Raw genomic sequence first — 53,204 nt, 5'->3', positions numbered from 1 at the left:
TCGTCTCACGCGCGTGCAAGGAGACGGCGCCCGAGGAGCTGCGCGACCAGGTGCTGGCGCGGCTGCGCGCCGTGCAGGCATCCGTCCACTGACGCGTCGCGCGTGACTCACGGCCGCTGCACTGTCGGCGGTCGTGGTTAGGCTGAGGGCATGGCAGACCTCGACGCCCGTGACGTCCCCGTCGATCCGACCTCGCAGGAGCGCCTGAGCGCTTCTGGTCTCAAGTACCGCATCGTCGACCTGTCGGATCCGGCGCGGCTGCGCGGTTTCGCCCGCGCCGACGCACGCGGCTTCCTGGACAAGGAACCCGACGACGAGACGATCCGCGTCATGGGCGAGATGATGTCCGGGCGGCGGAACATCGGCGTGTACGCGCCTGGCATCGAGATCCCCGTCGCGACCGTCGACTCCTGGGTGACGCCGATGACCGTACCCGGCGACGACGGAGCGCACGTCGACATGTGGGCGATCAGCATCGTCACCGTCGCCGCGACCCATCGTCGGCGCGGGATCGCTCGCAACCTCCTGGAGGGCGAGCTCCGCGCCGCGGCCTCCGCCGGCGTCCCGATCGCGGGGCTGACCGCCACGGAGGCGACGATCTACGGACGCTACGGCTTCGGCCCCGCGGTCCCCGTTTCACGCGTGCGCGTGGACGCACGCCGTGCCGGCGGCGTCGCGCTGCCGGCCGCGGACGGCGCGACGACGGTCGAGTATCTGGAGCCCGAAGCGCTGCTGGCGGCGCTCGGCGAGGTGCACGAGCGCGCCCGTCTGCACCGGCCGGGCGACATCCCGGGGTGGCCGCTGCGCTGGCGGCGGATGGCGGGGCTCACGCCCGGCGACGAGAGGTCCCGCGCCGTCCGAGGAGTCAGGGCCGTCGACGCCGAAGGCTCCACCCGGGGTGTGCTGGCCTACACGCTCGATGAGCTTCCCGACGAATTCGGCGCCGACTTCGCGATCCGTCATCTCGATGCCGAGACTCCGGAGGCGCTGCGCGCGCTCTGGGCCTTCGCGGTGAACCACGACCTGATCCGCACCGTGCACGCGGACCTCCGTCCCGTCGACGATCCGCTGCCGTGGCTCGTCGCCAACCAGCGCGCGGTGCAGACCACCGTCCACGACCACGGCTGGCTGCGGATCCTGGACGTCGGGGCCGTTCTGACGGCCCGCACCTACCGCGGACCCCTCGACGTCGTACTGCGGGTGTCGGACCCGCTCGGACTCGCCGACGGATCCTGGCGTCTGCGGGTCGACGATGCCGGCAAGGCGGAGGTGGACGCCACCTCTGACACGCCGGACCTCGAGCTCGGCGTCGATGCGCTGTCATCGCTCTACCTGGGCGGCGTGAGCGCGACCACGCTGCGCGCGGCAGGGAGGATCTCGGCCTCGGCGGAGACCGCGGCCGCTGTGCAGAACGCGTTCGCGACGGCCGAGGCGCCGGCGCTCACGATCTGGTACTGAATGTCCGAGGCCCTCGCTACCGTGAGGGCATGACCGCACTCCGTCCCGCCGAGGGATCCGATGGCGCCGCCGTCGTCACCGTCGCGCCGTCCGGGCTCGGGCTGGCGCAGGGCATCGCGCTGTATCTCGCCTCCGTGCTCGGTACGGGACTGCTGGTGCTCCCCGGGCTCGCGGCGAAGACCGCCGGTCCGGCCAGCCTCATCGCGGTGGGGGTGATCACGCTCCTGGCCGTGCCCCTCGCGGGCGCGTTCGCCGCGCTCGCCGCGCGTCATCCGGATCCGGGCGGGGTCGCCAGCTATGCGCGTCGCGCCCTCGGGCCGACCGCCGCGCGCGCGACCGGATACTGGTTCCTGTTCGGGGTCGCGGCCGGTGGTCCCGTGGTGTCGGTGCTCGGCGCCCGCTACATCGCGACCGCCGTCGGGATCGACAGCGCGGGCATCCCGTGGCTCGCTCTGGGCTTCCTCGTGGTGCCGTTCATCGCCAACCTGTTCGGGGTGCGGCTCACCGGCTGGCTGCAGCTGGTGCTGACCGGCCTGCTGCTCGCGATCGTGGTCGTGGTGGTCGCGGTCGCCGCGCCCGCCGTGCACCCGGAGAGCTTCACGCCGTTCCTTCCGCACGGATGGGGCGGCGTGGGCACCGCGATCGTGATGTTCGTGTGGGCGTTCGCCGGCTGGGAGGTCGGCACCCACATCTCCGGCGAGTTCGCGCGTCCGCGACGCACGATCCCGCTGGCGACCGCGATCACTCTGGTGCTGGCCGGCGGCTGCTATCTCGCACTGCAGGTCGTGACGGTCGGCGCTCTGGGGGAGCGGGCGGGGCACGGCGACGTCGTGCTGCTCGATCTCGCCGAGGCGGGCGGTGTGCGCGCGGCGCCCACGCTCATCGGCCTGGTGTCGGCCGTGGTCGCCCTCGGCGTGCTCAACGTCTACCTCGCCGCGTTCGGCAAGCTCGGGGCATCGCTGGCGGCCAACGGCGATCTGCCGGGCTGGTTCGCGAAGGGAGCCGAGTCCGGCGCCGTGCCGCGGCGTGCGCTGCTGCTGTCGATGGCCCTCGTGCTGGCCTACTTCGCGGTGTCGTGGGTCATGGGCTTCGACCTGCAGCCGTTCATCCTCATCCACACCGCCAGCATGGTCGCGGTGTACACGGTCGGCATGATCGCCGCGATCCGGATCCTGCCACGGCGCACGCCCGGCTGGTGGATGGCGGTGATCGCCTCGGTCTGCACGGTGGGTCTGCTGCTGCTCGCCGGGGTCGCGCTCGTGGTCCCCGCCGCCGTTGCCGTCATCGCACTCGCCGTGACCGCGGTGCGGAGCGTGCGGGAACGACGACGCGGTGCCCCGGAGAACCGGGACACCGCGTCGATCGGCTGAGCGGACCGCTCAGAGCGTCAGCGCCCGCGAGAGCAGGTCGGCCTGCTCCGCGGCGTGCACCTTCGAGGATCCGGTCGACGGCGCCGCCGACGCGGGCCGGGTGATCGGGCGCACGACGCGCGGACCGGGCACGGTCTGGAAGTGCAGGGCGAGGAACGGCCAGGCGCCCTGGTTCTCCGGCTCCTCCTGCATCCAGACGATCTCGGCGTTGGGGTAGGTGTCGGCGACGGTCTTCAGCGTGCGCAGCGGCACGGGGTAGAGCTGCTCGACACGCACCAGCGCGATCTCCGGGTTCGGGTTCTTCTCGAGCTCGGCGACCAGGTCCCAGTGCACCTTGCCGGAGTGGAAGATCACGCGCTTGACCGCGGTCCGGTCGAGCGCACGGGTGTCGTCGATCACGGCCTCGAACTTGCCGCGCGTGAAGTCCTCGACCGGGCTGGTCGCGCCGCGCAGGCGCAGCATCGCCTTCGGGGTGAAGACGATGAGCGGCCGGCGCGGCTTCGCGTATGCCTGGCGGCGCAGCAGGTGGAAGTAGCTCGCCGGAGTGGACGGGCGCGCCACGGTCATGTTGTCCTGCGCGCACAGCTGTAGGAAGCGCTCCATGCGCGCGGACGAGTGATCCGGTCCCTGACCCTCGTAGCCGTGCGGGAGCAGCAGCACGACGCTCGACTGCTGGCCCCACTTCTGCTCGGCGGCCGAGATGTACTCGTCGATGACCGACTGCGCGCCGTTCACGAAGTCGCCGAACTGCGCCTCCCACAGCACCAGCGCCTCGGGGCGCTCCACCGAATAGCCGTACTCGAAGCCGAGCGCGGCGTACTCGCTGAGCAGCGAGTCGTAGACGAAGAAGCGCGCCTGGTTGTCGGAGAGGTTGGCCAGCGGCAGCCACTCCTGGCCGTTCGCGCGGTCGTGCAGAGCCGCATGACGCTGCACGAACGTGCCGCGACGCGAGTCCTGTCCGGCCAAGCGCACGGGGGTGCCCTCGACCAGCAGCGAACCGAAGGCGAGGAGTTCTCCGAAGCCCCAGTCGATCCCGCCGTTGCGGCTCATGTCGACGCGCTTGTCCATGGCCTGCTGCAGCTTCGGGTGCACGGTGAAGCCTTCGGGCTTGTTCGCGTGCGCGTCACCGATGAGGTGCACGACCTCGAGCGGGACGCCGGTGACCTCGGGGGTGCCGATCTGCTCGTCGACGGGCGGGAGGTCGGGGGCGATCGGCGTGGCGCCGGTCTCCGCCGCGTGCGTCTCCGCGAAGGCGATCTCCAGGCGGTTCTGGAAGTCGGCCTTGGCCTGGTCGTACTCCTCCTGGGTGATGTCGCCGCGACCGACGAGCGCGTCGGTGTACAGACTCCGCACCGAGCGCTTCGCCTGGATCAGGTCGGTCATCAGCGGCTGCGTCATCGACGGGTCATCGCCCTCGTTGTGGCCGCGACGGCGGTAGCAGACCAGGTCGATCACGATGTCGCGGTGGAACCGCTCGCGGTATTCGAAGGCGAGCTGTGCCACGTGCACCACGGCCTCGGGGTCGTCGCCGTTCACATGCAGGACCGGGGCCTGGATGGTCTTCGCGACGTCGGTCGCGTACACCGACGTGCGCGAGTCGTTGGGCAGCGTGGTGAAGCCGACCTGGTTGTTCACGACCACGTGCACGGTGCCGCCGGTGCGGTAGCCCCGCAGCTGCGACATCTGCAGCGTCTCCACCACGACGCCCTGACCCGCGAAGGCGGCGTCGCCGTGCACCAGGATCGGCAGCCAGGTGAACGTGCCGATGGGCTTGCGGTCCTGCTTGGCGCGCGCGATGCCCTCGAGCACACCGTCCACCGTCTCCAGGTGCGAGGGGTTCGCGGCGAGGAGGATCGGCAGTTCGGCGCCGTCGTCGGCGACGAACGTGCCCTCCTTGCCCAAGTGGTACTTGACGTCACCGGATCCGCGCTGGTTGCCCGGCAGGGTGGATCCCTCGAACTCGCGGAACACCTGGCCGTAGGTCTTGCCGGCGATGTTCGCGAGGACGTTCAGGCGTCCGCGGTGCGCCATGCCGATCGCGGCGCCGTCGAGTCCCGCACCGGCCGCGCCCTGCAGGATCTCGTCCAGCAGGGGAACGAGAGACTCGGCGCCTTCGAGCGAGAAGCGCTTCTGGCCGACGTACTTGGTCTGCAGGAAGGTCTCGAAGGCCTCGGCCTCGTTGAGCTTGCTGAGCACGCGCAGCTGCTCGTCGTGGCCGGGCTTGACGTACTTGACCTCGACCTTGTCCTGGAACCAGCGGCGCTGCTCGGGATCCTGGATGTGCATGTACTCGATGCCGATCGTGCGGCAGTAGGAGTCGCGGAGAACTCCGAGGATCTCGCGCAGCTTCAGCTGACGATGACCGCCGAAGCCGTTCGTGACGAACTCGCGATCCAGATCCCAGAACGTCAGTCCGTGGGTCTCGATCTCGAGATCGGGGTGCGTGCGCTGCACGTACTCGAGGGGGTCGATGTCGGCCATGAGGTGGCCGCGCACACGGTAGGAGTTGATGAGCTCCTGCACGCGCGCCGTCTTGTCGATGCGCTCGGCGAGGTCGACCGCGATGTCCTTGTTCCAGTGGATCGGGGCGTACGGGATCCGCAGTGCACGGAAGATGCCCTCGTAGAAGCCGCGCTCGCCGATCAGCAGCTCGTGCACCTTCTTCAGGAACTCGCCCGAACCCGCGCCCTGGATGACCCGGTGGTCGTAGGTCGAGGTGAGCGTGATCGTCTTGCCGATGCCGAGCACGTCGAGCGTCTTCTGGCTGGAGCCCTGGAACTCCGCCGGGTACTCGAGGGCGCCGGCGCCGATGATGCAGCCCTGGCCCTTCATCAGACGCGGCACGGAGTGCACGGTGCCGATGCCGCCCGGGTTCGTCAGGGACAGCGTGGTGCCCTGGAAGTCCGCGGCGGTCAGCTTGTTCCCGCGCGCGCGGCCGATGAGATCCTCGTAGGCGGAGAGGTACTCGCTGAACGTGAGGGATTCGGCGCGCTTGATGCTCGGCACGAGCAGCGCGCGGGTGCCGTCGGGCTTGGGGATGTCGATCGCGATGCCGAGGTTCACGTGCGCGGGGGCGACGACGCTGGGCTTGCCGTCGACCTCGGCGTAGAACACGTTCTGGCTCGGGAACTCCTTGATCGCCTGGATCAGCGCCCAGCCGATGAGGTGCGTGAAGGACACCTTGCCGCCGCGGGTGCGGGACATGTGGTTGTTGATGACGATGCGGTTGTCGATCATCAGCTTCGCCGGAACGGTGCGCACACTCGTCGCGGTGGGGACGGTGAGCGACTCGTCCATGTTCGCGGCGAGGGTCTTCGGCATGCCGCGCAGGGGGGTGACGACGTCCTCGTGCTGCTCGGCGCCGGGTTCCCCGGTGGCGCGATCCTGCGCCTGGGCGGGGATCGGAGCCTGGCGCGCGGGCTTGGTCGTCGTGCGCGCGACGGGCTGCTGGCCGATCACCGGGACCGGTGCGGTCACCGGGTGGGCGTCCGGAGCCGCCGCCGGCGTGGTCGCGGGTGCGGCGGGAGCCGCCGCAGGCTCAGAGGGGTGGTAGTTCTCGAGGACCGGCCACCACTCCTTGTCGACGGAGTTGCGGTCGATCTTGAACTGCTCGTACAGCTCATCGACGAGCCAGGAATTGGCCCCGAACTCTCCATCTCCAGAAGTCCCGACGCCGGTCACCTGGCTCGACACGCTCGATCGCCCTCTTTCATCGCTGAATCTGGTGGGATCCGTCCCCGGTGGTCTCCGGGTATGGCCACTCATCCGGGTGTCAAGCCTAACGTGTCGGAGCCCCTGTGCGGGTCTGGATCGCGGTGCGGGGCGGGACCGTCCGGACGCGGGACGCCGTCGACCGGTGCCGCGTGTTCCGAACGACGCGGAGCCGAGGCGTTCCCCGCGGGGACGGCTACCCTGAGAGCATGCAGTTCTCCGGCGAACTCCCCATGGTCGACCTCACCTACTCCGACGTGTTCCTGGTGCCGCGTCGCTCGGATGTCACGAGCAGACTCCAGGTCGATCTCGCGCCGCAGGACGGCACCCCCGCGACCATCCCGCTGGTGTCCTCGAACATGAACTCGGTGACGGGTCCGCGGCTCGCCGCGACCCTCGCCCGCCGCGGCGGGATCGGCGTGCTGCCGCAGGACATGCCGCTGCAGGAGCTCGACGAGGCGATCCGCTGGGTCAAGCGCCAGCCGGTGTCCTGGGACACGCCGCTCGTGCTCTCGCCGCGGGCGACGGTGGAGGACGCGCTCCGGCTGCTGCCCGCCACCGACGGTCACGGCATCGTGGTCGCCGATGCGCCGGGCGGTCCCGACGGCCTGCACGTCGATGCGATCCACGGGATACTGCCCGCGGTCCGGCTCGCGACCGCGCTGCGGGACGCTCAGCTCGGCGACCTGGTCCGCGCGGACTCCCCGTCCCTCGACGCCGACGACGTCGCCGACCCGCGCGCGGCGTTCGATGCGATCACCGCTGTGGAGGCCGAGATGGTCTGCGTGCTGCAGCACGGCCACCTCGTCGGCACGCAGACCGCGCGCGGTGCGCTGCGCTCGACGCTGTACCGCCCCGCGGTCGACGCCTCGGGTCGCCTGGCCGTGGCGGCCGCGGTCGGGATCAACGGCGACGTCGCCGCCAAGGCCACGGCCCTCGCCGCCGCCGGCGTGGATGTTCTGGTGGTCGACACCGCGCACGGTCACCAGGACGGCATGCTGAGGGCGCTGCGCACGGTCGCGGCGCTCGAGCTCGGCATTCCGATCGTGGCGGGCAACATCGTCACGGCCGATGGTGTGCGCGACCTCGTGGAGGCCGGCGCGTCGATCCTGAAGGTCGGCGTCGGGCCGGGCGCGATGTGCACCACCCGCATGATGACGGCGGTCGGGCGTCCGCAGTTCTCCGCCGTGCTGGAGACGGCGCAGGCTGCCGCCGAGCTCGGCGCGCACGTCTGGGCGGACGGAGGAGTGCGCTACCCGCGCGACGTCGCGCTCGCCCTCGCCGCCGGGGCCGCGTCGGTGATGGTCGGATCCTGGTTCGCCGGCACCATCGAGGCGCCGGGCGAACTGCAGAGCGACGCCGGAGGGCGCATCTACAAGGAGTCCTGGGGCATGGCCTCGACGAAGGCGGTACAGGCGCGCTTCGGCCGTCTCGACGCCTACGAGCGCGCTCGCAAGGAGCTGTTCGCCGAGGGCATCTCCTCGTCGAAGATCTACCTGGATCCGCTCCGTCCCGGTGTCGAGGATCTGCTCGACATGATCACCTCGGGCGTGCGCTCGTCGTTCACCTATGCGGGGGCGTCCTCGGTACCCGAGTTCCACGAGCGTGCGCTGGTCGGCCTGCAGTCCGCGGCCGGCTACGAGGAGGGCAAGGCGCTGCCGGTCAGCTGGTGAGCGCTTCGGCGATCAGGCATCCGTTCAGCTTCGCCCCCCGCACGTCACAGTAGAATCGTGCGCACCATGGACGACCCTCCCTCGTGTAGTACATCGCCCCACTGCCCGCTCTCCGCTTCGACGGAGGTGACACCGTGATGGATTACATCTGGTTGGGCGTGGGGCTGCTGCTCATCGTGGGGACGGGCCTGTTCGTCGCCAGCGAGTTCGCACTCGTCAACCTCGATCGCGCGGATCTGGAGGCGCGACAGGATCGCGGCGAGAGCCGCCTCGGCATGACCATCGCGGCGCTCAGGATCACCTCGACGCATCTTTCGTCGGCGCAGCTGGGCATCACGCTGACCACGCTGCTGACCGGTTTCACGATGGAGCCGGCGCTGTCGAACCTGCTCCGTCCCGTGCTGACCGCGTGGGGGATCCCCGAGCCCGTCACCGTCACGATCGCCGTGATCGTCGCGATGACGGTCGCCACGATGCTGTCGATGATCCTCGGCGAGCTGGTTCCGAAGAACTTCGCGATGGCGCTGCCGGTCGCGACCGCCAAGGTCGTCATCCCGTTCCAGACCGTGTTCACGATGGTGTTCCGGCCGATCGTCGTGCTGCTCAACGGCAGTGCCAACGCCGTACTGCGGGCGATGGGCATCGAGCCGAAGGAGGAGCTCAGCGGCGCGCGTTCGGCCGAGGAGCTCAGCTCACTCGTGCGCCGCTCGGCGAGCGCCGGCGTGCTCGAGGAGGACACGGCGACGCTGCTGGATCGCAGCCTCGGCTTCGCGCGACTCACGGCGGGCGACGTGATGACGCCGCGCCCCAGCATGCACGCGATCGCCGCGGCGGACTCCGCCGACGACGTGATCGGCCTGGCCAGGCGCACGGGACACAGCCGCTTCCCGGTGTTCGACGAGGACCTCGACGACATCACCGGCGTCGTGCACCTCAAGGCGGCCGTGTCGGTGCCGCGCGACAGGCGCACGGAGGTGCCGGTGGGCGCGCTCGCCTCCGAGCCGCTGCGGGTGCCGGAGACCGTGCACCTGGATGCGCTCGTGGCCGAGCTGCGCGGCGGGGGCTACCAGCTCGCGATCGTGGTCGACGAATACGGCGGCACCGCCGGGATCGTGACCCTCGAGGACCTCGTTGAGGAGATTGTCGGCGAGGTGTCCGACGAGCACGACCGCAGCCGGGCCGGCGTCGTGAAGGGCCGCGACGGGATCACGTTCCCCGCGGAGCTGCGGCCGGACGAGCTGCGCGCGAGCACCGGCATCGAGGTGCCGGAGGGTGACGTGTACGACACGGTCGGCGGCTACGTGATGAGCGTGCTGGAGCGGCTGCCCAAGGCCGGGGACGAAGTGCCCGTGCCGGGGGGTGCTCTGCACGTCGTGCGCATGCAGGGGCGTCGGGTGGACCGGATCCGCTTCACGCCTGAGACGACGACCGAGGAAGGGGGCGAGCGATGAGCGACTGGGCCGGAATCGCATGGCTGTTCGTGCTGCTCGTCTTCAACGCGTTCTTCGTCGCGGCGGAGTTCGCGGTGATCTCCGCACGTCGTTCGCAGATCGAGCCGCTCGCCGAGCGCGGATCCCGTTCCGCACGCACCGCCCTGTATGCGATGGAGCACGCCACGCTCATGCTGGCGACCTCGCAGCTGGGCATCACGGTGTGCTCGCTGCTGATCCTGAACGTCTCCGAGCCGGCGATGCACCACCTGCTCGCCGCGCCCCTGGGCGCGCTCGGACTGGCCGAGGCGGCGGTGGATGCGATCGCGTTCATCATCACGCTGGTGATCGTGTCGTTCCTGCACGTGGTCTTCGGAGAGATGGTGCCGAAGAACCTGGCGTTCTCGGTGCCGGACCGGGCCGTGCTGATCCTCGCATCGCCGCTGGTGTGGATCTCGAAGGTGTTCTACCCGGTGATCCGCGCGCTGAACGCGACGGCGAACGGCGTGGTGCGGCTGTTCCGCGTGGAGCCGAAGGACGAGGCCGCATCGACGTTCACCCTCGACGAGGTCGCCACCATCGTGGACCAGTCCCGCAGGGAGGGCGTCCTCGCCGACTCCGCGGGCACCGTGAGCGCGGTGGTGGAGTTCACCGACAAGGATGCGCGCGATGTCGCGGTGCCGCTCGCGGGGCTGGTGACGCTTCCGCTCGGCGCGACGCCGGACGATGTGGAGCGTGCCGTCGCCAAGCACGGCTTCTCGCGCTACGTCATGGTCGATCCTCAGGGTGTGCCCGTGGGGTACGTGCACCTGAAGGACGTGATCCGTTCGGCCGAGGGGCCGGATGCGGCGGCGAGGGCCACCGCGCCGATTCCCGCGAAGCGGATCCACCAGATGGTTCCGATGCAGGAGGACACCGACCTCGAGGACGCGCTCGCGATCATGCGGCGCGCCGGCCGTCACCTCGCGCAGGTGCGCGACGCCGCGGGCGAGACGACGGCGATCCTGTTCCTGGAGGACATCATCGAGGAGCTCGTCGGCGAGGTGCGCGACATCACCCGTCGCGGCTTCGGGCGCTGACGGTCCCGACGAGCCCTGCTGGCGACCGCGCGGCGTTCAGCGCCAGCGGGCGCGCAGGTACTGGTCGGGCCAGGCGACCTCGTCGCCGAGCTCGTGCGCGGCCCGCAGCCCGAAATGCGGGTCGCGCAGCCACTCCCGTCCGGCGAAGATCGCGTCCGCCGCGCCCTCCGCGAGCACGGCCTCGGCCTGAGCGCCGTCGGTGAGCAGCCCCACCGCGGAGGAGGGGATGCGGCCGCCCTGGCGCACCGCATCGGCGAGCGGCACCTGATAGCCGGGGTGCACCTCGATGTGCTGGTGGGCGACGAGCCCGCCGCTGGAGACGTCGATGAGGTCTGCGCCGTGCGCGACCGCCCACTCCGCCACCACGGCGGCCTCGTCCGGCGTGAAGCCGCCCGGGGCGTGGTCGGTGGCGGAGATCCGCACGAACACCGGAACGTCGTCGCCCGCGACCCGGCGCACCGCTTCGGTGACCTCGAGCAGCAGGCGGGCGCGGTTCTCCAGAGATCCGCCGTACCCGTCGTCGCGGTGGTTGCTGAGCGGTGAGAGGAACTCGTGCAGCAGGTACCCGTGCGCGCCGTGGATCTCCAGCACGTCGAAGCCGGCGTCCAGGGCTCGGCGGGTGGCCGACGCGAACGCCTCGACGACCTCGGCGATGCCTGCTTCGTCGAGCGCCTCGGGTGCGTCGAAACCCTCGAACGCGATCGCCGAGGGCGCGACCGTGCCCCAGCCGCCTCGGGCTGCAGGAACGGATCCGCGCTCCTCGGCCCACGGCCACCACGTCGACGCCTTGCGGCCGGCATGCGCGAGCTGCACTCCGATCCGCGCACCGCGCGCATGCACGGCGTCGACGATCGGCGTCCAGCCGTCGCGCTGGGCGTCGTTCCACAGGCCGGTGTCGCGCGGGCTGATCCTGCCCTCCGGCACCACGGCGGTGGCCTCGGCCACGATCAGGCCGGCGCCACCGGAGGCGAACTGGGCGAGATGCGTGTGGTGCCACTCCTGCGGCACACCCTCGATCGCGCTGTACATGCACATGGGGGACACCCACAGGCGATTGCGCAGGGTGACGGATCGGATGGTCAGCGGGGAGAACAGGAGGCTCACGGTCCGACGCTACCCGTCGCCGGGCGGGTCGGGGCCGCATCCGGGGATCCGCCGATCCGGGACGGCCCGGCGGTGCGCACAGCCACGGCCCAGTACCGTTGACGCATGCCTTTCTTCGCCGGAGCGGTGCGCCCCTGGTCGCACGGCCGCACCCGCGCACTTCTGCGCGCGCCGAGCGCCGAGTCCGACAAGCGCAGTCGCGGCGTCGTGGCGCTGCGCACCGGATCCGACGCGTACCCGGGCGCCGCGGTGCTCGGCGTGGAGGGCGCCTGGCGCGCCGGCTGCGGCTACGTGCGCTACGTCGGCCCGCGGCGTGCCGCGGACCTCGTGCTCGCGCGACGCCCCGAGACCGTCACGACCGAACCCGGCTCCGAGGCCGTGCGCGCTCAGGCCTGGGTCATCGGATCCGGCACCGACGCCGCCGCCCGGACGGCACCGGAGACGGCGGCGCTGCGTGCGCTGCTGGCCGGCGCGGATCCTGTCGTCGTCGACGCGGGTGCGCTGGATCTGCTTCCCGGGGCGGGCGCGCCGGTGATCGCCACGCCGCACGTCGGAGAGTTCGCCCGGCTGCGCGCGTCGCTCGGGCTCGGGGGACTGGTCGCCGATGCCCTGCGGGATCCGGCCGCACGCGCCGAGGCGGTGCACGAGACCGCCGAGGTGCTCGGCGGTGCGGTGCTCCTCAAGGGTGCCACCACGCTCGTCGCGGACGGCACGGGCGTCATCTCCGTCGAGGCCGGTTCGCCCTGGCTCGCCACCGCCGGGACCGGCGATGTGCTGGCAGGCGTGATCGGCGCTCTCGTCGCGGCCGACCGTGCCGCGGGCGGGAGAACCGCGCTCGCCGAGCTGGCCGCCGCGGCGGCATGGCTGCACGGCCTGGCCGGGCGGATCGCATCCGGCACCGCGGCAGGCGGATCGGGACGCCCGATCGTCGCGCTCGAGGTGGCGGACGCGCTGCCGGCCGCTTTCGCTCTCGTGCGCAACGGCTACGCCGGGGCGCCCTCCGACGACGACCACGACGAAGAGACCCAGGAGGACCGCGCGTGACCGGTGCCGAGCCGACGGGCGCGATCCGCGCCGAAACGAGCCGACGCGGCGACGCGCTGAGGGCGTCCGCGGTGCGTCGTGCAGGAGTACCGCTCACGGTGCTGTGGCTGGCGTTCGTTGTCGCGCACCTCTACGTCGCGACGATCGGGTGGGTCATGCCCGCCCTGCCGATGGGCGACACCGTCTTCGTGTACGAGCCGTGGGCGCGCAACGCGCTCGGGGGCGGCGCGATCGTGGGCATCACCGAGAGCTGGGTCTACCCGCAGCTCGCGCTCGTGCCCATGCTGATCGCGCAGGGTCTGTCCCAGCTCATCCATCCGCTTCTCCCCGGGACGTACGCCGTCGGATCCGCGAGCTACGTCGTCGCCTGGTCGATCCTGGTGACGGCGCTCGACGCGATCGGGTTCGCGTTCCTGCTGCGCGGAACCAGGGCGCGACGCAGCCGGATCCGCCGTGGCGCCGCGCTGCTCTGGATGGGCGCCCTCCTCGTGCTCGGGCCCATCGCGATGTTCCGGATCGATGCGATCACCGTGCCGCTCGCGATCATCGGCGGGCTGTGGCTGTTCTCCCGCCCGGCGGTCGCGAGCGCGCTGTTCACCATCGGCGCCTGGATCAAGATTTGGCCCGGCGCGCTGTTCGTCGCGGCGCTCGCGTTGCTGCGCGGCCGGATCCGCATGCTCGTCACGGCCGCGATCGTCACGTTCGTCGTCGTGCTCGGGCTCGTGCTGCTGGGCGGGTCCGCCAATCTCCTCGGCTTCCTCAGCCAGATGAGCGGCCGCGGGCTGCAGATCGAGGCTGTCGGGGCGACTCCGCTGCTGTGGCTCACCCAGATCGGCGTGACGCGGATCGAATACAGCCGCGAGATCCTCACGTTCCAGCTCACCGGGCCCGGCGTCGACGTCGTGGCCGCGCTGCTCACCCCGCTGATGGTGGTGGGCGTGCTCGCCGTGGCGGGGCTCGCCCTGTGGAAGCTGCGCGCCGGCGCATCGGCGCGGCGTCTGCTGCCGGCGACCATGCTGGCACTGGTGGCGGTGCTGATCGCGTGCAACAAGGTGGGTTCGCCGCAGTTCCAGGTGTGGATGCTCGCGCCGCTCGTGCTGTGGTGCCTGTGCGACGGGCCGCGTGTGCGGATCCCTGCGATCCTGGTGCTCCTGGACTACGCCCTGACCCAGGCGGTCTACCCTGTCGTCTACGACCAGCTGCTGGCGGCGCAGCCCCTTCCGATCGCGCTGCTGAGCGCCCGTAACATCCTCGTCATCGTCATCTGCGTGATCTCGATCCGTGCGATCGTGCGCACCCCGGTCCACGGCACCCCATCCCTCGCCACCGAACTCCCCGAAACCCGGAGGTCCTGATGCTCGTCGCCTTCTCCGTCGCTCCCAGCGGATCCGCCCCCGACCGCACCGAGAGCGCCGACGCCTCGGTCCACGACGCGGTCGCCGCCGCGGTGGCGGTGGTCCGCGCCTCCGGGCTCGCGCACCGCACCACGAGCATGTTCACCGAGATCGAGGGTCCCGACTGGGACACCGTGATGGACGTCGTCAAGCGCGCGACCGAGGCGGTCATGCCGTTCGGATCCCGCGTGTCCCTCGTGCTCAAGGCCGACATCCGCCCCGGCTACACCGGCGAGATCGACGGCAAGATCGCGCGCCTCGAGCGCGCCATCGAGGACACCGACAGCCTCTAAGCTGGACGGATGAAACCCTCGAGCCTCTCGAGGGGTGCGGCGATGCGGGCGCTCCTCTCCCTCGCCATCGGCAGCTTCGGCATCGGCATGACCGAGTTCGTCGCGATGGGTCTGCTCCCCAACATCGCGCAGGATCTGCTGCCCGAGCTGTGGGCGCAGAACCCCGACGAGGCCATCGGCCGCGCCGGGCTCCTGGTGTCGCTCTACGCCCTGGGCGTCGTGCTCGGCGCCCCCACGATCGCGGGACTCGTCGCGCGCTTCCCGCGCCACCGGGTCATGGTCGGCCTCGCCATCGCGCTCACTCTCGGCAACGGGCTGGCCGTGGTGCTCCCCACCTTCGAGACCGTGGGACTCGCCCGCTTCATCGCGGGGCTGCCGCACGGCGCCTACTTCGGGATCGGCGCCCTCGTCGCCTCCGACGTCCTCGGCCCGGGCAAGCGCGCCAAGGGCGTGGCCTTCATCCTGACCGGTCTCACCATCGCTAACGTGGTCGGCGTCCCCGCGGGGACCTACCTCGGCCAGCACGTCGGCTGGCGCAGCGCCTTCCTCGTCGTCACGATCGTGTTCGCGCTCGCCACGGTCTGCATCGCGTTCTTCGTGCCGGAGCACGAGGGCGATCCCGGGCGCACTTTCCGCGCGGAGCTGCGCGTGTTCCGCCGTCCCCAGGTCTGGTTCGCACTCGCGACCGGCGCCATCGGCTTCGGCGGGTTCTTCGCGGTGTACAGCTACATCGCCCCGGTGGTCACCGAACGGGCGGGTGCCCCGGAATGGATGGTGCCGATCACGCTCGTCGTGTTCGGACTCGGTATGACGATCGGCAACCTGCTCGGCGGCGTGTTCGGCGACCGCAACCTCAGACTCACGCTGCTGGTCGGCCTCGGCGCGATGGCCGTGGTTCTCGTCCTGCTCGCGATCCTGTCGTTCTCGATCTGGCTGCTGGTGCCGCTCTCGTTCGTGATGGCGCTGCTCTCGTCGATCCTGAGCCCCGCGATCCAGACCCGGCTCATGGAGGTCGCGGGCGACAACCAATCCATCGCCGCGGCGCTGAACCACTCCGCGCTGAACATCGGCAACAGCCTCGGCGCCTTCCTGGGCGGTCTCGTGATCGCGTGGGGCTGGGGGTTCGCCGCGCCGTCCTGGGTAGGCGCCGGCCTCGCCGTGCTCGGTCTCGGGATCGCGATCGTCTCCTACGCCGTGCAGCACCGCTTCCACACCGAGACCGGATCCGTGCGGGTGCACGACCTGGTCTGAGTCTGATTCGCCCTCGATCGCGGCGCCGCCGCGGGTGAGGCGCCCCGGTGCGTCCTAGCATGGGCGGATGAGCTCGGCCGAGGACGACGACCTGCCCGTCGCGGGCACTGCGGTGATCTTGCGCGACGCGACGCAAGGGATCGAGGTGCTGCTCATGCGTCGACCCGACCGCGGCTCGTTCGCAGGAGCCTGGGTGTTCCCCGGAGGCATGCTCGAGCCCGGCGACCGCGTCGCGGGTGCGGAGGAGAGCGAGGACGCCGGACGCGCCGCGCTGCGCGAGACCGTCGAGGAAGTCGGGCTGGTGCTCGACCGTCTCGTGCTGCTCTCGTGCTGGGTGCCGCCGGCGGGGATCCCGAAGCGCGTACGGACCTGGTTCTTCCTCGCGGCGGATCCGGGAACGGGGGAGATCGCCGCGCAGGACGAAGTGGCCGAGATGCGCTGGTTCGCACCGCAGGCCGCGCTCGCCGCGCGGGACGCCGGGGAGATCGCACTCATGCCGCCGACCTGGCGCACGCTGCACGCGCTGCGTGGCGCGGCCACGGTGCAGGACGCGTTCGCCCTCGCCCGCCTGCCCGATCCTGCGGTGTTCCGGACGCGGATGGAGCCCACCGAGACCGGCACGATCTTCTACTGGGACGGCGACGAGCTCGCCGGGGGAGCGCCCGGCGCGCGCGACCGGCTCGTCGCCGAGAAGCCGGTGTGGCGGTACGAGCGGGGCTGATTCCGCAGGGACCGTCGTTCGTCGCTCAGGCGCGGAGCAGCCGCTCCAGATGCATGCCGACGTCGTCGGTCTCGATGAGGAACCCGTCGTGGCCGAAGTCGCTGGCGAGCACGACAGCCTCGTTGCCGTCCAGCGTGTGCGGGATGCCCCGGGCGATGCGGTGCTGGCCGTCCACGGGGAACAGCCGGTCGGTGTCGATGCCGAGCACGAGCGCGGTGGCGGTCACCCGCTTCAGGGCGTCCTCGACGCCGCCGCGGTCGCGGCCGATGTCGTGCGAGTTCATCGCCTCCACGAGCGTCAGGTAGCTGTTCGCGTCGAAGCGGCGGGTGAACTTGTTGCCGTGGAAGTCGAGGTAGCTCTCCACCGCGTAGCGACCGCCCTGGCCGAGCGGAGACACGTCGGACTGCCAGGAGCGCTGGAACCGCTGGTTCAGCTCGATCGGGCTGCGGTAGTTCAGCAGGGCCATCCGCCGTGCGAGGGCGAGGCCGCGGTGCGGACCCTCACCGACGGGTGCGTCGTAGTACTCGCCGCCCGCGAAGCGCGGATCCATCCGGACCGTCTCCAGCTGCACGAAGTTCAGCGCGAGCTGGTCGGCGGTGGTCACCGGGGGAGAGGACAGGATCGCGAGCCGCCCGACGCGCTCGGGGTGTCCGACAGCCCATTCCAGGGCGTGCATGCCGCCCATGGATCCGCCGATCACGGCACCCCAGCGTGCGATGCCGAGCGCATCCGCGAGCAGCACCTGGGCGGCGACCTGGTCGCGGATGGTGAGGTACGGGAAGCGCGAGGCCCACTCGTAGCCGTCCGGCGCGATGCTCGCGGGACCGGTGGATCCCTGGCACCCACCCAGCATGTTCGGGGCGATCACGAACCACTTCTCGGTGTCGATCGCGCAGCCCGGGCCGACGATCTCGCCCCACCAGCCGCTGGTCGCGTGTCCGCGGCCCGCCTCGCCGACGACGTGGCTGTCTCCGGTGAGCGCGTGCAGGATGAGGATCGCGTTGTCGCGCGCCTCGTTCAGCGTCCCCCAGGACTCGTACGCGAGCCGGATCAGCGGCAGCTCGCCACCGCCCTCGGTGCGGAACGGCCCGAACGCCTCGAACCGGCGGTCGCCGGCCGGATCCCCGTCCCGCCAGGCACCCGTGGACGGCGGGCGGGCGCGCAGCAGGCGGGCGTCCGCCTCCGACACGCGCGCCGAGGGCACCGTGTCCTCCGAGGTCGTCTGCCAGTCCATGGGTCCATTCTCCCGGGTGCGGGCGGGTGGGCGCCGAAGGTTACGGATCGGGGCGCGGCGGCGGGCCCGTTTGCGGGTTGTCGCCTCCTGTCGCCGAGACCCCCACAGGCCGCCGAGACCCCCACCAGGATGTGTCATCCCGTGGGGGTATCGACGCTACGTGGGGGTCTCGGTGCAGGTGCGTGCGGCGAGGCTGCCGGCGTGCCGACACTGAAGGGGCCGTGCTGCGTGGACACCTGCACTGTGCAGGGCGGCGTGAGCGTCAGGTCGGTGGGTGGACCCCGAAGGTATGCAGCCGAGCGCCGAGAGTGTCGGAGGTGCGGATGTGCGGGGAACCCCATCGCACCGTGCGCCATCCCGTGACGCCGCGGACGATGTCCTCCCTGTGCTTCTCGGCGAGCACGATCTCCTCGATCTCCCGACCGCCTCGCAGCCGCGGATCCCGGTACTTGCCCTGGCCATCGAACTCGCCGAACGCGTGACAGCGGGGGAAGGCGAAGTCGAGCCAGAACTCCTCGCCCTCCGGGCCGCGCACCGGTGTCTGCAGGGGCACACGTCGGAAGCCGAGCCGAAGCAGATGAAGTCTGCTGACGCTCTCCCCGGGCAGCTGCGCACGACCATCGGCGAACCGGATGAGCTCTCGCGCCTTGCGGATTCCGCGGACATGGATCCGACCGGTGCGTTCGCCCATTCGCGCTCGCCATGCGGCCGCGAGTTCCGGATCCTGCTCGTGCCGCTGCACAGCCTCACTGCGCAGGGCGGCGTCAGCGGCGGACAGCCCGACTTCGGCCGAGGCGCCGCAGAGCAGATCAAGGACGGTGCGGTCGACCGTCGTGCACCCGATGCCGTCGACGTTCGTGATCTCCGCCTGATCGACCGCCACATCGTGCAGCATGAGTCGCGCCCGAGCGCGCGAGTGCCGTGCGCCGAGGACGATGGCATGCACCTGCTCGGGACGCCAACGGTACAACGGCAGCCCATGCAACACCGCTGCCGACGGTCCCCAGAACACCAGCCCCGGCAAAGGTGCGTTCCGGTGCGCGGCGATCACGTCGAGCAGATGCCGCTCCTCGTTCCACAGCACAGCCCAGTCGTCGGCATGGACATAGCGGCCGCGGCGCACCCGGATCAGGCGCTTGGTGGCCTCGAGCGCGCGGAGGTCGCGTTCTGTGTGCCCGGTCGCGATCAGTTCGTGGCGCGAGAGCAGCAGTGCCCGCGCGCGGGCGGGCGTGAGCCGATCCACGGATCCCAGCAGCGGATGCGCCGCGCGAGCGCCGAGCACGTCGAATGTCATCCCGCCAGCGTGCCCGCATCGCTGTCATCGTGCGGCGCTCCGCCGTGATCGGTGCACTTTTCTCGCGAGTCACATGCCTGTGCGGACCCGGACCGCTGCGCCCCGTTCCCTGCCGATACCCCCACGCACCGTCCAGACCCCCCTGGGGATGCGTCGTCCCGTGGGGGTATCGGCGACAGATGGGGGTTTCGGCGGAGATGGGCGGAGGGGAGCGAGGAGGACGTGCCCGGATGAACGGAACCGCCCCCGGATCGCGTGATCCGGGGGCGGTTTCGTCTCTTGAGCCCTTCGATAGGCGCAGGGCCCGGCGTCAGGCGCGGGCGGCCTCGGAGACCTTGCGCGCGGCAGCGAGGGCCGCATCGAGGTCGGCCTTGAGGTCCTCGATGTTCTCGAGGCCCACGGACAGGCGGACCAGGCCCGGGGTGACACCCGCGGTGAGCTGCTGCTCGGGCGTGAGCTGCGCGTGCGTGGTGGAAGCCGGGTGGATCACCAGCGAGCGGACGTCGCCGATGTTCGCGAGGTGGCTGAACAGGGTGAGGCTGTTCACGAACTCGCGGCCGGCGTCCACGCCGCCCTTCAGCTCGAACGAGAGCACCGCGCCGACGCCCTTGGGGGCGTAGGTGTTCGCGGCGGCGTACCACGGCGAGGTCGGCAGGCCCGAGTAGTTCACGCTGGCGACGTCGTCGCGGCCGTCCAGCCACTCCGCGATCTCCTGCGCGTTCTGCACGTGGCGCTCGATGCGCAGCGACAGCGTCTCGATGCCCTGGATGAGGTTCCAGGCGCTCTGCGGGGCGATCGCGGATCCGAGGTCGCGCAGCAGCTGCACGCGGGCCTTGATGATGTAGGCCAGGCCGTCGCCGACCGCCGCGGTGTAACTGGCGCCGTGGTAGGAGGGGTCGGGCTCGGTGAGACCGGGGAACTTGTCCACGTTCTGCGACCACGCGAACTTGCCGCCGTCGATGATCGCGCCGCCGATGGTGGTGCCGTGGCCGCCGAGGAACTTGGTGACCGAGTGGATGACGATGTCGGCGCCGTGCTCGAACGGGCGGATCAGGTAGGGGGTCGCGATCGTGTTGTCCACGATGAGCGGCACGCCCGCCTCGTGCGCGGCGTCGGCGACGCCCTTGATGTCGAGGACGTTGATCTGCGGGTTGCCGATGGTCTCCGCGAAGAACAGCTTGGTGTTCGGGCGGACCGCGCGGCGCCACTCCTCGATGTCGTCCTGGTTCTCGACGAAGGTGACGTCGATGCCGAGCTTGGCGAGCGTGTACTTGAAGAGGTTGTAGGTGCCGCCGTAGATCGAGGAGCTCGAGACGAAGTGGTCGCCGGCCTGGGCGATGTTGAGGATCGCGAAGGTGGACGCGGCCTGGCCCGAGGAGAGCACGAGCGCGCCGGTGCCGCCCTCGAGGGCGGCGAGACGCTGCTCGAGCACATCCTGGGTCGGGTTCTGGATGCGGGTGTAGATGTTGCCGAACTCGGCCAGAGCGAACAGGTTCGCCGCGTGGTCGGCGTTGTCGAACACGTACGAGGTGGTCTGGTAGATCGGCGTGGCGCGCGCCTTGGTGACGGGATCCGGGGCGGCACCGGAGTGGATCTGCTTGGTCTCGAAGCGCCAGTTCTCCGCAGCGGTCATGAGTGTCTCCTTCAGGATGAGCGACACCGAACCGCGTCGCAGGGCAGTGGCCGCGGCCTCTCGACGGGTGCGAGGACCGGTGGCGTTGCATCGAGAGTACGAACCCGCCGCCCCTGTCAACAAGACCGCGGAAATGTGACGTAACAGGGATCGGCCGCGTGATCCCGCGGATCCGGGCGAGACGTCGACCATCGACGATCGTCGAAGCGCGTCCGGGGATCCCGTAGCGTTGACGCATGGCGAACAGCGCGATGAACGACGGTCTCCACATCAGCAGACGCGCGGTGGTGACAGGGGCGAGCACCGGGATCGGTGAGGCGACGGTGCGGGCGCTGCGGGCGAGCGGGTGGGATGTCGTCGGCGTCGCGCGACGCGAGGACCGCCTGCAGGCGCTCGCTGCGGAGACCGGATCCACGGCGTATGCGGCCGACCTCACGGATGCGGACCAGATCGCGGGCCTCGCGGAGCACCTGTCCCAGACCGGCCCGCTGCACGCGGTCGTGCACGTCGCCGGCGGCGCTCGCGGCACGGAGCGGGTCGAGGACGGATCCGCGGAGAAGTGGCGTTGGATGTTCGAGGCGAACGTGCTCGCCGTGCAGCAGCTCACCGCGGCCCTGCTGCCGCAGCTCCGTGCCGCTGCCGCGGGCGGCGGCCACGCCGACCTGCTGTTCCTCACCTCGACCGCGGCCCGCCAGTCGTATCCGGGTGGATCCGGCTACAACGCGGCGAAGGCGGCGGAGTCGATGATCCCGCAGGTGCTGCGCCAGGAACTCAACGGCGAGCCGATCCGGGTCACCGAGATCGCGCCGGGTCTCGTGCACACCGAGGAGTTCGCCCTGCGGCGTCTCGGCGGCGATGAGGTCGCCGCGGAGGCCGTCTACTCGGGCGTCGAGGCGCCGCTGGTCGCGGCGGACGTGGCCGACCTGATCGCCTACGCCCTGAACGCGCCAGGGCACGTGAACCTCGACCTCGTGGTGATCCGCCCGGTGGCTCAGGCCGCCGCGCACCTGCTCGCGCGCGGGCCGCTGCGCCCGCGCGGAGGGGACTGACCATGGGCGTGCATCTGGTCGGCGGCGGCTTCGGTCGTGCCGCTTTCGCACCGTTCACCGCCGAGGCGACGGCGATGGCCGTCGCGGCGGGACGTGAGCGGCCATCCGTCGTAGTCGTGACCGTACGGGAAGATGCATCGACGAAGCACGCGGGCGATCTTCTCGACGCGCTCACCGCCGACGGGGCGAAGCCCATCGATGCGACGGTCGTCACCGTCGGGCTGGCGGACCTCGTGGATCCGGGCGTCTTCGACGGCGTCGACGCGATCGTCATCGGCGGCGGGCTGACCCCGGCCTATCACGCGGCCCTCGAAGCGGGCTACGACGTCATCCGCACCGCGGTGCAGGGCGGCACGCCGTATCTCGGCTTCTCGGCCGGCGCGATGATCGCCGCCGAGCGCGCGATCCTCGGGGGCTGGCGGATCGGTGAGGTCGCGATCGCCCCGGAGGAGACCGCGGAGGACCTCGACGAGATCACCGTCGTCCCCGGAATCGGCCTGGTCGACGTATCGATCGACGTGCACGTGGCGCAGTGGGGCACACTCAGCCGCCTGATCGCCGCCACCGAGGCGGGCACCATCGAGGGCGGGCTCGGGATCGACGAGAGCACCGTGCTCATCGCCGACGCCGAGGGCCTGCGGATCGCGGGGTCCGGCAGCGTCTGGCGGGTGTTCCCCGGATCCGACGGCGTGACCGTCTCCAGCGATCGGGCGGCGCTCTGATGCCGAAGACGCTCGCCGAGCTCGCAGCGAGCGGCCGGCTCGATGCGGGCTGGGCCGAGGCGCTGGCACCCGTCGCGCCGCTCGTCGCCGAGCTCGGCGATCGGCTGCGTGCCGAGACGGCCGCCGGCCGCGGCTATCTCCCGGCCGGGCAGAACGTGCTGCGCGCCTTCACCCGCCCGCTGGCCGATGTCAAGGTCCTCATCGTGGGCCAGGATCCGTATCCCACCCCCGGGCATCCGATCGGCCTGTCGTTCGCCGTGGATCGCGAGGTGCGTCCGCTGCCCCGCAGCCTCGGAAACATCTACCGCGAGCTGGAGACGGACCTCGGCATCGCGCGCGCCGCACACGGCGATCTCTCGGCGTGGAGCGATCAGGGCGTCATGTTGCTGAACAGGGTGCTCACCGTGCGCCCCGGAACGCCCGCCTCGCATCGCGGCTGGGGTTGGGAGAAGGTCACCGAGCTCGCCATCCGCGCCCTCGTCGCCCGCGACGCCCCCCTTGTCGCAGTGCTCTGGGGCCGGGACGCCGAGGGACTGCGGCCCATGCTCGGCACGACCCCGATCGTCGCCTCCGCGCATCCGTCGCCACTGTCGGCGAGCCGCGGGTTCTTCGGCTCCCGGCCGTTCTCCCGGGTCAACGCGCTGCTCGAGGAGCAGGGCGCCGTCCCCGTCGACTGGAGGATCGCATGAGCGACACCCCGCCCGTCCCGCGGTCCGATGCGGCGGCCCTGCCCGGGCACGGGACGAGGATCCGCCCGACCGAGGCGGAGGACCTCGCCGCGATCCGCGACATCTACAACCACTACGTGCGCACGAGCACCGTGACGTTCGACGAGGAGGAGACAGAGCCGGCGGTCTGGGAGCACAAGCTCACGCTCCTCGCGGAGACGGGCCTGCCCTTCCTCGTCGCGGTGGACGCCGCCGGCACAGTGCTCGGCTTCGCCTACGCCCAGCACTGGCGCGCGAAGTCGGCCTATCGGTTCAGCGCCGAGAACACGATCTACCTGAGTCCCGAGGCCGCGGGTCGCGGGCTCGGCAAGGCGCTGCTGGAGGCCCTGCTGGACGCGTCGGCGCGGGCGGGACTGCACGAACTCATCGCGGTCATCGAGCCCACGGCGGCGGGGGCCTCGATCGCCCTGCACCGCCGCTACGGCTTCGTGGACGCCGGACACCTGAAGGGCGTCGGTGTGAAGTTCGGCCGCACCCTGGACGTGCTGTTCCTGCAGAAGTCGCTCTGACGCTCAGCGCCCGGGGATGACCGGGATCGCGGCGAGCAGCCGCCTGGTGTAGTCCTGTTCGGGGTGGTGCAGCACGTGTGTGGTGCGGCCGTGCTCGACGATGCGGCCGTCCTTCATCACGGCGACGTCGTCGCACAGGTTCTGCACCACGCCGATGTCGTGCGAGACGAGCACGAGGGTCATGCCGTCGCTGCTGAGCTCGCGGAGCAGATCGAGGATCTGCGCGCGCACGGTGACGTCCAGCGCCGACAGCGGCTCATCGCCGATGAGGATCCGCGGTCGGTGCACGATGGCCCGGGCCAGGGCCACGCGCTGACGCTGGCCCCCGGAGAACTCGTGCGGGTGGCGCGCCGCCGTCTCAGGAGCCAGTCCGACGCGGTCGAGCACCTCGGCGACCATGGCACGGTGATCGCCGTCGATGTCGAGCGCGCGCAGCGGCTCCGAGACGATCCGCCCGACCGACTGGCGCGGATCCAGCGAGGCGTACGGATCCTGGAACACCAGTCCCGTCTCGCGCCGCAGCCAGTGCAGCGCTCGCGCCGACGCCGACGCGTCCACCGGCCGTCCGTCGACGTGCACAGTGCCGGAGGTCGGGCGATCGAGCCCCAGCAGCAGCCGGATCAGCGTGGACTTGCCGGATCCGGATTCGCCGATGATGCCGAGTGCGCTGCCCGGGGCGACATCGAGGTCCACATCGTCCAGGGCGATCGTGCGCGCGCGGCGGACGAACGGCTCCTTCCGCGCGGCGAGGTATTCGCGTCGCAGTCCGCGTGCGCGGATCAGCGGCTCATCGTGTCGAGAGCCCGGCACATCGTCCGGCGTGGAGATCGCGTCGCTCATCCGTCCTCCTCTCCGCGCCACAGCGTCGCCGTCGCGTCGCGCAGCAGTCCCTGCGTGATCGGCGACGCCGGCGCGGTCAGCAGGGTCTCGAGCGGTCCGGACTCGACGACCCGGCCGTCGGCCAGCACGACCGCGTGCGTGGCGACCTGCGCGAGCACGGCGAGGTCGTGCGTGATGAACACGAGCGACATCCCGTCCGACTCCACGAGCGACAGCAGGAGCGCCAGCACACCGGCCTGGATGGTGACGTCCAGGGCGGTCGTCGGCTCGTCCGCGATGAGCAGGCGCGGGCGGGCGGCGAGGGCGATCGCGATCGCCGCGCGCTGGCGCTGGCCGCCGCTCAGCTGATGCGGGTAGCGGTCCACGATGCGCTCAGGATCCGGCAGCGCGACGCGGGCCGCCTCTGCGATCGCGCGGATCCTGGCCGTGCGCCGGTCGATGCGCTCGTGGATGCGGATCGTCTCGGCGATCTGACGGCCGATCGAGCGGATCGGGTTGAGGGCCGTGCGCGGCTCCTGGAAGACCATGCCGATCTCGTCCCCGCGGATCCCGGCGAGCTCGCGGTCAGGCAGGTTCAGGATCTCCCGGCCGTTCCAGAGCACGCTGCCGGAGGCGGCGGCGCCGTCGGGCAGCAGCCCCATGATGGCGAGCGCCGTGAGGGACTTGCCGGATCCGGATTCGCCGATGAGCCCCAGGCGCCCGCCGTCCGGCACGGCGAACGACACGCCGTCCACGACCCTGCGGCCGTCGATCTCGACGACGAGATCGGTCACCACGAGGCTCATGCGGTCACCTCCGGCAGGCGCGGTCGGCCGGCGCGGGCCCGATTCGACGGGCGTCGGCCGGTCCGCAGCGTGGGGTCCGTCGCGTCGCGCAGCGCGTCGCCGAGCAGGTTGAACGCGAGCACGGTGATCGTGATCGCAAGTCCGGGCCACACCACGGTCAACGGGTGGATCTGGATGTAGCGCTGCAGGTCGGCCAGCAGGACGCCCCAGGACGGGTCGACCACGGAGGCTCCGAAGCCGAGGTACGACAATCCCGCCTCGGCGAGCACCGCCGTTGCCATGGCCCAGCTCAGCTGCACGATGAAGACGGGGGCGATGTTGGGCAGCAGATGCTGCACGAGGTTCTGCAACGGGGTCAGACCGGAGGCGCGACCGGCCACCACGAAGTCGCTGTGCTGCACGCGTCGCAGCTCCGGGCGGGTGACCCGGGCGACGTTGACGCCGAAGCCGATCCCGACGGCCCAGACCACGACCCAGAGCGATCCGCCGTGCACCGTGGAGATCAGCATCGCGATGATCAGCACGGGGAATGCGATGAGCACATCGACGAGCACGGCCACGGTCTCGCGGAGCCAGCGCGCGGTGAGCGCGCCGAGCGCACCCAGCGCGAGACCGATCAGGGTGGCGATCAGCCCGGCGCCGATCGCCACCAGCACGGTCGTGCGGGATCCGGCCATGATCAGGCTCAGGATGTCGCGGCCGGTGAGATCCGTGCCGAGCAGATGCGGCCAGCTCGGGGCCAGCCAGCGGGAGGCGACATCGGTGGCGCGCGGGTCGAACGGCGTCCAGAGCAGCGAGACACCGGCGGTGACGAGGATCGCGCCGACGACGATGAGACCGAACAGGCCCGCAGCGGAGGAGCGGAGTCGGCGCAGGGCGATCATTCGTCGGCCTCCCGTTGCCGGGGGTCGAGCGCACGGTGCACGAGGTCGACCACGAAGCCGATGATGAGCACCATCCCGGTGAGCACGAGCAGCTCGCCCTGCACCTTGACGAGGTCGCGTGTGCCCACGTCGGCGACGAGCATGCGGCCGATCCCCGGCAGCGTGAACAGCTGCTCGACCACGACGGATCCGACGATGATGCCCGCCACCTGGATGCCGAGCACGGTGATGATGGACAGTCCGACCGCGGGCAGTCCGTGCTGGAGCAGTGCGCGATTGCGGGTGAGGCCCTTCGCCGCGGCGGTGCGCACGAAGTCCTGCGACGCCGCCTGCAGGGTCGCGCTGCGCACGAAGCGCAGCAGCAGGGCCCCTTCGATGGCGCCGATCGTGAGCGCGGGAAGGATGAGCGCCTGCAGCGCCGCGCCCGGATCCGCCCAGCCGCCGCGGGGGAAGCCCTGCGCGGGCAGCCAGCGCAGCCACACGGCGAAGACCACGACGAGCATCATCCCCGCCCAGACGACGGGGACGGCGGCCACCGCCTGCGCGGCCGTGTTCAGCGCCGTACCGGCGGCCCGCCCGCGCAGCAGGGCCGATCCGATGCCGAGGGGCACGGCGATGATGATGGCGACCAGCAGCGACAGCGTCGCGAGCGGCACGGTCACCTGGGCTTTCTGCGCGAGTTCGGCCGCGACGGAGGCGCCGTTCAGCTGCGACGTGCCGAGGTCGCCGTGCAGCACGCCCCCGATCCAGCCGAGGTACTGCAGCACGAGCGGCTGATCGAGTCCCAGGGCGGTGCGGATCGCGTCGACCTGCGCCGGCGTCGCCTTGTCCCCGGCGAGCAGCTGTGCCACGTCACCGGGGAAGACCCGCAGGGCGAGGAAGATCAACGCGCTCGCGACGAGGAGCCCCGCGATGAGCAGGGCCCCCCGGGTGAGCGCGTATCTGAGCACAGGGCTGAGGCTACTTGGCGACGGTGACGCCGCGCAGGTCCAGCCGCGAGTTGATCGAGTCCTTCGGGAAGCCGTTCACCCCGGGACGCACCGCGGTCAGCGTCTGATCCTCGTACAGCCAGTCAGCGGCGGCGTCCTTGGCGACGATCTCGGCGGCCTGGGAGAGCAGGTCGGCGGACTTCTTCGCGTCCAGCTCGGTCTGCGACTGGGCGTAGAGCTTCTGCACCTCGGGGTTGTTGTACCCGAAGTAGTAGTCCGGGTTGGCGAAGTTGCCGAAGTCCCGAGGCTCGACGTGCAGCACGAAGCTGAGGTCGTAGTCGTGCTTCGTGAAGACGGTGTCCAGCCATGCCGGGAACTCGACGGAGTTCACCTTCAGGGTTACGCCCACCTTCTTGAAGTCGCTCGTGAGCAGCTGGGGAACCGTGCTGCCGTAGAAGGAGGGGATCGTGAGGGTGAGCGCGAGGTTCTCCTGCCCCGCTTCCTTGAGCAGGGCCTTGGCCTTCTCCGGGTCGTAGGGCGCCGTGCTGGACAGATCCTGGTAGCCGGGGTCGAGCTGGGGGATGGGACCGTACAGGGTCGTTCCGACGCCGCGCGCCTCGATGAGCGCCTTGTGGTCGATCGCCAGCCGTAGCGCCTCGCGGACGCGCTGGTCGTTCAGCGGCGCCTTGGCGTTGTTGAACGCGAGGGTGCCCTTGTCGGTGGTCCGGCCCTTGGTGATGGCGAAGGTGCCGCTCTTGTCCAGCTGCGGCGCGAGGTTGGCGTCGACCGCCGTGAGCACGTCCAGCGTGCCGCTCTGCGCGGCGTTCACACCGGCGGTGAAATCGGGGATGTAGTCGAAGACGACGCTCTTCACGCCCGCCTTCGTGCCCCAGTAGGTGTCGTTGCGCGCGAAGGAGAGCGAGTCGCCCTTCTTCCACTGCGTGAGCGTGAACGGCCCTGTGCCGTTCTCGGCGGCCTGCAGATCCGTCGCGTCGCCCTTCTGGAACACCAGCCCGGCGGAGCCGGTGAGGCTGAACAGGAAGTTCTGACTGGGCTGCGTGAGTGTGATGACGACGGTCTTGTCGTCCTTCGCCTCGATCGACGCGACGCCGGCGAGGTCGGCGTGGCCCTGGACGGTCTTGTCGTCCTTGGCGGTCTGCAGCGACCAGGCGACGTCGGCCGAGGTGAGCTTCGCACCGTTGTGGAACGTGATGCCGTCGTTCAGCACGAAGGTGTAGGTCAGGCCGTCGGACGAGACGTCGTGGCTCTTCGCGAGCCGGTCGATGATCTTGTTGTCCTGCGTGCGGCTGACCAGGCCCTCGTAGATGTTGTCGACGAGCACCTGCTCGAGTGCGGCGCCGCTGGTGTGGCGGATGTCGAGGCTCGACGGTTCGAGCACGAGGCCCACGGTGAGGGTCGCGTTCGCGTCGACGGCTCCCGCCGTGCTGCTGCCCGCGGGTGCGGGGGAGCCGGTGCAGGCGGACAGCATGAGTGCGGCGGCCGTCAGGCCGGTGAGCAGGGCGACGGCGGCGCGGCGCGGTGCGCGGTGTCGGCGCGAGGCGAGGGCAGCGCGGGTGCGGTGCATGCGGGGGATCCTCTCGGGCGATGCTGTGGGTGCTGTGCGGGTCGTGCGGTGTGCGGTCGAGCCTAGGGGCGGGCCTCACCGCGCGGTGTGGCCGGTGAGACGCGACGTCACATTCCGGGGGATCCGGTCCCGTCCGGGGTGTCGACGACGGTGCGGATGATCTCGGCGAGGGCCGCGGGAGCCGTCTCCTGCAGGTTGTGGCTTCCGTCGAGGCGAAGGACGCGGGCGCCGGGGACACGTGCTCCGAATTCCTGTTCGGCGTCCTCCGAGACGAACCCGTGCGTGGCGCGGACAAGAGTGAGCGGAGCCTCGACGGCGTCGAGATCCGCCCAGCCGTGCTCGCCGAGGATCGTCCGTGCCGATGCGGCGGGCCCGGCGGAAGCCGGTCCGACGGGCGACGCGTCCAGCAGCCGAGCCGCGATGTGCGCGAAGTGGTGCTTCCACTCCACCCGGCCATCGGGGCGGACGCGCGTGTTCAGGAAGACGCCGCGAGCGGTGTCCTCGCGCGATCCGCCGAACCCGAACTGCTGCGCACGGTCCACCAGTTCGTCGCGGCTGGCGGCGTCGACCACGCGGTAGAACTCGCGCAGAGCGGCGGGTCCGACGCTCTGGTCGACGCCCGGGGTGATGTCGACCACGATGAGCTCGCGCACGAGCTCAGGGGCGCCGGCGGCGACCGCCGCCGCGGTGAGTCCGCCCAGGGACTGGCCGACGAGCACCTGCGGGCGATCCGTCCACGCGCGCAGCGCTGCGATCACATCATCGGCGAGGGTGCGGCCGGTGTAGTCGGCATCGTCGCGCCACGAGGAGTCGCCGTGGCCCGCGAGATCGATCGCCAGGGCCGGCCGGCCCAGCGTGAGCACGGTGGTGTCCCACGTGTGCGCGTTCAGACCCGCGCCATGCAGCAGCGTGACCTCGACCGGTTCGTCGCCGTAGCGGAGCGCGCTCAGCGTGCGTCCGTCGTCGAGGGACAGGTTCACGCGCTCGACGAGCGGGACGGAGGTGCCGAGGGCGCGTGCCTGCCCGGCGAGGAAGGAGAACTCGGTGGTCTCTTCAGGTGCGACGTGGGACACGCCCTCATTGTGCTCCTGCGCGGGCCTCAGTGCGAAATGAGAGATCGTTGTGTGAACTCGAATGGCAAGATGATTTGGCATAGTCAGTGCCATCTCCTTGTCAGGGGTAGCAGATCGATCTGCGCCCGGTGTCCGGAACCGGCAGAAGGCCTCCGCGTCCCCTCAGAACGCGTTCAGTCCCGTGAGAGCCCGGCCGATCACCAGCTGGTGGATCTCGTCGGTTCCCTCGTAGGTGCGCACCGACTCCAGGTTGGCGGCATGCCTCATCACGGGATAGGCGTTCGTGATGCCGTCGCCTGCCAGGATCGTCCGCGCCTGATGCGCGATCTCGAGCGCCTCGCGCACGCTGTTCAGCTTGCCGACGGAGATCTGCGCAGCAGTGAGGGCGCCGCGCTCCTTGAGACGCCCGAGGTGCAGGGCGAGCAGCACGCCCTTCTCGACCTCGACGAGCATGTCGGCGAGCTTGGCCTGCGTGAGCTGGTTGGCGCCGATCGGCTTGCCGAACACCTCGCGGCTCGTGGAGCGCTCCAGCGCCGCCTCGAGGCAGCTGCGTGCCGCGCCCATCGCGCCCCAGATGATGCCGTAGCGCGCCTCGTTCAGGCACCCGAAGGGGCCGGAGAGTCCCTCGGCGCCGGGAAGGATCGCATCGGCGGGGAGCCGGACCGCTTCGAGCGTGACGTCGCACTGCACGGACGCTCGCATCGACAGCTTGCCCGTGATCGGCGTCGCCGTGAAGCCCGACGTCGTGGTCGGCACGAGGAAGCCCCGCACCGCCCGTCCGCCTTCGCCGAACGCCGGATCGTCCACGCGCGCCCAGACCACGGCGACGTCGGCGAGCGAGGCGAGCCCGATCCAGCGCTTGGCTCCGTCGATCACCCAGCCGTCGCCCTCGCGGCGTGCCGTGGTCGTCATGGCGGCGGGGTCGCTGCCGCCATGCGGTTCGGTGAGGGCGAAGCAGCCGACGGCCTCGCCTGCGGCCATGCGCGGCAGCCAGGCCTGCTTCTGCTCCTCGGAGCCGTACTTCGCGATCGCGCTCATCGCCAGCGATCCCTGCACCGAGACGAAGGTGCGCCAGCCGCTGTCGGCCGCCTCGAGTTCGAGGCAGGCCAGGCCGTACGAGACGGCGCCCGCGCCCGCGCAACCGTAGCCGGTCAGATGCATGCCGAGGAATCCCTCCGCGCCGAGCTCGGCGATGAGCTCGCGGCGGAAGTGCGCGTTCTCGAAATCCTCCTCGATGATCGGCAGGATCCGGTCCTGGGCGAACGCCCGCGCGCGCTGCTGCCAGTCGCGCTCCACCGGTGTGAGCAGGGCGTCGAGGTCGAACACGGCGTCGATGCGGGGGGCGGTCGTCATCTCAGGGCCTTTCGGTGCGCCAGGCGGCGGGGGCGGAGTCGTTCAGGGCGGGCGGGGGAGTGCGATAGGCGGCGGGGGCGTCGCCGAGCCGGATCGGGTTCGCGATCGTGCGGGAGGCGCCGAGGTCGACCACAGGGTCGAGCCCCAGGCCGTCGGCGAACGCGATCGCCTCCGCCACGTCGTGCACGAGGCCGGCGGGGATCCCCGCCGCGCGGAACCGCTCGACCCAGTCCGCCGCATCGGCGCGCGCGAGCTCGTGCTCGAGCAGAGCGGTGAGCGCGTCGCGATGGGCGACCCGGTCGGTGTTGCGGAGGAAGCGCGGATCGGTCGCGAGCGGGCGCTGTCCCAGCGCCTCGGCCAGTGCGCGGAACTGCTTGTCGTTGCCGACGGCGATCACCAGGTCCCGGTCCGCGGCGCGGAACAGGGCGTAGGGGGCGATCGACGGATGCTCGTTGCCCAGGCGTCGCGGCGGGATCCCGGTGGCCAGCGTCGAGGCCGCCTGGTTCGTCAGCGCCGAGAGCAGACTCTGCAGCAGGTTGATCTCGACGCGCTGTCCGCGGCCGGTGCGGTCGCGTTCGCGCAGGGCCAGCAGGATGCCGGCCACCGCGTTCTGCCCGCACAGCACGTCGACGAGCGCGACCCCGGCCTTCGCTGCGGATCCCTCCGGCTCCCCGGTGATCGACATCAGCCCGCCGACGGCCTGCACGAGCAGGTCGTAACCCGCGAGCGAGGCGCCCGCGCCGGTGCCGAATCCCGTGATGGAGCAGTACACGATGCCGGGATTGACGGCGCGGACGGCGTCGAAGCCGAGCCCGAAGCGCTCCATCACGCCGGGACGGAAGTTCTCGATCAGGACATCGGCGGTGCCGGCGAGACGCAGGGCCTGGTCGCGATCGGAATCACGGGTCAGATCGAGCGCGACGGAGCGCTTGTTGCGATTGACGCTGCCGAAGTAGGTGGCCGTGCCATCGGCGTCGATGGGCGGATGCCAGTGCCGCGTGTCGTCGCCGCTCGGCGATTCGATCTTCAGCACGTCGGCGCCGAAGTCCGCGAGGGCCATGGTCGCGTACGGTCCCGCGAGCACCCGGGAGAAGTCCGCCACGCGGACGTCGTCGAGGACGCCGCGCCGCCCGGTCTCCCCGCTCATCGTCAGCCCCTTCGCCGCCCGTCACGCATCGCTCCATCCTACGGACGCTCGCGCTCCCCGCCCGCTCCGCGGCCTGTGTCGGAGCCGTGCGCTCCGGGACCCGGCACCGCGGACACGCCCTAGGCTGGAGGAGACGGTGACCGCGAACGGTGAGGAGGCGCACATGATCCTGCTCGACGTGCCGGGCATCACGAATCTGCGCGACGTCGGCGGCATGCCGGCCGGCGCTTCCCGCATTCGCGAGGGGGTGCTGTTCCGCTCCGGGAACCTCGCCCACGTCGGCCCCGAGGCGCACTCGTTCCTCACCGAGCAGGTCGCGCGCGTCGTCGATCTCCGCGACGACAGCGAGGCGAGTGCCGAGCCGTGTGCGCTGCCCGGACTGCGCATCGACCGCGTCCCGCTCTTCGCCGGTTCCGTCGCCTCGTTCCTGATGGGAGACGTCAGCCTCACCGGTCTGTACCGGCACATCGTCGAGGACGGCGCGGATCGCATCGTCCAGGTGATCCGGATCCTGTCCGAGGGGGAGCCGACGCTGGTGCACTGCACCCTCGGCAAGGATCGCACCGGCGTCAGCGTCGCGCTCGCGCTCGCCGCCGTCGGCGCGGATCGCGAGGCGATCGTGGACGACTATGCGCTGACCGCCTCGCAGCTTCCGGAATCACGTAACAGGGCGATCGCGAAGTGGCTCGAGGAGCGACTGCCGATCGCCCACGATGCGATCGCGGTGGCCACCCAGTCGCCGGCGCCGGTGATGCGCGACCTCCTGAAGAGCATCGACGAGCGACACGGCTCGGCAGCGGACTACCTGCTCGGGGCAGGACTGCGCCGGGCCGAGCTGGACGCTCTGGGGGCCGCTCTGGTCGGCTGACGAGCAACGGTGCTCGGTGGAGAAACCGGAGGTAGGTTAGGCAACCCTTCATCCGGTGATATCGTGGAGGCATCATGACCACTGCGATCCGCACCACCGCGCGCGCCGAGCGCCGTGCCACGCGCCGCTCCGCGAAGGCTCAGCACCTGATCGTCGCCGACGAGGGGTCCCTGGCCGAGCTGGAGGCGACGCTGGCGACGCTGCCGCTGTGCGCGACCGGTCGCGTGTTCGTCGAGGTCCCCGACGCGGAGTCGATCTCCACGGTCACGGTCCCGCCGCGGATGACCGTCACCTGGCTGCCGCGCGCCTCGCGGTCGGGCGCTCCCGGCTCGGGCCGGCGCTGCGCGCACGGCACCGCCGCGGCGCGCGCCGCGATCGCCTGGTCCGACGAGATGCTGTGCGACGGCGCGGAGGAGCACACCACGGTGACGCTGCTCGGCGGCTTCCTCGGCACGGCGGACATCGCGGAGCACCTCACGGAGCGGCTGGGCATGGATCCCGAGCGGATCACGGCACCGGAGCGCTTCGGGCTGCTCTGAGACGAAACGCCGCTCGCGGATCACCCCCGCGGCAGGTAGTGCCCGTCCTCGAGCCCGGCTTCGATCTCGAAGCGGTTGCGCAGCGGATCCCGTCCCGCGAACAGGTACAGGAACGGCATCAGAAGGCCGTAACGCAGCCACTGCTGCTTGTGCACGGCTTCATGCCGGAGGACGCGGTCGTCGGGCACCGCGTCGCCGGTGAGGTAACAGCCCGCGACGCAGACGCCGCCGCGTGCGAAGGTCCACTCCGGCATGCCTCGGAAGATCCACAGCCCTTCGCGGCGCTCGACCTCGCCCGTGCTCCACAGTCCGCCCCAGATCCAGCCGACGGCCATGCCCCAGGCATAGCCGAGGCGGCTGATCGGGGAGCGCAGCAGAACGGACGGCAGACGCAGGTCGCGTCGTCGGGAGCGCTCCAGGATCTCGGCGGCCTCGGCCTTGATCGCGGCGATGCGGGCGCTGTCGCCCGCCGTCACGCGAGGGCGCCGATCAGGCGCAGGATCGCGCCCAGGTCCTGCACGGCGTCACCGGGGGAGCGCGGGGCGAAGCCGGCGATGGTCGCCCCCGCCAGCGGCAGCCGCTCGCGCAGCGCCTTCACGGCGCTGACGACATCGGTGGTGCGCAGGCCGAACGGCACCGCGGAGGAGACCCCGGCGAGCTCGGACGGATCCAGCACGTCGACGTCGATGTGCACGTACACGCGCGACGCCCCTGTGGCAGCCACGGCCTCCGCGAGCGCCTGGGCGTCCTCGACCTCGTCGAGGCGGACGATCCCGGATCCTGCGAGGTACTCGCTCTCGGCGTCGTCCTCCGACCGCGCGCCCACGAGCACGGTGCGCTCGGGGGTGAGGCCCGCGGGGCCGTCGATCGGGAACGATTCGTGGCCGAGCAGTGCGCGCAGGGCCATGCCGGCGTAGGCGCCGGAGACCGAGGACTCCGGGGTGTGCAGATCGGGGTGCGCGTCGAACCAGACGATCGCGACGTCGTGCAGTGCGCCCGGGAGGGCGGCGACCGCGGCCACGCTGACGCCGCAGTCACCGCCCACCACGAGCGTGGGCTCGGCATGCGCCGTGATCGCTTGCTCGATGAGCTCCCTCGTGCGGCGCAGGCTGCTGAGCCTGTGCACGCCCGTACCCTCGGCGTCTCCGGCCTCGAGCGGGATCTCCAGCACCGTCGTGCGTGCGCTGGGGAGGTCGCCGGCGATCGCCGACGCCCCCTCGGTGAGCAGCATCGCCCGCGGGGCAGGGGAGCCCTGCCACTGCGGGACGACGAGGAAGCGGGTCATCTCAGCCCTCGAGAGCTTCCTGGGGCTTGGTCGATCCGGCCTTCAGCTCCGCGAGACGGGCCTCGACCTCGGTCAGCTGGCCGATGTCCTCGAGGCTCTCGAACTGGGCGTCCAGGCTGGACGCGGCGAGCTCCGCCTTGCCCTGGGCCAGTGCCTCCTGGCGGCGGACCTTGTCCTCGAACCGACCCAGCTCGCTGGTGGGGTCGAGCACGTTGATCGACGAGACGGCGTCCTGCACCTTGGTCTGCGCCTCGGCGACCTTGGCGCGGGCGAGCAGCTCGCTGCGCTTGTTCTTCAGCTCGACGAGCTTGTCCTTCATGCCGTTCAGGCCGGTCTTGAGCTTGTCGACGATCTCGGTCTGGGCAGCGATCTGCGGCTCGGCCGTCTTCGCCTCCTGCTCGGAGCTGATCTGACGCTGCAGGGCGACCTTGGCGAGGTTGTCGAACTTGTCGGCGTCAGCGGTGTTGCCGGATCCGCGCAGCTCGTCGGCCTTGCGGCTGGCGGCGAGGGCCTTGTTGCCCCACTCCGCGGCGGACTGCACGTCCTCCTGGTGGTCGCGCTCGAGCAGGCGCAGGTTGCCGATGGTCTCGGCGATGGCCGACTCGGCGTCCGCGACGTTGTTGGTGTAGTCGCGGACGAGCTGGTCGATCATCTTCTGCGGGTCCTCCGCGGAATCGATGAGGGCGTTGACGTTGGCCTTCACCAGGGTGGAGATGCGGCCGAAGATGGACTGCTTGGTCATGGGATGTCCTTTCCAGATTTCCGGTCGATGGGGTCGTGCACGTCAGGAGAAGTCGAGTGTCCGGGCATGTCAGAAGCGGCCGCCCGATCCGCCGCGGCTGCCGCCGCCGAAGCTGGAGGGGCTGAATCCGCCGCCTCCGCCGCCGCTGGAGCGCCAGCCACCGCCTCCGCCGCCCCAGCCTCCGCTGCTCCGGCCGCTTCCGCCACCGGACAGGATGCCGCCGATGATGCCGCCGAGGATCGCGTCGCCCATACCGCTGCGGCTTCCGCCGCCTCCGCCGCCCCAGCCGCCTCCGCCGTCGCTCCACGAGTCGATGGAGCCCGCGGCGAGCTGGGTGGCTTCGCGGGCGAGGGCGATCGCCCGCTGCGCGTGCTGCAGTGCGGCGTTCGGATCCGCGACGCGCGCGGCCTCGGCCTGGTCGTACTCCGCGGAGGCCTGCGCCGCCCTGGTACGCGCATCGGGGCCGATCGCCCCGCGGTGCGTGGTGATGTAGCTGTTCGCCGTCGAGATCTCCGCGCGGGCCTGCGTGAGCGTCTGCTCCAGCACCTGCTGGGCGCGCTCGGCCTGCTGCTGGGCATTGCGGATCGCGTCCACGGTGCTGTCGATGCGGGTGTTGGCCGCCGTCAGCGACTCCAGCACCGCCTGCGGGCGTCGTCCGGTGCCGGTGGCGTCGGTGCGGGCCTGATCCAGCGCGGTGCGAGTGGCCGCGACGGCGGCGTTCAGCTCAGGGGACGCGGGAAGCGCTGCCGCACCCGCAAGGTCCTGCTCGAGATTCGCGATGAGCGCCTGCGACTGCGATTCGGTCGCGGCGAGGTCGGTCTGCAGCGTCGTGATCGCTGCTGCCAGCTGCGAGGCCTGCAGCACGCCCTCCTCGCCGGTGCGGATCGCGAACGCGGCCTCACCGCGCTTCCCCTGCGCGATGAGCTCGCCCGCCTGGGCGATGTTCGCATCGGCGAGTTCGAGGCGGCTCGCGGCCTCCGCCGGATTGCCGGAGACCGTCTGCAGTGCCAGTGGGTCATAGACCGCTGCGAGCGCCTGCAGGGCAGCGGGGGCGGCGGCGACGACAGCGGCCGCCGTTTCGCGATGGCTCTTCAACTGGGCGAGGGCCTGCTCCGCGTTCTGCTCCAGCTTGCGGAGCTCATCGAACGCCGCCACATTCGCGTCCAGCGCGTTGTCGGCCGACTCGCACAGCCGGATGATCTGCAGGTGCCAGTCGCGACGCTGCTGGTCGGAGTCGGGAATCTCGTCGTCGAGCTGCTGCTTGAGGGAGAACGCCTCATCGAGCTTGGCCTTCGCCTTCGCGACCACCTCGGTGAACGCGCTCGTCGCGGTGTCGCCGAACTGCGCGGTCGCGAACCCGAGATCCTCGGTGGAAGACGTGATCGCGTCGTCGGTGTGCACGAGGGCGAGTCCGGCGCGCTTGGCCAGCTCCTCGTCGCTGATGGCGTCGAGGGGGTCGCCGACCGGATCGGTCGATGCCGACTTCACCCTGGCGGCAGCGCGGCGACGCATCACCACGAGCACGATGATCGCGGCGACGATCGCGAGGACGCAGAGGACGATCAGCAGGATCCCGCCGAGATCGGCTCCCGAGGATCCGGATCCCTGGAAGCCGTCGATCGCGGTGCCGACGGCGGCGGCCCAGTCCTCCGTGCGCAGATCGTTCACGAGCGACCGGGAGATCTGGTCCACCTGCGTCAGCGGGATCGGACCCGCCTTGTCCGCGGACAGGTAGTACTGCCGTGACTGCGTCGCGATCGCGAGGAGGTACTGCTGCTGGCCGAGACCGTTGTCCACGGCGACCTGATTGGTCCACTCCTGACTGTTGTCCGGGTTGGAGAAGGTGTCGACGAACACCACGAACAGCTGGATGTTCTGCGACTTGCTGAGCTCCTCGAGCCGGCCGTTCAGGGCCTCGGTCTCGGAGGATCCCAGCGCGCCCACCTGATCGGTGATGAACTCCGAACCGAGCGTCACCGGTGCGGTGGCCGGGGCGGACACCGTCGTGTCGGTGCTCGCGAGTGCCGGCGCGGATCCGAGCGACATGCCGAGCACGCCCAGGACCACACCGACGACGACAGCCCAGCGCGCGCGCATCTTCGCTCCTCCCGGGGTCCGGCAGGCCCCACGAGCGAGTCTAGGGCGTGTCTCCTTTTGTTTCTCCTGCTCGAACGCTCTCCCCTCGCGTGTGCGTCCGCCCGAGAGGAGAGCGGACGCGTCGGTAGGCTGGGGGCGATGGATGACAGGTACGGATCCGATGTGCTCGCCCAGGGCTGGCGGGAACGCGGCGCGAAGGTCGCCGTGGACGTCCCGGCGGAGAAGGATCTCGTGGTCGAGGTCGCGGTGGACGGGTTCTGCGGTGCCGTCACCAGGATCGAGGGCGGCCAAGTCGAGCTCGAGGACTACCGGGGGCGTCGCAGGCTGTTCCCGATGGGCGCGGGCTTCATGATCGACGGCGAGCCCGTGCGGCTCGTGCACCCTGCTCGGGCGGGGACGGCGCGGGGCGCGGCGAAGCGCACCGCCTCGGGATCCTTCGCGGTCGACGATCCCCGTGCGCGCACCGCGCTGCCGAGCCGGATCCTCGTGGAGGGCCGGCACGACGCCGAGCTCGTGGAGAAGGTCTGGGGCGACGATCTGCGCGCCGAGGGCGTCGTCGTGGAGTACCTGCAGGGAGTCGACCTGCTGGAGGAGCTGCTGGCCGCCGCACCGCCGCGGCGCGACCGTCGCTACGGCGTGCTCGTGGATCACCTCGTGCCCGGCTCGAAGGAGACCCGCATCGTGGAGCAGATCATGCGCGGCCCGCACGGCGCGCACCTGCGCATCGTCGGGCACCCCTACATCGATGTCTGGCAGTGCGTGACGCCCACCGCGATGGGCATCCGAGCCTGGCCTCGGATCCCGCGCGGCACGGAATGGAAGGCCGGGATCTGCCGCGCCTTCGGCTGGCCGGCCGATTCGCAGGCCGACATCGCGCACGCCTGGAAGCGCATCCTTTCTCGCGTGAGCAGCTACCGGGATCTGGAACCGTCGCTGCTCGGCCGGGTCGAGGAGCTCATCGACTTCGTGACGGAGCCGGTCACGGGGCCGGCCTCCGGCGGTGGACGATGAGCGGGCGCTCTGCCCGCGGCGCAGGACGGGCCGGTGTGACACCGGACGGCGGATACCCTGGAGGGATGCCCGAACCCCGCACCTTCCGTGACGAGCCGGTCTCGTTCGTCCGCCGCAGCGGCCGCATGTCCGAGGCGCAGGAGCGGGCGTTCGCCGAGCTCGCCGGGTTCTACGTGCTCGACGTGCCCCGCGACGTCGCCTGGACCTCCGTGCATCCCGAGGCGCGGCTCGACCCCGCCGCGGCTTACGGACGGCAGGCTCCGCTGACGGTGGAGATCGGCTCGGGCCAGGGGCACGCCATCGTGTCCGCTGCCGCGGCGCACCCCGAGCGGGACTTCCTCGCGGTCGAGGTGTTCCGGGCGGGGCTGGCCCGCACGATGCTCGACGCCGAGCGCGAGGGCGTGCGCAATCTGCGGCTGATCGAGGCGAACGCGCCGGAGGTTCTCGCCACCTACCTTCCCGCGGGCTCGGCCGACGAGGCATGGATCTTCTTCCCCGACCCCTGGCACAAGAAGCGGCACACCAAGCGCCGCCTCGTGCGACCCGGCTTCGGCGCCACGGCGGGTGCGGCGCTGCGCGACGGCGGGCTGCTGCGCCTCGCCACGGACTGGGAGGACTACGCCCTGCAGATGCGCGAGGTCCTCGACGAGGCGCCCGAGTTCGAGCGCGCCTTCGAGGGGGAGTGGGCGGAGCGCTTCGACGGACGCGTGATGACCGCGTTCGAGCGCAAGGGCATCGCGAAGGGCCGCGACATCCGCGATCTGACCTACCGGCGGGTGCTGCGGGGCTGACCGGCCCGCCACGAGGGCGCGGCCCTTCGGAAGGTGTGCGTCCGGTCAGCCCATGCGGGACGCCGCGGAGCGGATGACCTCGGCGAGCTCACGGGCACGGCTCCACATCGGCCAGTGACCGGTCGGCAGGTCGACGACGTCGAGATGCTCGAGGTTCGCGACCTCGGCGAACATGGGGTGGCCCTCTCGCGCCAGGTCCAGAACCTGCGCGCTCGGGATCGAGCAGCACACCAGGGTGGTCGGGATCCTGGTGCGGGCGTCGTCCCGGAGTTCGACGGTCTGGCGGAGCACGGGGCCCGGCTCGGGAACGGCCCGCGCGCGGAAGCGATCGAGTGCCTCCGAGCTCAGCCCCTCGAGGCTCGCCTGCTGCGCGAGGACGTCGAACGGGGGGAGCGGAAGGTCGCGCACGTCCTGGGGAAGGTCGGGCGCGAATGCGCTCCCGGCGGCCACCGGACCGGAATCGACCCAGACCATGCGACGAACCAGCTCGGGATGCCGGTCCAGGACGAGGGTGACCGGGAGATTCGCTCCGCTGTGCGCCACGACGATCGCGGGCTCGCCTGCCGAGACGCCGTTTCGGGCGAGGGCGTCGAGGATCGCCACGACCTGGTCGTCGAGAGTCCTCGCGGCTCGCTGCGGATCGTCGGGGTCGAGGCCGGGCAGCGTCATCGCGACGGCACGCGCGCCGGCGGATTCCAGCGACGCGCGCACGTCGTCCCAGGCCCAGGCGCCCAGCCAGTGGCCGGGGATGAGAAGGATGGTGGGTTGGACCGTCGTCTGTGTCATGCCACCAGCCTCACCCGCGCTGTGGGCATCAGTGTGTCACTATTTATGTCATGAAATTTCCGGGAGTGGTGCTGTGAAGCGCGCAGAGCGGCTCCACGCCCTGTCCGAGATGCTGCGCCGCAGCGGATCCCGCGGCTGCTCCGCCGAGCGGCTGGCCCGAGAGTTCGGCGTGTCCGTGCGGACCGTCAAACGGGATCTCGCTGCGCTCGAGAGCAGCGGCGCTCCGATCTGGTCGCGTCCGGGGCCCGGCGGCGGCTATGGAATGGCCATCGGCGCATCCCTGCCGCCGGTCAGTCTGACTCCCGCGCAGGCAGTCGCGCTCATGGCGGCCGTGTCGGCGGCATCCGACGCCCCTTTCGCGGATCTGGCGGCCGCCGGGATCCGGAAGATCATGGATGTCCTCGACCCTCGAACCCGCGCACGGGCCGACGCGCTGGCCGATCGAGTCTGGGTGGATGCGCTGCCCGCGCCGTCACGTGCGATCAGGTCGGCGCTGGAGGAGGCGATGGCCGATCAGCGCGTGGTCCGCCTCCGCTACACGGCGGGCGACGGGACGACGACCGCAAGGGACGTCGAGCCCGTCCTGTTCGCGTCGACCAACGGCCAGTGGTACCTGGTCGGGTGGTGCCGACTGCGCGACGCGATGCGATGGTTCGCCGTGTCGCGCATCGAGCGGGCCAGCGTGACGACGACGCCGTGCGCCGGGCATGCCGTCGACGAGGTCGGAGAACCTCCTGCGACCGCCTTACCGGTGCGCGGACGTCTTCGGTAGCGCGCGCCTCTCGCATCGGCGTGCGACGCGGGGCAGAATCGGCGCATGCTCCTCATCCTCGGATCCGTGTTCGCCGCACTCGCCGCGCTCGTCCACGTCTACATCTTCGTGCTCGAGTCGGTGCGCTGGACGCATCCCTCGACCCGACGGATCTTCGGCACCTCGGCCGAGGACGCCCAGGTCACCAAGCCGCTCGCGTTCAATCAGGGCTTCTACAACCTGTTCCTCGCGGTGATCGCGGTGGCCGGCATCGTCGTCGCGCTCGCAGGATCCGCAGGTGCCGGGATCGCCCTCATGCTCGCCGGCACCGGGGCGATGCTCGCCGCGGCACTCGTGCTGATCCTGTCCGATTCCTCCAAGGCGCGCGCGGCGATCGTGCAGGGCCTGTTCCCGCTGGTCGCGGTCGTGCTGCTGGTCGTCGCGCTGATCTGAGCGCGCTCAGGCGATCGTGCCCAGCCCGGCGCGCATGGCGTCGAACATCGCGAACATCAGCCAGAACGACCAGCCCAAGCTGAGCAGGAGGCTCGCGGCGGTCGCCCCGAGGGCGATCCACATCGTCGCCGAGCCCGATCCGGCCTGGCGGCGCACCACGACCGCACGGCCGATCGGATACACCGGCGAGAGGAAGCTCCACGCCCAGTGGAAGCGCTTCGGGTAGCCCAGGCGGCCGAGCTGCACATAGTCGCGGTACCCGGCGACGATGGCGAGCGCGTAGAGCGCCCAGCCCAGAATCGTGCCGACCATCGACGCCGTCAGGATCCCGGGCATCATGTCGAACACGATGCCGAAGACCGCTCCCGGCGGCACTCTCGTCCCGGTGGCGGCCACGCTGCTCAGCTCGACGACGTGTCGTACATAGGTGAGCATCGGCCCCGTCATCAGCCACATCGTGACGGCCGAGACGGCGACCGCCGCGACCGTGGTCCAGGCGCTCACCCATCCCCATGCGGTGTAGACCGGCGTTCCGCGGGGGACGCGAGGCTGTTCCACGGCCGCGGGCGGCCAAGGGGACGGGGGAACGGAAGCGCTCATGTGGTCCTCATCGATCGGTCGGTTTCTCGCGACACTACCGGGATCCGGCGCGGTCGGAGAGGAGGCGTATCCGGTGCTAGGCTCGTTCGGTACGCCTCCGTAGCTCAGCGGATAGAGCGCCGGTTTCCGGTACCGTAGGTCGCAGGTTCGATTCCTGTCGGGGGCACATTCTCAGGCCCGGTCTCTTCGGAGGCCGGGCCTTCTTGCGTTCCCGCACGAAGGTAGGCGCCATAGAACTCCACGGGGTTGCGCTTCAGCAGGATCGCGATCGACTCGATGTCCTCAGCGAGGAACGCCGTGTCTCCCTTGACCCTGGCGCCGAGCGCCGTGTGGCTGGTTCCGATGGCGAGCGCCGCCGCCCGGACTGACCAACGGTCAGCCTTCAGCGCCTGGCGGACGAACTCAGCGCGCGCCGCGCGGATCTCATCGCGCGGCGTCGCAAGGAATGCGGTACTGGTCATAACCGAGAGTGTAGTGATTTCCAGTCAGAGTGTCTAGATGACGACACAAAATGGTCTGAATCCATGCAACACGCGCTGAGCGGTAGTTGAGGATGGAATGAATCCGTGCCAATCTAGCCCGCATGGCATCCACAACGGCCCAGATTGCTTCCAAGGTCCGAGGCGTCGCCGCAGAGAACCGGTACACGCAGCAGCGTATCGCGGAGACCATCGGCGTATCCCGCGCGGCGGTCGTTGAGCGCATCAACGGCCGCGTCGCGTTCACCGCCCCCGAGATCCTGGCACTCGCTCAGGCGATGGACGTTCCGGTGTCGCGATTCTTCCCCGGCACGTCGGCGGTGGCGCCGTGAGCCCGCTCGAGCTGTTGCTGTGGGCGCTCGCGGTCATCGCGGTCATGGTGGCGCTGCTGTTGGTCGCGTTCGTCGCGCTCCTGGTCAAGGTGTTCTTCGTCCCGCGCGGTCGCGTCTCCCGGGTTCGCGAGGTGCGCTCGTGAGCGCGCTCGAAGTGTTCGGATTCGACGGCGCGGACGTGCGCGTCGTCGTGATCGAGGGCAAGCCGATGTTCGTCGGCCGCGACGTCGCGGCAGCGCTCGGCTACGCGGACACGACCAACGCTCTCAAGCAGCACTGCCGTGGGGTGGCGATTCACCACCCCATCGAGGACCGCTCCGGCCGTTCGCAACTGGTCCGCGTGATCGGTGAGTCGGATCTCCTCCGCCTGATCGCGCGGAGCCGACTCCCGCAAGCCGAGCGGTTCGAGCGGTGGGCGTTCGATGAGGTACTCCCTGAGGTAGTCCGGACCGGCTCGTACGCCCCGGCACTGTCCGAGGACGAGATCGTTCACCAGGCTCTCGCGATCACCGCCCGACGCGTCGAGGCGCTGGCCGCGCAGGTCGCGGAGCTCGAGCCGCGCGCCGAGGCGTGGGACGAGCTCGCCGACGCCGGCACGGACTACGCCGTCCGCGACGCCGCGCAGATCCTGAACCGCGCCGGCATCCAGACCGGGCCGCAGCGCCTGTTCGACACGCTCGGCGAGCTGCGCTGGATCTACCGCGGGGAGAAGCACCGCTGGACGGCGTACGCGCGCGCTGTCGACGCCGGATACATCCGGGCCCGTGCGATGCCGCCCTACGTGAACGGCGACGGCGAGCTCGTACCTGCCGCGCCCCAGATTCGACTCACCGCGCGCGGCCTCGAGCGGCTGCGTGTCCTTCTCGGATCCCTCGACCTCGCGACCGTCTGAACTCCAACACGAAAGCGGGGCGCCCGTTGCACCGGACGCCCCACAAGAGAAAGGCACTGGAATGCCTGACACCGATGGTATCGGCCTGCAGTCCATCACGATCCCGACCGACACGCTCCCGCCCGCAGTTCCGGCGCGCGAGCACGTCGCCGCCCCGGCGCCGATCCCGCCGATGGTGCGCCGCTCGCGGTGGCCGCTCGCGCCGTGGCGGGTGGTCATCGCCGGGTCCGCAGTTGCCGCGGGTGTTCCCGTCGGCATCGTCGCGGCGGCGCCGGGATGGAACGGCGCCGACCTCGCCGCGCTCATTGTCCTCGCGGCGTTCGTCGCCGCCGTCATCCCTGGGAGGAACTGACCATGACCGTCAAGCTGAGCGCCTCGCTCCCGAAGGAGTTCGACGCGAACGGGATGGAGCGCCTTCACGCGCAGCTCGTCCAGCACCCGGAGCGCCGCCATGTCGTCGTGATGATCGTCGACACGGCGCGGAAGACGATCAACTACGAGGCGGGCGGGGAGGTGACGCCGTTCGCCGGGGTGCTGTTCATCGAGCCGATCCAGGACGCCGAAGACATCGATGTCGTGACGGAGGTGATGGCGCGTGTCCGCGCCGAGCGCACCGGCGACGCGACGCTGGAGTTCGACTTCGGTGTCAAGGATCCGTTCGCGGACACCATGAAGCGGATGCGCGAGGAGGGGTTCTCGTTCAGCGTCAGCACGCCAGAGGAGCCCGCCGAGGAATCGGCGCCGGCGCCGGCGCCGATCAACGGGGACCGGGAGATGCTCGTCGAGGCTGCGAGGTTGGTCGTCACGTCCCAGTTCGCGTCGACGTCGATGCTGCAGCGCAAGCTCCGAGTCGGATTCGCGAAAGCCGGTCGACTCATGGACCTGCTCGAGCAGCACGGCGTAGTGGGGCCAGCAGACGGCGCACGAGCACGTTCGGTGCTCGTCGCAGCGTCCGACGTCGACGCGCTCCTGCAGCGCATCCGCGAGACGGAGGACGCATCGTGAGCAAGTCACTCCACGTGCTCGAGGCGCTCGTCGCCGAGGGCATCAAGAAGCAGATGACCCCGAACCGCCGCTACCTCGCCGCATCGGAGCGGAAGGCGATTGCGGAGGACGCCGCCACCGTGGCGATCGCCGCGCTCATCGACCTGACCGGCGGCCCCGACCACATCGTCGTGTCCGACGGCGAGACGTGGACGCTGCAGCACCCGCTCACGGAGCGGCTGACCGGCGACCTGTTCGACTGCGAGATCGCGCAGCATCTTGCCGCGGGCGAGCCGCTGGAGAAGGGCCGGTACACGGTCCGCACCGGCGACTTCGGGCCTGCGTTCTACCCGATCGGGGGCGCCCAGTGAGCGCGCCGAAGACGAGGAAGCGCACGGCAGGCGCGGCGCGGTTCGCCGAGGTGCCATTCGCTCCGATCGCGCCGTGCGTCGGGGAAGACGCCGCCCGCGTGCGCCGCATGATCGCGAGGAACGCACCCGTTGCGGAGCGCGCCGAGCTCGCAGCGATGCTGGGGGTGTCGGCATGACCCCGCAGATCACCGCGGCACGCATCGTCGTCCCGGAGGACGCGCCGCGCACAGTGTGGATGCTCGAGCGTGGCGAGGGCGTCACGGCGTCCGAGGTGTGGAAGGTCGCCGTCGCGACGCTGAAGGCCCGCCGCCGCATCGTCGAGGCGAAGATGAACGGGTCGACGTTCCGGGGCAACAAGGCCACCGACGCCGGCCACGCCCGTGAGGCGGCGCTGCTCGACGAGGCCGCCGAGCGGCTCGCGCACCTGACCCCGAACGAGGCCCTGTGGGCGGCCGCCGGAAACGACCTGCACCGGGCCACCCCCGACGCGATCGCGATCGACGCCGACGGCCGCCTGGTAGTGGTCGAGGTGAAGTCGCACGAGTACGGCTACAAGGGCGCCGGGATCCCGATCGACCACCTCGCGCAGGTGCTCTGGCAGATGTACGTGCTCGGCGCGGCCTACGGGCTGTACGGCACCGAGACCCGCGACGAGGACGACCAGCCCCCGCTCGAGGGCGCGACCTGGTATGTCGTCGAGCGCGACGAGGAGTTCATCGCGTGGCTGATCGAGCGCGCCGACGACTTCATCGCCTGGCGTGACGCCGGTTGCCCTGACGTCGACTTGCTGCCGGAGAAGGTCGCCGCGGCGCTCGCGAAGTGGGCGCCGTTGAAGGTCGCCCTCGACCAGGCCGTCAGGGACGAGAAGCCCGCGAAGGCGGAACTCGAGCAGGCGATCGCCGAGACCTACCCGCGCGCAGCGCGCTTCGGAGCCGTCGGCATGGGCGAGGCCGGCGGCTACCAGCAGATCATCACGACGACCGTCTCGATCGACGAGGCCGCGTGGAAGGCCGACGCCCCCGACGTGCACGCACGGGTCCAGCAGCTCCGCACCGACCTAGCCGTTCTCGAGGCAGCCGCCAAGGCCACGTACCCGCACACGAAGCGCACGGCGTCCCTGCGATTCCAGGAGGTGACCAGTGTCTGATCTGGTCGAAGTCAAGACGATCGGCGAGGTCGAGCGCATCGTGCACGCCTCCGGGATGTGGGACGGGACGGGCCCGGTCGAGTTCTCGAACGACGGGACCACCTGGGCGGAGACGTGGGCGCCGACCGAAGGGCACCCGCTGCCCGAGTTCGCGCGCGTCGAGGTGTACCGGAAGGACGTGCGGATCCCGACCCGTGCGACGATCCGCTGGGACGAGCAGATCCCGCAGGCGGACCCGTTCTGGACCGCGAAGTGGGTCGGCGCACCGATGCGCCACTTCGGACGCACGGTCCGCATGGTCGCCTTCCGGCAGACGTTCCGCGACCTGCTCGGCGACATCGCGATCGAGGATGAGGACCGCGCCCACCAGGAGCCGGCTCCCGACGTGCCGCGTGACTACGCCGCCAAGTTCGCCGCGGCCGACACCGTCGAGGCGCTCGACAAGATCGTGGCCGCAGCGCGGGCGGAGCGCGTGTTCACCCCGACACCGAAGGGCACCGCCCTGGACCGCGCGTGGAAGGCGCGCCGCCGCGAACTCACCGCCGCCGCGTGGGAACCGAAGCCGGGCGAGCAGCGCACATCGACCGGCGCGCGCCGCGCGACCGAGCGCAAGCCCGGGATGCCCCAGGACTTCCTCGCCCCGAACCGTGCGGCCCGCCGCGCCCAGGCGAAGGGACGCCGGAAGTGATCGTCGACGAGGCCTCGGGCGTGGTGCTCGAGCCGGGCACCGACGTCGAGTTGGTGACGCTGAACCTCGCCGGCCTGGACGAGGCCGAGCTGCTTGCGCTGTTCCCGACTCCGGTGCAGTGCGCTGGTGCGCTGCTGAAGGCGCGGGCATCGGTGACGCGCGCCCCCGCAGTCTTGAACAAGTACCGTACGGCGCTCGCAGCCCGGGAACGGGATCTGACGATCGCGCTCGCGAAAGCCGCCCGCGACCTGCTCGCTGACTACCCGCGCATGCCGATGACGGAACGCCGCGACCTCGCCCGCGCCGAAGCATCGGCCGTCCGCGAAGCGCAGGAGGCCCGCGACACCGCGTGGCTGCTGCTGCAGTACGCGAAGGACCGCAAGGACTCCCTCTTCGAGGACATCGGCATCCTCCGCAGCCTGAACGCCAATTTCCGAGGAGAGCACCGATGACCGCGCACCGTGGGACGAACTTCCCGACCGAGGTCGTGCTGATCTGCCAGGACTGCCCGGAACGGATCTCGATGGCCGCCACACTCGTCGACAAGGCGCGCGAAGACGCGAAGCGCGCCGCCGGCTGGTCGTCGGACGGTCGCGCCGACTACTGCCCTGAGCACACGGCGGCGCGATCATGAGCCTGCACTACGAGGACCAGGGCCTGCGCCTGTTCCACGGGTCGAACAAGGACGTGCTGCCGACGTTCGAGTCGGCATCGTTCGACGCTGTCGTCACCGATCCGCCGTACGAGCTCGGGTTCATGGGGAAGTCGTGGGACTCGTCGGGCATCGCCTACGACGTGGACCTGTGGGCCGAGTGCCTGCGGGTGCTGAAGCCGGGCGGGCATCTGCTCGCGTTCGGCGGCACGCGCACCTGGCACCGCATCGCCGCGGCGATCGAGAACGCCGGGTTCGAGATCCGTGACTCCATCGCCTGGATGTACGGGAGCGGCTTCCCGAAGTCGCGCGACGTGTCCGCGGCGATGGCCGAGTTCGAAGCGAACGGCCCCAGCGAGGTGCAGTTCAAGGACCGCCCGATCCCCGAGGGCATCTACGACGTCACCGGGTTCTTGCGCGCCGCGCGTGACAAGGCGGGGTGGTCGAACAGGCAGATCGACGCGCTGTTCGGGACCAACGGCATGTCCGGACACTGGACCTCGAACACATCCCAGCCTGCGGTCCCGTCCGAGCGCCAGTGGGCGGTCCTGAAGGAGCACCTCGGGTTCGGCGACGAGATGGACGAGCTCGCCGCGAAGCTCGGGTCGACCGAACGCCCGGAGGACTGGGGCACGGCGGAGCCGTCAGGCACATTCCTGGGCGGGCTGGCGAACAACCCGGACGCGCCGCCCGCCGGTGGATGGGGTACGGCCCTGAAGCCAGCGTTCGAGCCCGTCGTTGTGGCCCGGAAGCCGGTACTCGGATCGACGACCGCAAACGTCGCCGCCTTCGGGACCGGGGCCTTCAACATCGACGGATGCCGCGTCGGCTCGGTTCAGATGCCGAAGTACCGCGGCACGGGCATCGTCGACGGGCGCACGGGCAGCATGGCCGGCCCGAACACGATCAAGGAACAGGTGGGCGTCGTAGAGGGTCGGTTCCCTCCGAACGTCCTCCTGGACGAGTCCCAGGGGGCGACGCTTGACGCCCAGTCCGGGGCGGCCGGCGCGTCCAGGTTCTTCCCGATCTTCCGCTACGAAGCGAAGGCGCCGACGTCTGAGCGCCCCAACGTCGACGGGACCGCGCACGCCACGGTGAAGCCGCTCGATCTGATGCGGTGGCTGGTCCGCCTCGTCACGCCGCGCGGCGGCCACGTGCTCGACCCGTTCGCGGGATCCGGCACGACGGGTGAGGCCGCGCTGCTCGAGGGCATGGACGTGACGCTCATCGAGCTCGAGGAGGACCACTTGCCGCTCATCCTGCAGCGTGTCCGGAAGCCGCTGCAGCCGGCCATGTTCGGCGACTGGGAGGACGGTGCGGCATGAACGGCCCGAAGCCGCTGACGCACGCTGAGCTCGACGCCGCAGTGCGGTCTCTACATTCCGTCGGCGGAATCTATGAGCTCGTCGCGCAGTGCGTCGAGCACGACAACCGGTCCCATTGCATCGCCGGCGGTGCATCATGACCGTGTCCGTGAAGGTGAAGCGGCAGATCATTGCCCGCGACGGCGGATTCTGCTTGATGATGCTCCCCGGGTGCCTGGGTGAGGCACAGACCGCCCACCATCGGGCTAACAGAGGAGCGGGCGGCTCGAGCGTTCTCGACCATCCGGCGAACCTCTGCGCGGTGTGCACGGTCTGTAACGGCCTGGCGGAGGACGCGAACGCGATCACGCGCCTGGATCTCATCGACCGGGGCCTGCGGGTGGAGAAGGCCGCGACGAACGCCGCGACGCTGCAGCGGGCGCTCGACACGCCGGTGGAGAGCATCGACGGGGAGCGCTGGTTCCTAGTCTCAGCGACAGAACGCCGGCACGCGACGGAGGTACGGCCGTGAGGCTTGCGATCGCGGATCCGCCGTATCCGCCGCTGTTCCGGGAGCGCTTCGACCTCGCCGGCGGCGCGTCGCGGGTGACGGTCCGTTCGCGAGCTACGCGATGGTACGGCGACGGGCCGCGCTCGTCGACCGATGCGCCCCGTGCTGACCTTCACCCGGAGGCAGCGCGCTGGGATGACCTCAGCGAGCACCGGAAGTTGCTGCTGCACCTCGTGGAGAACTACGACGGCTGGGCGATCGCGACAACCCCGGATGGTCTCGGCGCGTATCACCCGCTGCCCCTCAACGCGCAGGTGATGGCCTGGTACAGGCCGACGGCGATGCCTGGTGGCGGCCGGCTGATCGAGCGGTGGGAGCCGGTGATCATCTACATCCCTGAGGAGCGGCGGACTCGCGCCGGCGCGCGTGTCTCGAACGTGCTCGTCGCGAACGCACCGTCAGCGCGCGGCGGCCGCCGCAGCTTCGTCGGATCGAAGCCGGCCGAGTGGACCCGGTGGGTGCTCGACGCGCTGGGGTACGAGCCCGGCGAGGACGCGCTCGACGGCCTGTTCCCCGGATCCGGTGCGGTCTCGGCGGCCGCGGACGGGATGCTTCCGATCGGCGGTGCGCGATGACCGAGGTGCAGCAGCTCGGTGAGAACCGAGGCGGAGGGATGACAGAGGTCGTCGCGGACTGGAAGCCGGACCGGGCGGTGACGCTCGCCGCGCTCGAGGCGATCGACCGCAAGCAGGCGGGCTCCCCGACGTGCGCTCTGTGCGGTCAGCGGGCGAACCAGCTGGACAAGTACGGGCTGTGCTCGAAGGTGAGCGACGACCACAAGGACTGGCGTGCGGACGTGCGCGCCGACAGGAAGGCAGGTGCACGATGAGGATCCTGACCGTTCGTCAGCCGTGGGCGTGGGCGATCGTTCACGGCGGCAAGGACGTCGAGAACCGCAAGACGAACATCGCCGGCGACTACAGGGGCCCGGTCGCGATCCTCGCGGCGCGCGCCGACGCCGAGAACGCGTCCGAGGACGTGTGGAAGGACCACGCCGACTTCTACCGTAAGTACTACCGCATGCGCGGCATCGTGGGCAGGACGCCAACGCTGCGCGGGCACATCATCGGCGTGGTCGACCTCGTCGACGTGCACCCGGTGGCGAACCCGCACTTCCACCCGATCTGCTACGACCTGGCTGACCCGAACGGGCTCCTCACCGCGGCCGCACGCGGTGACGGCGCCTGCTCGAGGTGGGCGCACCCGGAGGGCCGCTGGCACCTTGTGCTCGAGAACCCGCGCCCGCTCGCCGAGCCGATCCCGTACCGCGGTGCTCTGGGCCTTCGCGCGCTCGACGCCGAGATGGTGGCGCTTGTTGAGGCGGCGATCGCATGACCCGCCGACTGGTGCTGATCGTGGTCGACGCCGACGCGGTCGTGGGCATGCTCCCGGACGTGGGGCTCTCGGGCGTGCGGATGCCCGACGACGAGGAAGGCCGTCAGCGGGTGCAGGTGGTCCCGTACTTCGAGTCTGAGGAGCCGGAGGATCTGTGGTTCGAGCTCGCGTGGCACGCGGACAAGCTCGGCATCATCCACGGCGGCCCTGTCGAGGTCGAGGACGCGCCTCCGGCAGGGGAGATGCAACCGTGAGCATGCCGACGTTGGCGATGACGTATGTCGTCTGGGATCCCCGGTCCTGGACGTTGAAGGTGGGCCGTGCGTGGCGGTTCTCGCGGGTGCAGCGGTGGATCGACCGCGGCTGGGTCGTGGTGGCGTGCCAGCGCGGCACGGACGCGTCCTGGGAGCGGGAGGCGCTGCGAGTGCTGCGCCGGTGGTTCCCGGCCGCGTTCCGGTCGTGGGCGCACGCGGAGGGCGTGCTCGGCACCGGAGGCAAGGGCTACACGGAGTGCTTCACCGTGCAGCCCGAGGATCTGAATTTCGCTCTCGAGCGGTGCATCGAGGGCTTCGCGAGAGGAACCGATGTCGAACAAGCAACGCATGATCAGCGCCGCGGATCTGGAAGCGCTCGCCGGGGTGCCGGACAGCGTGAAGCCGACCGCGATGTGGCTGTGGTTGAACCTCGACCCGCTGGGGCGGGGGCTGGCGCACCCGGGGGTCATCTCCCGGCGGATGTATCCGACGCTGCGCCTGGATCCGGAGGAGGTGCTGATGCACCTGCTCGAGCTGATGGAGGCCGGGTTCCTGACGACGTATCCGGCGGACGGCGAGGAGTGGATCCTGCTGCTGCGCCCGCTGAAGTGCGACCTGCGGGACACCCGGATCAGCACACCGGAGCCGCCCGCGCACGTCTCCCACGGGAACCCCGTGGCTGTGGGGGGCGCGGGCGCGCGGGCGCGCGAGCGGGCGCGGGAGCAGGTGCGCGCGGAGGGCGCGGCGCGGGCGGACGCCTGGGACGCGGTGCAGCGCGACCGGGAGCGGGCGCCGGAGCGCCCGGAGCGCCCGGCGGTGCTGGACGCCCCGCCGATGTTCTGCGACGAGCACATGCCGGGAGGGGCGGGGAAGACGAAGTGCGGCCCGTGCCGGGATGCCCGGAACCTCCGCGACGCGTGGCTGTCGGAGAAGGTCTACGAGCAGAAGCTCGCGACGTTCTACGAGGCCCGGCCGGAGGAGGCGTGGGGCGATGAACCTTTCTGACCGGAACCGGCAGTCCCGGCTGCAGAGCGTGATCGCCCGGGTGCACCGTGCGGAGGACCGGGCGCTGGCCGAGCTGAACGCGCTCGGCTACCGGTTCCAGAGCATCGACGAGGCCGAGGAGCGCCTCGAGCTGACGTTGGCGCTTCCGGGGCTGACCGAGGACCAAATCGACATGGCCGAGTACGCGATCGCCAAGCGCCGGCAACGACGCGCGAGGAAGAGGGCAGCATCATGAGCAGCAAGACGGTCTATCTGCACCTGCGGAAGGGGCGCGGCTGGGGCAACTTCGCGGTCGTGAAGATGGCGAAGACCCGGGACGCGGCGACGCGCGACGGTGACGTCGTCTTGCCGCTGGAGATCAGCCTGCCGCCGGATTTCTTCGATCGTGCCGCGATCAGCGTCCACGTCGAGCCGATGTCCGGCGTGGGGAGGGTGCGGTGATGGCCCGCCGTTCCGAGCCGCGACAGGGCTGCCCGTACTGCAAGGGGTCCGGGGTCGTCATGGTGACGAAGGATCCTGACACCGAGATCGAGTGCCCGTGCACGGATCCGCCGCGGCGTGTGCAGCTGTCCCGCCGGCGGGGCTGGCGGAAGCCGCAGAACACGGTAATCGTGTCGCGGCCGTCGAAGTGGGGCAACCCTGTCAAGCGCGGCGATCTCTGGTGCGGCATCCCAGTTCAGACGAACACCGAGCTCGTCACCGCGTTCCGGTCGCTGTGCACGGAGAACCCGGCGTACGTGGCCGAGGTGCGCGCCCAGCTCGCCGGGAAGAACCTGGCGTGCTGGTGCCCGCTGGACCAGCCCTGCCACGCCGACGTGCTGCTCGAGATCGCGAACGGGGACGGCTGATGCCGGACATGGCCGTGCCGAAGGACACCGTCGCCGTCGTGCTGTTCACGCCGTTGGAGTCGGGTGAACTGCAGGCCTCGTACGCCGAGATCCGAGACCGGGTGCCCGTGACGCGCGAGCAGGTCA

Annotated in this window: 61 protein-coding genes and 1 tRNA gene (2 of these 62 cut by a window edge); 43 read left to right on the top strand and 19 right to left on the bottom strand. The window is 70.8% G+C overall.

Annotated features, from left to right (window positions below; translation table 11 throughout):
- The 3 genes in view from ACFWCK_RS11640 to ACFWCK_RS11630 are tightly spaced (at most 58 nt apart) and all read left to right on the top strand, a layout consistent with a single transcriptional unit that may run on beyond the window.
- A protein-coding gene (locus ACFWCK_RS11640) for a zf-HC2 domain-containing protein (protein ID WP_233310626.1) crosses the window boundary here: on the top strand, window positions 1-92 show its 3' end. The gene continues 154 nt to the left of window position 1, outside the view; only the last 92 of its 246 coding nucleotides appear in the window; the start codon falls outside the window, past its left edge; its stop codon occupies window positions 90-92.
- A gap of 58 nt (window positions 93-150) precedes the next feature.
- Window positions 151-1,458: a GNAT family N-acetyltransferase gene (locus ACFWCK_RS11635; RefSeq protein WP_378805946.1), complete on the top strand. Its 1,308-nt coding sequence runs from the start codon at window positions 151-153 to the stop codon at window positions 1,456-1,458.
- Between the two features lie 29 nt (window positions 1,459-1,487).
- Window positions 1,488-2,828 (top strand): APC family permease, encoded by a 1,341-nt coding sequence (locus ACFWCK_RS11630; protein WP_378805945.1) that lies wholly within the window; start codon window positions 1,488-1,490, stop codon window positions 2,826-2,828.
- A 9-nt stretch (window positions 2,829-2,837) separates the two neighbouring features.
- Here the strand turns inward: ACFWCK_RS11630 and ACFWCK_RS11625 are convergent, their stop codons facing one another.
- Window positions 2,838-6,521 carry a multifunctional oxoglutarate decarboxylase/oxoglutarate dehydrogenase thiamine pyrophosphate-binding subunit/dihydrolipoyllysine-residue succinyltransferase subunit gene (locus ACFWCK_RS11625; protein ID WP_233310629.1) on the bottom strand — a complete coding sequence of 1,228 codons (3,684 nt, stop codon included), beginning with the start codon at window positions 6,519-6,521 and terminating at the stop codon, window positions 2,838-2,840.
- A gap of 227 nt (window positions 6,522-6,748) precedes the next feature.
- Between ACFWCK_RS11625 and ACFWCK_RS11620 the strand changes: the two genes are divergently transcribed.
- The 3 genes from ACFWCK_RS11620 (at window position 6,749) to ACFWCK_RS11610 (ending at window position 10,721) form a co-directional block, all read left to right on the top strand.
- Entirely contained in the window at window positions 6,749-8,212 is a 1,464-nt protein-coding gene (locus ACFWCK_RS11620) for a GuaB1 family IMP dehydrogenase-related protein (RefSeq protein WP_233310630.1), read from the top strand.
- 137 nt (window positions 8,213-8,349) lie between these two features.
- Window positions 8,350-9,663 (top strand): hemolysin family protein, encoded by a 1,314-nt coding sequence (locus ACFWCK_RS11615; RefSeq protein WP_233310746.1) that lies wholly within the window; start codon window positions 8,350-8,352, stop codon window positions 9,661-9,663.
- Entirely contained in the window at window positions 9,660-10,721 is a 1,062-nt protein-coding gene (locus tag ACFWCK_RS11610; RefSeq protein WP_233310631.1) for a hemolysin family protein, read from the top strand. Before ACFWCK_RS11615 ends, ACFWCK_RS11610 begins: the two co-directional genes overlap by 4 nt.
- A 36-nt stretch (window positions 10,722-10,757) precedes the next feature.
- On the opposite strand, the gene ACFWCK_RS11605 is transcribed toward ACFWCK_RS11610, so the two are convergent.
- On the bottom strand, window positions 10,758-11,825 hold the full coding sequence (locus tag ACFWCK_RS11605; protein ID WP_378805944.1) for an NADH:flavin oxidoreductase/NADH oxidase: 1,068 nt from the start codon (window positions 11,823-11,825) through the stop codon (window positions 10,758-10,760).
- A 105-nt stretch (window positions 11,826-11,930) separates the two neighbouring features.
- Between ACFWCK_RS11605 and ACFWCK_RS11600 the strand changes: the two genes are divergently transcribed.
- From ACFWCK_RS11600 to ACFWCK_RS11580, 5 genes are all read left to right on the top strand, one after another.
- Window positions 11,931-12,869, top strand: coding sequence for an NAD(P)H-hydrate dehydratase (locus tag ACFWCK_RS11600; RefSeq protein ID WP_378805943.1), 939 nt, complete (start codon window positions 11,931-11,933; stop codon window positions 12,867-12,869).
- Complete coding sequence (locus ACFWCK_RS11595) at window positions 12,866-14,224, top strand: hypothetical protein (protein ID WP_378805942.1); 1,359 nt, start codon at window positions 12,866-12,868, stop codon at window positions 14,222-14,224. Before ACFWCK_RS11600 ends, ACFWCK_RS11595 begins: the two co-directional genes overlap by 4 nt.
- Window positions 14,224-14,556 (top strand): MTH1187 family thiamine-binding protein, encoded by a 333-nt coding sequence (locus ACFWCK_RS11590; protein WP_378805941.1) that lies wholly within the window; start codon window positions 14,224-14,226, stop codon window positions 14,554-14,556. The genes ACFWCK_RS11595 and ACFWCK_RS11590 overlap by 1 nt, the downstream gene beginning before the upstream one ends.
- 9 nt (window positions 14,557-14,565) lie before the next feature.
- Window positions 14,566-15,807 carry an MFS transporter gene (locus tag ACFWCK_RS11585; protein WP_378805940.1) on the top strand — a complete coding sequence of 414 codons (1,242 nt, stop codon included), beginning with the start codon at window positions 14,566-14,568 and terminating at the stop codon, window positions 15,805-15,807.
- 67 nt (window positions 15,808-15,874) lie between these two features.
- Complete coding sequence (locus ACFWCK_RS11580) at window positions 15,875-16,528, top strand: NUDIX domain-containing protein (protein ID WP_378805939.1); 654 nt, start codon at window positions 15,875-15,877, stop codon at window positions 16,526-16,528.
- A gap of 25 nt (window positions 16,529-16,553) precedes the next feature.
- Here the strand turns inward: ACFWCK_RS11580 and ACFWCK_RS11575 are convergent, their stop codons facing one another.
- The 3 genes from ACFWCK_RS11575 to ACFWCK_RS11565 form a co-directional block, all read right to left on the bottom strand.
- Window positions 16,554-17,762 carry a homoserine O-acetyltransferase gene (locus ACFWCK_RS11575; protein ID WP_378805938.1) on the bottom strand — a complete coding sequence of 403 codons (1,209 nt, stop codon included), beginning with the start codon at window positions 17,760-17,762 and terminating at the stop codon, window positions 16,554-16,556.
- A gap of 262 nt (window positions 17,763-18,024) precedes the next feature.
- Window positions 18,025-19,056: a hypothetical protein gene (locus tag ACFWCK_RS11570; protein ID WP_378805937.1), complete on the bottom strand. Its 1,032-nt coding sequence runs from the start codon at window positions 19,054-19,056 to the stop codon at window positions 18,025-18,027.
- A gap of 310 nt (window positions 19,057-19,366) precedes the next feature.
- The gene (locus ACFWCK_RS11565) at window positions 19,367-20,689 is read right to left on the bottom strand and encodes a bifunctional o-acetylhomoserine/o-acetylserine sulfhydrylase (RefSeq protein WP_233310640.1); all 1,323 of its coding nucleotides are present in this window, start codon (window positions 20,687-20,689) and stop codon (window positions 19,367-19,369) included.
- A gap of 236 nt (window positions 20,690-20,925) precedes the next feature.
- On the opposite strand from ACFWCK_RS11565, the gene ACFWCK_RS11560 reads away from it, so the two are divergent.
- Genes ACFWCK_RS11560 through ACFWCK_RS11545 form a run of 4 tightly spaced genes read left to right on the top strand, consistent with a single transcriptional unit; the run spans window position 20,926 to window position 23,697 of the window.
- Entirely contained in the window at window positions 20,926-21,738 is an 813-nt protein-coding gene (locus ACFWCK_RS11560; protein WP_378805936.1) for an SDR family oxidoreductase, read from the top strand.
- 2 nt (window positions 21,739-21,740) lie between these two features.
- A complete protein-coding gene (locus ACFWCK_RS11555; protein WP_378805935.1) occupies window positions 21,741-22,460 on the top strand; it encodes a Type 1 glutamine amidotransferase-like domain-containing protein in 720 nt (239 codons plus the stop codon).
- The gene (locus tag ACFWCK_RS11550; RefSeq protein ID WP_378805934.1) at window positions 22,460-23,149 is read left to right on the top strand and encodes a uracil-DNA glycosylase; all 690 of its coding nucleotides are present in this window, start codon (window positions 22,460-22,462) and stop codon (window positions 23,147-23,149) included. The genes ACFWCK_RS11555 and ACFWCK_RS11550 overlap by 1 nt, the downstream gene beginning before the upstream one ends.
- Complete coding sequence (locus ACFWCK_RS11545; RefSeq protein WP_378805933.1) at window positions 23,146-23,697, top strand: GNAT family N-acetyltransferase; 552 nt, start codon at window positions 23,146-23,148, stop codon at window positions 23,695-23,697. The genes ACFWCK_RS11550 and ACFWCK_RS11545 overlap by 4 nt, the downstream gene beginning before the upstream one ends.
- A 3-nt stretch (window positions 23,698-23,700) precedes the next feature.
- Here the strand turns inward: ACFWCK_RS11545 and ACFWCK_RS11540 are convergent, their stop codons facing one another.
- The 8 genes from ACFWCK_RS11540 to ACFWCK_RS11505 all read right to left on the bottom strand — a co-directional run bounded on the left by ACFWCK_RS11540 (window position 23,701) and on the right by ACFWCK_RS11505 (window position 32,293).
- Complete coding sequence (locus ACFWCK_RS11540; RefSeq protein ID WP_378805932.1) at window positions 23,701-24,537, bottom strand: ABC transporter ATP-binding protein; 837 nt, start codon at window positions 24,535-24,537, stop codon at window positions 23,701-23,703.
- A complete protein-coding gene (locus tag ACFWCK_RS11535) occupies window positions 24,534-25,322 on the bottom strand; it encodes an ABC transporter ATP-binding protein (protein WP_233310646.1) in 789 nt (262 codons plus the stop codon). Before ACFWCK_RS11535 ends, ACFWCK_RS11540 begins: the two co-directional genes overlap by 4 nt.
- The gene (locus ACFWCK_RS11530) at window positions 25,319-26,206 is read right to left on the bottom strand and encodes an ABC transporter permease (protein WP_233310647.1); all 888 of its coding nucleotides are present in this window, start codon (window positions 26,204-26,206) and stop codon (window positions 25,319-25,321) included. The genes ACFWCK_RS11535 and ACFWCK_RS11530 overlap by 4 nt, the downstream gene beginning before the upstream one ends.
- Window positions 26,203-27,156, bottom strand: a complete 954-nt coding sequence (locus ACFWCK_RS11525; RefSeq protein ID WP_378805931.1) for an ABC transporter permease — start codon at window positions 27,154-27,156, stop codon at window positions 26,203-26,205. The genes ACFWCK_RS11530 and ACFWCK_RS11525 overlap by 4 nt, the downstream gene beginning before the upstream one ends.
- Before the next feature lie 10 nt (window positions 27,157-27,166).
- Window positions 27,167-28,720: an ABC transporter substrate-binding protein gene (locus tag ACFWCK_RS11520; protein WP_378805930.1), complete on the bottom strand. Its 1,554-nt coding sequence runs from the start codon at window positions 28,718-28,720 to the stop codon at window positions 27,167-27,169.
- Between the two features lie 107 nt (window positions 28,721-28,827).
- A complete protein-coding gene (locus ACFWCK_RS11515; protein ID WP_378805929.1) occupies window positions 28,828-29,793 on the bottom strand; it encodes an alpha/beta fold hydrolase in 966 nt (321 codons plus the stop codon).
- A 162-nt stretch (window positions 29,794-29,955) separates the two neighbouring features.
- Entirely contained in the window at window positions 29,956-31,146 is a 1,191-nt protein-coding gene (locus ACFWCK_RS11510; protein ID WP_378805928.1) for an acyl-CoA dehydrogenase family protein, read from the bottom strand.
- A gap of 1 nt (window position 31,147) precedes the next feature.
- Complete coding sequence (locus ACFWCK_RS11505; RefSeq protein ID WP_378805927.1) at window positions 31,148-32,293, bottom strand: CaiB/BaiF CoA transferase family protein; 1,146 nt, start codon at window positions 32,291-32,293, stop codon at window positions 31,148-31,150.
- 136 nt (window positions 32,294-32,429) lie between these two features.
- Here ACFWCK_RS11505 and ACFWCK_RS11500 point away from each other — a divergent pair, with 136 nt between their 5' ends.
- Window positions 32,430-33,161 (top strand): tyrosine-protein phosphatase, encoded by a 732-nt coding sequence (locus tag ACFWCK_RS11500; protein WP_233310653.1) that lies wholly within the window; start codon window positions 32,430-32,432, stop codon window positions 33,159-33,161.
- Between the two features lie 74 nt (window positions 33,162-33,235).
- On the top strand, window positions 33,236-33,700 hold the full coding sequence (locus ACFWCK_RS11495; protein WP_233310654.1) for an SIP domain-containing protein: 465 nt from the start codon (window positions 33,236-33,238) through the stop codon (window positions 33,698-33,700).
- Window positions 33,701-33,720: 20 nt separating this feature from the next.
- On the opposite strand, the gene ACFWCK_RS11490 is transcribed toward ACFWCK_RS11495, so the two are convergent.
- From ACFWCK_RS11490 to ACFWCK_RS11475, 4 genes are all read right to left on the bottom strand, one after another.
- Window positions 33,721-34,089, bottom strand: a complete 369-nt coding sequence (locus ACFWCK_RS11490) for a Fe-S oxidoreductase (RefSeq protein WP_378805981.1) — start codon at window positions 34,087-34,089, stop codon at window positions 33,721-33,723.
- 83 nt (window positions 34,090-34,172) lie between these two features.
- Entirely contained in the window at window positions 34,173-34,985 is an 813-nt protein-coding gene (locus ACFWCK_RS11485) for an arginase family protein (RefSeq protein ID WP_378805926.1), read from the bottom strand.
- Between the two features lies 1 nt (window position 34,986).
- Window positions 34,987-35,727, bottom strand: a complete 741-nt coding sequence (locus ACFWCK_RS11480; protein WP_233310656.1) for a PspA/IM30 family protein — start codon at window positions 35,725-35,727, stop codon at window positions 34,987-34,989.
- A gap of 69 nt (window positions 35,728-35,796) precedes the next feature.
- Complete coding sequence (locus ACFWCK_RS11475) at window positions 35,797-37,824, bottom strand: TPM domain-containing protein (RefSeq protein WP_378805925.1); 2,028 nt, start codon at window positions 37,822-37,824, stop codon at window positions 35,797-35,799.
- Between the two features lie 138 nt (window positions 37,825-37,962).
- Here ACFWCK_RS11475 and ACFWCK_RS11470 point away from each other — a divergent pair, with 138 nt between their 5' ends.
- Together ACFWCK_RS11470 and trmB are read left to right on the top strand one after the other, a co-directional pair.
- On the top strand, window positions 37,963-38,835 hold the full coding sequence (locus ACFWCK_RS11470; protein WP_233310658.1) for a DUF3097 domain-containing protein: 873 nt from the start codon (window positions 37,963-37,965) through the stop codon (window positions 38,833-38,835).
- Window positions 38,836-38,900: 65 nt separating this feature from the next.
- The gene (gene trmB / locus ACFWCK_RS11465; protein WP_378805924.1) at window positions 38,901-39,626 is read left to right on the top strand and encodes a tRNA (guanosine(46)-N7)-methyltransferase TrmB; all 726 of its coding nucleotides are present in this window, start codon (window positions 38,901-38,903) and stop codon (window positions 39,624-39,626) included.
- Window positions 39,627-39,671: 45 nt separating this feature from the next.
- On the opposite strand, the gene ACFWCK_RS11460 is transcribed toward trmB, so the two are convergent.
- The gene (locus ACFWCK_RS11460; RefSeq protein WP_378805923.1) at window positions 39,672-40,412 is read right to left on the bottom strand and encodes an alpha/beta fold hydrolase; all 741 of its coding nucleotides are present in this window, start codon (window positions 40,410-40,412) and stop codon (window positions 39,672-39,674) included.
- Window positions 40,413-40,485: 73 nt separating this feature from the next.
- Here ACFWCK_RS11460 and ACFWCK_RS11455 point away from each other — a divergent pair, with 73 nt between their 5' ends.
- Together ACFWCK_RS11455 and ACFWCK_RS11450 are read left to right on the top strand one after the other, a co-directional pair.
- Window positions 40,486-41,184, top strand: a complete 699-nt coding sequence (locus tag ACFWCK_RS11455; protein WP_378805922.1) for a helix-turn-helix transcriptional regulator — start codon at window positions 40,486-40,488, stop codon at window positions 41,182-41,184.
- 45 nt (window positions 41,185-41,229) lie between these two features.
- Window positions 41,230-41,616: a DUF1304 domain-containing protein gene (locus ACFWCK_RS11450; RefSeq protein ID WP_378805921.1), complete on the top strand. Its 387-nt coding sequence runs from the start codon at window positions 41,230-41,232 to the stop codon at window positions 41,614-41,616.
- Between the two features lie 6 nt (window positions 41,617-41,622).
- Here the strand turns inward: ACFWCK_RS11450 and ACFWCK_RS11445 are convergent, their stop codons facing one another.
- On the bottom strand, window positions 41,623-42,120 hold the full coding sequence (locus ACFWCK_RS11445; protein ID WP_378805920.1) for a hypothetical protein: 498 nt from the start codon (window positions 42,118-42,120) through the stop codon (window positions 41,623-41,625).
- A 189-nt stretch (window positions 42,121-42,309) separates the two neighbouring features.
- On the opposite strand from ACFWCK_RS11445, the gene ACFWCK_RS11440 reads away from it, so the two are divergent.
- The 22 genes from ACFWCK_RS11440 to ACFWCK_RS11335 form a co-directional block, all read left to right on the top strand.
- Window positions 42,310-42,382: transfer RNA gene (locus ACFWCK_RS11440), tRNA-Arg, on the top strand.
- A gap of 417 nt (window positions 42,383-42,799) precedes the next feature.
- Complete coding sequence (locus ACFWCK_RS11435; protein ID WP_378805919.1) at window positions 42,800-43,027, top strand: helix-turn-helix domain-containing protein; 228 nt, start codon at window positions 42,800-42,802, stop codon at window positions 43,025-43,027.
- Window positions 43,024-43,170 carry a hypothetical protein gene (locus ACFWCK_RS11430; RefSeq protein ID WP_378805918.1) on the top strand — a complete coding sequence of 49 codons (147 nt, stop codon included), beginning with the start codon at window positions 43,024-43,026 and terminating at the stop codon, window positions 43,168-43,170. Before ACFWCK_RS11435 ends, ACFWCK_RS11430 begins: the two co-directional genes overlap by 4 nt.
- On the top strand, window positions 43,167-43,919 hold the full coding sequence (locus ACFWCK_RS11425) for a phage antirepressor KilAC domain-containing protein (protein ID WP_378805917.1): 753 nt from the start codon (window positions 43,167-43,169) through the stop codon (window positions 43,917-43,919). Before ACFWCK_RS11430 ends, ACFWCK_RS11425 begins: the two co-directional genes overlap by 4 nt.
- Window positions 43,920-43,980: 61 nt before the next feature.
- Window positions 43,981-44,271: a hypothetical protein gene (locus tag ACFWCK_RS11420; protein ID WP_378805916.1), complete on the top strand. Its 291-nt coding sequence runs from the start codon at window positions 43,981-43,983 to the stop codon at window positions 44,269-44,271.
- A 2-nt stretch (window positions 44,272-44,273) separates the two neighbouring features.
- Window positions 44,274-44,924: a DNA translocase FtsK gene (locus ACFWCK_RS11415; protein ID WP_378805915.1), complete on the top strand. Its 651-nt coding sequence runs from the start codon at window positions 44,274-44,276 to the stop codon at window positions 44,922-44,924.
- Entirely contained in the window at window positions 44,921-45,274 is a 354-nt protein-coding gene (locus ACFWCK_RS11410; protein ID WP_378805914.1) for a DUF6085 family protein, read from the top strand. Before ACFWCK_RS11415 ends, ACFWCK_RS11410 begins: the two co-directional genes overlap by 4 nt.
- Window positions 45,275-45,446: 172 nt before the next feature.
- Window positions 45,447-46,421, top strand: a complete 975-nt coding sequence (locus ACFWCK_RS11405; protein ID WP_378805913.1) for a hypothetical protein — start codon at window positions 45,447-45,449, stop codon at window positions 46,419-46,421.
- Complete coding sequence (locus ACFWCK_RS11400; protein ID WP_378805912.1) at window positions 46,414-47,109, top strand: hypothetical protein; 696 nt, start codon at window positions 46,414-46,416, stop codon at window positions 47,107-47,109. The genes ACFWCK_RS11405 and ACFWCK_RS11400 overlap by 8 nt, the downstream gene beginning before the upstream one ends.
- Complete coding sequence (locus tag ACFWCK_RS11395; RefSeq protein ID WP_378805911.1) at window positions 47,106-47,561, top strand: hypothetical protein; 456 nt, start codon at window positions 47,106-47,108, stop codon at window positions 47,559-47,561. Before ACFWCK_RS11400 ends, ACFWCK_RS11395 begins: the two co-directional genes overlap by 4 nt.
- Complete coding sequence (locus ACFWCK_RS11390) at window positions 47,558-47,743, top strand: hypothetical protein (protein WP_378805909.1); 186 nt, start codon at window positions 47,558-47,560, stop codon at window positions 47,741-47,743. The genes ACFWCK_RS11395 and ACFWCK_RS11390 overlap by 4 nt, the downstream gene beginning before the upstream one ends.
- Window positions 47,740-49,086 (top strand): DNA methyltransferase, encoded by a 1,347-nt coding sequence (locus tag ACFWCK_RS11385; protein ID WP_378805908.1) that lies wholly within the window; start codon window positions 47,740-47,742, stop codon window positions 49,084-49,086. The genes ACFWCK_RS11390 and ACFWCK_RS11385 overlap by 4 nt, the downstream gene beginning before the upstream one ends.
- A gap of 136 nt (window positions 49,087-49,222) precedes the next feature.
- A complete protein-coding gene (locus tag ACFWCK_RS11380; RefSeq protein WP_378805907.1) occupies window positions 49,223-49,597 on the top strand; it encodes a hypothetical protein in 375 nt (124 codons plus the stop codon).
- Window positions 49,594-50,211, top strand: coding sequence for a hypothetical protein (locus tag ACFWCK_RS11375; RefSeq protein WP_378805906.1), 618 nt, complete (start codon window positions 49,594-49,596; stop codon window positions 50,209-50,211). The genes ACFWCK_RS11380 and ACFWCK_RS11375 overlap by 4 nt, the downstream gene beginning before the upstream one ends.
- Before the next feature lie 38 nt (window positions 50,212-50,249).
- A complete protein-coding gene (locus ACFWCK_RS11370) occupies window positions 50,250-50,465 on the top strand; it encodes a hypothetical protein (RefSeq protein ID WP_378805905.1) in 216 nt (71 codons plus the stop codon).
- Entirely contained in the window at window positions 50,462-50,971 is a 510-nt protein-coding gene (locus ACFWCK_RS11365; RefSeq protein ID WP_378805904.1) for a hypothetical protein, read from the top strand. Before ACFWCK_RS11370 ends, ACFWCK_RS11365 begins: the two co-directional genes overlap by 4 nt.
- On the top strand, window positions 50,968-51,225 hold the full coding sequence (locus tag ACFWCK_RS11360) for a hypothetical protein (RefSeq protein ID WP_378805903.1): 258 nt from the start codon (window positions 50,968-50,970) through the stop codon (window positions 51,223-51,225). The genes ACFWCK_RS11365 and ACFWCK_RS11360 overlap by 4 nt, the downstream gene beginning before the upstream one ends.
- Before the next feature lie 330 nt (window positions 51,226-51,555).
- Window positions 51,556-52,230, top strand: a complete 675-nt coding sequence (locus ACFWCK_RS11355; protein ID WP_378805902.1) for a hypothetical protein — start codon at window positions 51,556-51,558, stop codon at window positions 52,228-52,230.
- Entirely contained in the window at window positions 52,217-52,465 is a 249-nt protein-coding gene (locus ACFWCK_RS11350) for a hypothetical protein (RefSeq protein ID WP_378805901.1), read from the top strand. Before ACFWCK_RS11355 ends, ACFWCK_RS11350 begins: the two co-directional genes overlap by 14 nt.
- On the top strand, window positions 52,462-52,671 hold the full coding sequence (locus ACFWCK_RS11345) for a hypothetical protein (RefSeq protein WP_378805900.1): 210 nt from the start codon (window positions 52,462-52,464) through the stop codon (window positions 52,669-52,671). Before ACFWCK_RS11350 ends, ACFWCK_RS11345 begins: the two co-directional genes overlap by 4 nt.
- Entirely contained in the window at window positions 52,671-53,078 is a 408-nt protein-coding gene (locus ACFWCK_RS11340; protein ID WP_378805899.1) for a DUF4326 domain-containing protein, read from the top strand. Before ACFWCK_RS11345 ends, ACFWCK_RS11340 begins: the two co-directional genes overlap by 1 nt.
- Window positions 53,078-53,204, top strand: partial view of a hypothetical protein gene (locus ACFWCK_RS11335; protein WP_378805897.1) — the 5' portion only. It continues 77 nt past the right edge of the window; the window shows 127 of its 204 coding nt (coding positions 1-127); the start codon lies at window positions 53,078-53,080; the stop codon falls past the right edge of the window. The genes ACFWCK_RS11340 and ACFWCK_RS11335 overlap by 1 nt, the downstream gene beginning before the upstream one ends.

The organism is Microbacterium sp. NPDC060117 (assembly GCF_042729315.1).
Taxonomy (GTDB): Bacteria; Actinomycetota; Actinomycetes; order Actinomycetales; family Microbacteriaceae; genus Microbacterium.
This window is presented reverse-complemented; position numbering and strand designations above follow the sequence as displayed.

Excerpts from the sequence above, each read along its gene's own strand:
- ACFWCK_RS11390 (WP_378805909.1), top strand. The coding sequence starts at position 47,558 with ATGACCGCGCACCGTGGGACGAACTTCCCGACCGAGGTCGTGCTGATC.
- ACFWCK_RS11615 (WP_233310746.1), top strand. The coding sequence starts at position 8,350 with ATGGATTACATCTGGTTGGGCGTGGGGCTGCTGCTCATCGTGGGGACG.
- ACFWCK_RS11470 (WP_233310658.1), top strand. The coding sequence starts at position 37,963 with ATGGATGACAGGTACGGATCCGATGTGCTCGCCCAGGGCTGGCGGGAA.
- ACFWCK_RS11435 (WP_378805919.1), top strand. The coding sequence starts at position 42,800 with ATGGCATCCACAACGGCCCAGATTGCTTCCAAGGTCCGAGGCGTCGCC.
- ACFWCK_RS11550 (WP_378805934.1), top strand. The coding sequence starts at position 22,460 with ATGCCGAAGACGCTCGCCGAGCTCGCAGCGAGCGGCCGGCTCGATGCG.
- ACFWCK_RS11495 (WP_233310654.1), top strand. The coding sequence starts at position 33,236 with ATGACCACTGCGATCCGCACCACCGCGCGCGCCGAGCGCCGTGCCACG.
- ACFWCK_RS11415 (WP_378805915.1), top strand. The coding sequence starts at position 44,274 with ATGACCGTCAAGCTGAGCGCCTCGCTCCCGAAGGAGTTCGACGCGAAC.
- ACFWCK_RS11575 (WP_378805938.1), bottom strand. The coding sequence starts at position 17,762 with ATGGACTGGCAGACGACCTCGGAGGACACGGTGCCCTCGGCGCGCGTG.
- ACFWCK_RS11340 (WP_378805899.1), top strand. The coding sequence starts at position 52,671 with ATGGCCCGCCGTTCCGAGCCGCGACAGGGCTGCCCGTACTGCAAGGGG.
- ACFWCK_RS11535 (WP_233310646.1), bottom strand. The coding sequence starts at position 25,322 with ATGAGCCTCGTGGTGACCGATCTCGTCGTCGAGATCGACGGCCGCAGG.
- ACFWCK_RS11345 (WP_378805900.1), top strand. The coding sequence starts at position 52,462 with ATGAGCAGCAAGACGGTCTATCTGCACCTGCGGAAGGGGCGCGGCTGG.
- ACFWCK_RS11570 (WP_378805937.1), bottom strand. The coding sequence starts at position 19,056 with ATGACATTCGACGTGCTCGGCGCTCGCGCGGCGCATCCGCTGCTGGGA.
- ACFWCK_RS11475 (WP_378805925.1), bottom strand. The coding sequence starts at position 37,824 with ATGCGCGCGCGCTGGGCTGTCGTCGTCGGTGTGGTCCTGGGCGTGCTC.
- ACFWCK_RS11485 (WP_378805926.1), bottom strand. The coding sequence starts at position 34,985 with ATGACCCGCTTCCTCGTCGTCCCGCAGTGGCAGGGCTCCCCTGCCCCG.
- ACFWCK_RS11380 (WP_378805907.1), top strand. The coding sequence starts at position 49,223 with ATGACCGTGTCCGTGAAGGTGAAGCGGCAGATCATTGCCCGCGACGGC.
- ACFWCK_RS11420 (WP_378805916.1), top strand. The coding sequence starts at position 43,981 with ATGCCTGACACCGATGGTATCGGCCTGCAGTCCATCACGATCCCGACC.
- ACFWCK_RS11480 (WP_233310656.1), bottom strand. The coding sequence starts at position 35,727 with ATGACCAAGCAGTCCATCTTCGGCCGCATCTCCACCCTGGTGAAGGCC.
- ACFWCK_RS11350 (WP_378805901.1), top strand. The coding sequence starts at position 52,217 with ATGAACCTTTCTGACCGGAACCGGCAGTCCCGGCTGCAGAGCGTGATC.
- ACFWCK_RS11620 (WP_233310630.1), top strand. The coding sequence starts at position 6,749 with ATGCAGTTCTCCGGCGAACTCCCCATGGTCGACCTCACCTACTCCGAC.
- ACFWCK_RS11635 (WP_378805946.1), top strand. The coding sequence starts at position 151 with ATGGCAGACCTCGACGCCCGTGACGTCCCCGTCGATCCGACCTCGCAG.
- ACFWCK_RS11590 (WP_378805941.1), top strand. The coding sequence starts at position 14,224 with ATGCTCGTCGCCTTCTCCGTCGCTCCCAGCGGATCCGCCCCCGACCGC.
- ACFWCK_RS11520 (WP_378805930.1), bottom strand. The coding sequence starts at position 28,720 with ATGCACCGCACCCGCGCTGCCCTCGCCTCGCGCCGACACCGCGCACCG.
- ACFWCK_RS11630 (WP_378805945.1), top strand. The coding sequence starts at position 1,488 with ATGACCGCACTCCGTCCCGCCGAGGGATCCGATGGCGCCGCCGTCGTC.
- ACFWCK_RS11460 (WP_378805923.1), bottom strand. The coding sequence starts at position 40,412 with ATGACACAGACGACGGTCCAACCCACCATCCTTCTCATCCCCGGCCAC.
- ACFWCK_RS11510 (WP_378805928.1), bottom strand. The coding sequence starts at position 31,146 with ATGACGACCGCCCCCCGCATCGACGCCGTGTTCGACCTCGACGCCCTG.
- ACFWCK_RS11405 (WP_378805913.1), top strand. The coding sequence starts at position 45,447 with ATGACCCCGCAGATCACCGCGGCACGCATCGTCGTCCCGGAGGACGCG.
- ACFWCK_RS11560 (WP_378805936.1), top strand. The coding sequence starts at position 20,926 with ATGGCGAACAGCGCGATGAACGACGGTCTCCACATCAGCAGACGCGCG.
- ACFWCK_RS11360 (WP_378805903.1), top strand. The coding sequence starts at position 50,968 with ATGACCCGCCGACTGGTGCTGATCGTGGTCGACGCCGACGCGGTCGTG.
- ACFWCK_RS11505 (WP_378805927.1), bottom strand. The coding sequence starts at position 32,293 with ATGAGCGGGGAGACCGGGCGGCGCGGCGTCCTCGACGACGTCCGCGTG.
- ACFWCK_RS11530 (WP_233310647.1), bottom strand. The coding sequence starts at position 26,206 with ATGATCGCCCTGCGCCGACTCCGCTCCTCCGCTGCGGGCCTGTTCGGT.
- ACFWCK_RS11385 (WP_378805908.1), top strand. The coding sequence starts at position 47,740 with ATGAGCCTGCACTACGAGGACCAGGGCCTGCGCCTGTTCCACGGGTCG.
- ACFWCK_RS11580 (WP_378805939.1), top strand. The coding sequence starts at position 15,875 with ATGAGCTCGGCCGAGGACGACGACCTGCCCGTCGCGGGCACTGCGGTG.
- ACFWCK_RS11370 (WP_378805905.1), top strand. The coding sequence starts at position 50,250 with ATGACAGAGGTCGTCGCGGACTGGAAGCCGGACCGGGCGGTGACGCTC.
- ACFWCK_RS11450 (WP_378805921.1), top strand. The coding sequence starts at position 41,230 with ATGCTCCTCATCCTCGGATCCGTGTTCGCCGCACTCGCCGCGCTCGTC.
- ACFWCK_RS11585 (WP_378805940.1), top strand. The coding sequence starts at position 14,566 with ATGAAACCCTCGAGCCTCTCGAGGGGTGCGGCGATGCGGGCGCTCCTC.
- ACFWCK_RS11610 (WP_233310631.1), top strand. The coding sequence starts at position 9,660 with ATGAGCGACTGGGCCGGAATCGCATGGCTGTTCGTGCTGCTCGTCTTC.
- trmB (WP_378805924.1), top strand. The coding sequence starts at position 38,901 with ATGCCCGAACCCCGCACCTTCCGTGACGAGCCGGTCTCGTTCGTCCGC.
- ACFWCK_RS11545 (WP_378805933.1), top strand. The coding sequence starts at position 23,146 with ATGAGCGACACCCCGCCCGTCCCGCGGTCCGATGCGGCGGCCCTGCCC.
- ACFWCK_RS11540 (WP_378805932.1), bottom strand. The coding sequence starts at position 24,537 with ATGAGCGACGCGATCTCCACGCCGGACGATGTGCCGGGCTCTCGACAC.
- ACFWCK_RS11555 (WP_378805935.1), top strand. The coding sequence starts at position 21,741 with ATGGGCGTGCATCTGGTCGGCGGCGGCTTCGGTCGTGCCGCTTTCGCA.
- ACFWCK_RS11355 (WP_378805902.1), top strand. The coding sequence starts at position 51,556 with ATGTCGAACAAGCAACGCATGATCAGCGCCGCGGATCTGGAAGCGCTC.
- ACFWCK_RS11365 (WP_378805904.1), top strand. The coding sequence starts at position 50,462 with ATGAGGATCCTGACCGTTCGTCAGCCGTGGGCGTGGGCGATCGTTCAC.
- ACFWCK_RS11565 (WP_233310640.1), bottom strand. The coding sequence starts at position 20,689 with ATGACCGCTGCGGAGAACTGGCGCTTCGAGACCAAGCAGATCCACTCC.
- ACFWCK_RS11600 (WP_378805943.1), top strand. The coding sequence starts at position 11,931 with ATGCCTTTCTTCGCCGGAGCGGTGCGCCCCTGGTCGCACGGCCGCACC.